Raw genomic sequence first — 55,287 nt, forward strand, 5'->3', positions numbered from 1 at the left:
TTCATCCCCGCTGTCACTAATGCTGGCGCTAAGCGATATGCAATAACATGAGCGTGACTAATAACATTATGTGTGGACAGATTTAGCGCACAGTGTATTTCCAACAGCTGGCTTGTTGTTTAGAGTCGCAGTAACGCGGCAAGCCGGGTCGTTAACCCTTACGCAGATTCGCCTGTTTGAACGTCTCTGTGTGATGCCCAAGGAACTTCAGCCTTCCCCGGCTCTCTTCTAACGCCGTTTCAAGCTTATCGACCTCATTAGAGAGACGGGAAACCATAACGAAGAGTATGGCAACCGCGATAACGACAGGAACAATTAACCACCATGACACAAACATATGCATAACCCTGGAAGATAATTAACGTAGTTACAGTCTTATGGTTAGCGATTTAAAAACAATAATAACAATTTATGAGTTTGTCTTAGGGCGAGTGCGGTTTGCTCACCCTTTTCCTCAAGTTTTGTCGGCCGGGTAAGGCGGAGCCGCTATCCGGCAATGCAGTGCGGCCTGATGCCCTCTCCCACCGGGAAAGGGCGCATCTTGCATTTACCTAAGCGCCCGGTGCTCTGGGGAAAATCTCCAGATACTTCTCCGAGCCATAAAATGGGATCACCAGAAACGCCATGCCCGCCGTTCCGCTGGCTAACTGCACCGCCATATCGCCGTTGCGGGTAATAAACAGCGCCCGGTCCTGCCAGCGGCAACCGACGCTCATATCCGGGGTGCAATTTTTAAACTTCGTTAACAGTAGGCCCTCTTTGCTCAGGAAAAAATACCGGCTTTCGACATCGGACGGTTTTGCCGCCGACTCATCCAGCAGCGTGAAAGTCTCCTCCCGCAGCGTTCTGTTTTGTGCATCCAGCGATTTCACCTGTAGCGATCGGCCAGGATAGTTGAAGCGTAACTCCACCATCGCCGCATTGTCGGCTCTGACATATAACGTCTCGGCCAGATCGTTTGCGCCGTAGTATTTCCCCCCGCCCGGCTTGAGCGGTTTATTCATAAAGCGGTACACCGTATGGCTGCGAATATCCTGGCGGTTGGGATACTCCGCATTAAATTGCGCTTTCTGTGGCGAGCTGACGACGCAACCGGTGAGTAATAACAGACAGAGCAGGACAGAGAGGTGACGCATTACATTCTCCTTTGGGATTGCCAGTACAGCGGCGTACCAAACGCCTCAACGTAGTAATCAATCACCGCCCGCACGTTCAGCGGCGGGTGGCGTGTATGGGGGTAGATCGCCGCAATGTTGTAGGGCTCGGTATTGATGGAGGTCTCCCAGGCCGGCAGCAGTTTCACCAGCTCCCCGCTCTGGAACCGGTCGCCAATCAGCCAGTCCGGGAACAGTACCATCCCCATCCCGCCCAGCGCGGCGATAAGCAGCGTTTCCGCGTTATTGGAAGAGATCAGCGGCGTGACGGGATAATGAGTCCACGCCTCGCCGGGCCGGCGCAGCAGCCAGCGGTTGGGGCCGGACGAGCCGCGATAGACCAGGCATTTGTGACGCATTATGTCGTCCGACGTTTCAGGCGTGCCGTATTTGCGCAGATAAGCCGGAGAAGCAGCCAGATGATAAAACTGCTGGCCCAGCACCCGGGCGTGAAATGAGGAGTCGGTCAGCGCGCCGATGCGAAAGATCACGTCGGCGGCATCCCGGTGGGGATCGATATAGTCGTCCGTCAGCGTCAGCTCGATGCTAAGACGGGGGTAGCGTTCCGTCAGGCCGGGAAGCCCCGGCGCGATATGCCGCTGGCCGAAAAAGACCGGGGCGTTGATGCGCAGCAGACCGGAGGGCTCCTGCTTGCGCGCATCCAGCTCCCGGCGCGCCTCCTCAAGATTACCGAGCATCAGGCGGGCATAGCGGATAAAAAGGTGACCACTTTCCGTGGGAATAATTGCCCGCGTGTTGCGGTAAAAAAGCTGCTGGCCGAGCGCATCCTCAAGCTGATGGATGACCCGCGAAACCTGCGAAGCGGAAATCCCCTCCCGGCGTGCCACCACCGAAAAATTCTGGGATTCATAGACCTCTTTAAAGGTTTGCAGCCAGCGGAGGCTGATGGTGGCGGGGTCGCGCATTAATGCATTTCCTGCACAGGTGTTTCTTACATTATGGCATTTTTCTCACGGATGTTCAGGCGTACGCTTCCCCGCCTTGAAAACGGAGAAGAGTAACTATGCAGCTGATATTGATTTTACTGGTTATTGCCGGGGGGATGGGACTGTCCGTCGAGGCAGGACTACTGGGGCCGCTCGGCGGTGAGGTAGGTGATTTATGGGCCACGTTCAGCGTGTTTGGCGTCGGTGCCGCCCTGACCTTTTTGCTGATGCTCTTTTTCAGCCCACGCAACAGCCCGTCGTTTTTTTCACAGCCTTCATGGCAGCTGCTGGGCGGCGTTCTCGGCCCGGTCTACGTCATTATTCTCACCGTAGTGACGCCCGCCATCGGTATCGCCATGACGATGATTGGCATCCTTGCCGGTCAGGTCTTTAAAAGCCTGATCATCGATCACTACGGTCTGCTGGGCACGCCGCACCGCAAAATTGACACTAAACGCATCATCGCGCTGATTTTTATCATTGCCGCGCTGGTTCTGGTTGCACAGGGGTAAGACGATGACATTGATTATGATTATTCTGGCGGTGATTGGCGGCGCGACGCTGAGTATGCAGGCTGCCATCAACGGCCAGCTGGGCAGCAAGGTGGGCGTATTCAAAAGCGCGTTCCTGACCTTTTCCGTCGGCGCGCTGATCACCGCCCTGCTGATCTTCTTCTTTGAACCGCGCCATGCCGTCAGCCTGCTGGATGTGCCTAAATGGCAGCTGCTGGGGGCGATGTTTGGCGTGCCGTACATCGTCATTATGGTGCTGGCCGTACAGCGTATCGGTACGGCGGTGGCCACGGTGGCGGTGATTTTCGGCCAGCTGACCATGAGCATGCTGATCGACAATTTTGGCTGGCTGGGGAACGACGCCATACCCTTTTCGATGACGCGCCTGGGCGCAGTCCTCTGCCTCGGGATTGCACTCTGGTTCATCTACTCCAGCAGCACGCAAAAGTCAGATGAGAAGGCGCCTGCAGAAACGCGGAGTTAAGCTGGCTTCGGTGAGGGGAGGCGCAGGCAGGTGTTTTTGCCTTTCAGGTCATTTATAGTACCTCCCCTCATCCCGTAGCCATTAACACCATGAAAACCGATAATAAACGCGTTCGTGCTTATCATTTTTCCCCCTTTCGCCATCTTTTTGCCGCACGTTTTCTTACCGTTCTGGGCAACGGTATCGCCCCCATCGCGCTGGCATTTGCGGTGCTGGATATTGGCGGCTCGGCCTCTGATTTAGGTATCGTCGTGGCCTCCCGCTCGATTTTTAACGTGCTGTTTCTGCTGCTGGGCGGAGTATTAGCGGACCGCTACTCCCGCAGCCGGGTGCTCGTCTCCTCGTCGGTGGTGGCCGCCATCTCGCAGGCTATCGTGGCGTGGTCGGTGCTGGACGGGTCCGCCACGGTACTCAGCCTGACCCTGCTTGGCGCGGTAAACGGTGCCGCCGCGGGCATCACCCTTCCCGCCTCTTCTGCCCTCGTTCCCCAGACGGTTCCCGGTAAAAGCCTGCGCGAAGCCAACGCCTTCATTCAGCTTGGGGTGTACAGCGGGACGGTCATCGGCGCGTCGCTGGGCGGCGTTCTGACAGGCGCCGTCGGACCGGGCTGGGGGCTTGCCATTGATGCCCTGGGGTTCGCCGCCGCCGCCCCCCTCTACCTGATGATTCGCGTGACCGCCCTCGAAGCCGGGCCTTCTAAAAGCAACATGCTGCAGGATTTAAAAGCGGGGTGGCAGGAGTTCGCCAGCCGGGCCTGGGTGTGGTCGATCGTCGTGCAGTTCACCATTATTAACGCCGCGTTTAGCGGGGTAATGATGGTGCTCGGGCCGGTGATTGCGGATACCTCTTTTGGCCGGGCGCAGTGGGGGATTATTGTGGCGTGCCAGAGCATTGGCCTCATCGTGGGCTCCTCCCTTGCTCTGCGCTGGCGACCGCGCCGGGATCTCTTTATCGGCGTGATGCTGGTGTCATGCTGCGCCCTGCCCATCTTTACGCTGAGCCTGCTCCCCTCCACGCCCTGGCTGATTGCCGCGTTCTTTATTGCCGGGGTGACCTTTGGCCTCTTTGGGGTGGCCTGGGCCCAGTCCCTGCAAACGCATATCCCGCAGGATAAGCTGGCGCGCGTCTATGCCTACGATGCGGTGGGATCGTTTGTGGCGATCCCCTTCGGCGAGCTTATCGCCGGGCCGCTGGCCAACCAGTATGGTACCCGCAACGTGCTGCTGGTGGCGGCCTGTGCCGTGGTTCTCGCCACGGTAGCCGCCAGCCTGGTGCCAGCGATCAGACGACTCGATAACACATCACAGCTTAAATCGCATACGTAATGGGTTATCATCCGTCTCCCTCTTGTTTCTGCGGTCAGACTGATGTCAGTGATTATCGATAATTTTATTGCCCCGCCCTGCCATGAGGCGATAGAGACGCTCTGGCAGGACGACCATCTGGTGCTGATCAATAAACCCAGCGGGCTGCTCAGCCTGTCGGGGAAAAATCCGCAAAACCTCGATTCGGTGCATTACCGGCTGGTGCAGACCTTTCCGGGTTGCACGCTGGTGCATCGCCTCGATTTTGGCACCTCCGGGCTGATGGTGATTGCCCGCAATAAGGCGATCAATGCCGCCCTCTGCCAGCAGTTCAGCCAGCGCAGCGTAACCAAGATCTACACCGCTCTGCTCTGCGGGCATCTGGTCGATGATGAAGGGGTGATAGACGCCCCCATAGCCAAAGATCCGGCGCTGTTCCCGCGGATGTCGATTTGCGCTATCAACGGCAAGCCCGCCCGCTCTCGCTATCGGGTGGTAGAGCGCGGGTATTATCAGGGAGATGTGCCGGTCACGCGGGTGGAACTGACGCCGGAGACGGGGCGCACCCACCAGCTGCGCATTCACTGCCAGCAACTGGGCCATCCGATTTTAGGCTGCGACCTGTATGGCGGAGTGCAGATGCCCGGCACCGAACGCACGCCGCGCCTGATGCTGCACGCCAGCGAGCTGCGGTTTGCGCATCCGGTCAGCGGGGAGCCTGTCCATATCCGCCATGCCAGCCCGTTTTGATCGTGCCATTTTGCCACGCGGCTTGCTGTTAGTTCAGCCCCACGCCTGGTTCTGAATCACCACCCGGTACCCGTTGTCATCCACGAATGTGCGCCCATTGACCTCCCAGTAGGGGTTAAACGAACTTACCGGGGTAAAACCCGCACTGCGCATTCGCCCGCATGTCGCTTCCCATTCGGCTTTATCGGGATAATAGAGCACGATCAGATCCTCGTTCGTTTGCAAAGGGTGAACGGGATGGTGGTGACACACGGTAAATTCGATGTGCCAGGGTAAATCTTCCCGCCCTAACATGATCCCGCTGAAACCCTGATGGTCGCTAAAGTCCGCAATCTTTTTCAGTCCTAACCCCTGGCTGTACATCAGGAAAGCCTTTTCGAGGTTTATGACAGGTCTGGCAATACGCATATGGGTGAACATCCGGGCTCCTGTGGGCTACTGGTTTATCATGCCGCCTCAGTCTACCTGCCGTTGCGTTTGTCATTTTCCTCTCAGTGCGTTCCGACATAACGGCGACACGCCTGATGTTGCATCGCGCCGCCGGGCGTTCCGGGTGATTTGCAGCGGAATATGGATATCCGGGTAATCCAGAACGATGAGCCCTCTCACCCCGCCTGCTGCACCGGTGCCGACAAATAGACCCGCACGTAGCGTACAAACTTGCCGACAAAGACCCCGGCGAACAGCCCGCCGGTAATGATGGCGAAGGCGCTTGCACCGGGGCGTTGCAGGGTCTCGGGCGCAATGGCGCTAATCACTCCCAGCACATATTTCACCGCGAAGGCCAGCATTATAATGGGCAGTGCCGAGTAGTCCGCCGAACGGTAAATGCTACGCGGAGCGGCAGCCCGGCTTACTATCGCCCCTTTGATCAGGATATATCCCATTGCCGCGCCGCTGAGTAGACCTGCCAGCCACAGGGAGCCGGTAGCGAGCGTGAGCGTGCGAAAGACCAGCAGGTCGTAGATATCCCAGATCAGAAACAGGGCCGGAACGATAGCGAGCTTTTCCAGCGCAACGGTGGCGGGCTTACGCGCCCGGATGCCTCTGCTTATCAGGAACAGCAGAATCAGATAGACCCAGACGGGGGTATGGATCAGGACACCAGAGATGAAATCAAGCATAGGGTTCACCTTCGCCTCCGCGGTGACACCGCGTCACCGTTCCGGTTGAGTATTGCCTGGGGTACGCGATCCACCATCATACTTTGTCAGGTTCTTTTATTTGCCCTTCGCTTACTCTTTTTGAAGTAGTAATTCCCGTGAGTAACTGGAATCCATACATAATATACGTAAGCAATTTGTTATATTATTTAACAACCGAAAACAACGACCATAAATAATATAAAAATCAATTAAGATTAATCCCACGTACAATATTTTTATATGCGCTATAAGCGAGCCACCTAGAGTGTAAACTTACGTAAAGAGCCCCGCCACGCCTGGACTCGCCCGTTTCAGCGAAACACAAAACAAGCAATAAAGCAGAACGCCCGGAAGGTCGTTTGTTTACATTACCTTGGCGAAACTTATTTGTGAAACAAGCGGAGCGATATATTCAGTTAAATCTTAAAACATAAGATAATTTATTTTCAAAACCACATTTGACTCTTCGGAAATAGGGGCTAAATTTAATCCTGAACGACAACGGATACGAATAAAAACGTATCTTACTGACATAAACGATGTAAATGAGGAAACATAATATGGCAGAGCAACGTGGTGGTTCAGGTAATTTCGCACAGGATCGTGAAAAGGCCTCTGAAGCAGGGAAAAAAGGCGGTCAGCAGAGCGGTGGTAATTTCAAAAACGATCCGCAGCGCGCTTCCGAAGCAGGTAAAAAGGGCGGTCAGCATAGCCATGGTGGCGGACGCAAGTCTGACAACTCTTAATTCATCTCATTATTAAAGCCTGTTCTTCACTTTAATGGGTAACCTCTGCGGGTCCGCGGGCTCGCAGAATTTTTATAGCACTGGAGAAAAAGTATGAATATGAAAAGTATAGAGGATGTATTTATTCATTTGTTATCCGATACCTATAGTGCAGAAAAACAGCTTACTCGTGCGCTGGCTAAATTATCCCGCGAAGCCGCCAGCCCTGATCTGAGCGCTGCGTTTAAAGCGCACCTGGAAGAAACCCATGGCCAGATTGAGCGTATCGATCAGCTCATCGAGAAAACGCCAAATATTAAATTGAAAAGAATGAAATGCGTGGCGATGGAAGGGTTAATTGAAGAAGCCAATGAAGTCCTTGAAAGCACAGAAAAAAATGAAGTCCGCGATGCAGCATTAATCGCTGCGGCGCAAAAAGTCGAACACTATGAAATTGCCAGCTACGGCACGCTCGCTACTTTGGCGGAGCAATTAGGGTATACCCAGGCAGTTAAATTATTAGCCGAGACGCTGGAAGAAGAGAAATCCACCGATCTTAAACTGACCGATTTGGCAGTCGGTAATATTAATCAGAAAGCAGAAAAGTAAGCCTGAAATAACCGAACCCGAGGACGAAAATATGAATCACGTAGAACACTACCATGACTGGCTACGCGATGCTCACGCCATGGAAAAGCAAGCGGAATCTATGCTCGAATCAATGGCGAGCCGTATCGATAACTATCCTGATGTCCGCGCCCGTATTGAGCAGCATCTTACTGAAACCAAACAGCAAATAAATGTACTGGAAGAGATCCTCGACCGTAACGATATTTCCCGCTCAATGTTGAAAGACTCCATGAGCAAAATGATGGCGTTCGGCCAGTCTGTCGGCGGCATTATGACCTCGGATGAAATCGTAAAAGGCTCTATTAGCGGCTACGTTTTCGAGCAGTTCGAAATCGCCTGCTATACCTCCCTGCTGGCCGCAGCACGAAAAGCTGGAGACGTGGCCTCGATCCCTGCGATTGAATCGATCCTCGCGGAAGAGCAGCGCATGGCCGACTGGCTGATCCAGCATATTCCTGACACGACTGAGCAGTTCCTGCTGCGTTCAGATGCCGACGGTGTCGAAGCGAAAAAATAACCAGGGAGTGAGCGTATGTTTCGACACGTAAAACAATTGCAGTATACCGTCCGCGTTGCCGAGCCGAATCCCGGCCTGGCAAACCTGCTGCTTGAACAGTTTGGCGGCCCTCAGGGCGAGCTGGCGGCCGCCTGCCGTTACTTCACCCAGGGGCTGGGCGATGATGATGCAGGCCGCAGAGAGATGCTGATGGATATCGCGACCGAAGAGCTCAGCCACCTTGAGATCATCGGTACGCTGGTAGGCATGCTGAACAAAGGCGCCAAAGGCGAACTGGCAGAAGGCACCGAAAGCGAAGCGGAACTCTACCGCTCCCTGACGCAAAACGGTAACGACAGCCATATCACCTCCCTGCTGTACGGCGGTGGGCCACCGCTGACCAACTCTGCAGGCGTGCCATGGACTGCGGCGTATATCGACACCATCGGGGAAGCCACCGCCGATTTGCGCTCCAACATCGCGGCGGAAGCGCGTGCCAAGATCATCTATGAACGCCTGATCAACGTCACTGACGATCCGGGGGTAAAAGATGCCCTTGCGTTCCTGATGACCCGTGAAGCCGCACACCAGCTCTCGTTTGAGAAGGCGTTGCAGTCGATTCGCAATAATTTCCCACCAGGGAAACTACCGCCAATCGAACAATACGCAACCACCTACTACAATATGTCTGCAGGTGATGATCTTCGCGGCAGCTGGAACAGCGATGAAAACTTTGAGTACGTTGCCGATCCGCAACCCGCCGTTGATGGCGGCGATGGCAGCGCCGAGGTTACGCTCACGAAAGAGCAGGCCGCACTACTCAAAGCGATGGCGAGCCGCACCGAGTCGGATCCAACAGCCGATCCGCTCACTGGCGCTGAGCTGGGTGCCGGTAAAAATAAACCGTAACCCCGCCCGCAACAACAGCCGTACCACGATGCCCCGTTCTATACGGGGCTTTTCGCTGACAGGGGAAGAGTACGATGTTCGAACTCGATGCGTTTTATCTCGCCAGGCTTCAGTTTGCCTTCACTGTCTCATTTCATATTATCTTCCCGGCGTTAACCATCGGCCTTGCCAGCTATCTGGTGGTACTGGAGGGGATGTGGCTGAGAACGAAAAATGATGTCTGGCGCTCGCTCTATCATTTCTGGTTAAAAATCTTCGCCGTTAACTTCGGCATGGGCGTGGTCTCCGGGCTGGTGATGGCTTACCAGTTTGGCACCAACTGGAGTGGCTTTTCGCAGTTTGCCGGCAGCATCACCGGCCCGCTGCTCACCTATGAAGTGCTCACCGCCTTCTTCCTCGAAGCGGGTTTCCTTGGGGTCATGCTGTTTGGCTGGAACAAGGTTGGGCCTGGCCTGCACTTCTTTGCCACCTGTATGGTGGCCCTGGGGACTCTGATGTCCACCTTCTGGATCCTCGCCTCCAACAGCTGGATGCACACGCCGCAGGGCTTTAGCATCGAGAACGGCCAGGTCATCCCCGAGGACTGGTTCGCCATCATTTTTAACCCCTCTTTCCCCTATCGTCTGATCCACATGTCCATCGCCGCCTTCCTGAGCAGCGCCCTGTTTGTTGGCGCCTCCGGTGCATGGCATCTGCTGCGCGGTAACGACAGCCCGGCGGTGCGCAAAATGTTCTCAATGGCGCTGTGGATGGCGCTGCTGGTGGCACCGATTCAGGCCTTTGTCGGGGATATGCACGGCCTGAACACCCTCGAACACCAGCCGGCAAAAATTGCCGCCATCGAAGGTCACTGGGAAAATCCCCCTGGCGAAGCGACGCCGCTGCTGCTGTTTGGTGTGCCCGATATGGAAGAGGAGCGCACCAAGTATGGGCTGGAGATCCCGGCGCTTGGCAGCCTGATCCTCACCCACAGCCTGGATAAGCAGGTCCCGGCGCTGAAAGATTTCCCGAAAGATGAGCGCCCTAACTCGCTCATCGTCTTCTGGTCGTTCCGCGTGATGGTGGGCCTGGGGCTGCTGATGATCCTGATGGGGGTTATCAGCCTTTGGTTGCGCCATCGCCGTCGGCTCTATCACTCCCGCCCGTTCCACCGCTTTGCCCTGAGTATGGGGCCAGCGGGTGTAGTCGCGATCCTCGCCGGCTGGGTCACGACCGAGGTGGGCCGCCAGCCGTGGGTCGTATATGGCTATCTGCGCACCATTGACGCGGTGTCGCTGCACAGCACCCTGCAAATGAGCATCAGCCTGCTGGCGTTTATCGTTGTTTACTGCTCGGTATTTGGCGTGGGGTTAGTCTACCTGGTGCGGTTAATTAAGAAGGGGCCGCAGCCTACCGACAATCTCTCGATGAAGACCGACGGCAGACCCGCACGCCCGCTCTCGGCGGCAGAACCGGTTCCGGAAGAGGAGAAACTGTAATGGGTGTCGATATCTCAGTTATCTGGTTTGCCATCATCGTTTTCGCCACCCTGATGTACATCATCATGGATGGCTTTGATTTAGGTATCGGCATGCTCTTCTACTTTGAGCGCGACCCGCAGGCGCGCGACGTGATGGTAAACAGCGTCGCCCCGGTATGGGACGGAAACGAAACCTGGCTGGTGCTGGGAGGCGCCGGGCTGTTTGGCGCCTTTCCGCTGGCCTATGCGGTAGTTATCGACGCCCTTACCATCCCGCTGACCGCGATGCTGATCGGGCTCATCTTCCGCGGGGTGGCGTTTGAGTTTCGTTTTAAAGCCACGCCGTCGCACCGCGCCTTCTGGGACTACTCCTTCGCCGGGGGATCGCTGCTGGCGACCTTCAGCCAGGGGATTGTCGTCGGGGCGATGATTAACGGCTTTGACGTTGAAGGCCGCCGCTTCGCGGGTTCGTCGCTGGACTGGCTGACCCCCTTCAACCTCTTCTGCGGTCTGGGGCTGATGGTGGCCTATACCCTGCTGGGCACCACCTGGCTGATTATGAAAAGCGAAGGGGCATTACAGCGCCATATGCGGGATTTGACCCGCAAGGTGCTGCTGGCGCTGCTGGCGGTAGTGGCGGTGGTAAGCGTCTGGACCCCGCTCGGCTGGCAATATGTGGCCGACCGCTGGTTCACATTGCCGAACTTCTTCTACTTCCTGCCGGTGCCGCTGCTGGTGGGGATCTTCGGTCTGTGGATCTGGCGACTCACCCGCGATCCGCACAGCCATACCAGGCCCTTCCTGCTGACCCTCGGGCTGATCTTCCTTGGCTTTAGCGGGCTCGGCATCAGCCTGTGGCCCAACATTATCCCGCCACGCATCACCATCTGGGACGCCGCCGCGCCGCCGTCCAGCCAGCTCTTTATGCTGGTGGGCACGCTGCTGATCATCCCGTTGATTCTGGTCTATACCGCCTGGAGCTACTACGTGTTTCGCGGCAAGGTGACTGACACCGAGGGCTACCACTAAGCGTCGCAGCATTGCCGGGTGGCGCTAACGCTTACCCGGCCTACAAATCGCCCCCAGGCCCGGCAAGCATCGCGCCGCCGGGCGGTGCGCAATAAAAAGCCGGGTGGCGGCTTTGCCTTACCCGGCCTACAAAACGATACTGCTTAACCTATTTCCGTCGGGCGATCAGTTTCCCCACCAGCAGCAATCCCGCCAGCGCAGCGCTACCCAGCAGTACTTTCCCCGGCACGCCGGAGGTGATGGCCGTCGCCCGGGTTCTCGACTCGTCGGAAAAGCGCCCATGGACCTGATGCATCCCCCTGACCGGCCCGGAAAGATAATCCTGCCGCTCGGGGACGTTGAGTTCGTTGGTCATCTGCCCTTCCCACGCCTTTTTCACCATCATGCGATCCAGCAGGCCGGGGAAGAGAAACTGGCCGATAATCGCCTGCATGGTGCTGCGCCCGACCCACAGCTCCCGCACCGGGCGGCGGGTCACGTTGAAAATCGCCTCGGCGGCCACCTCCGGCTCGTAGACCGGCCCGATGGGGCGCATGGCGAAGGCAAACTTATTGCGCGCCCAGCTAAACTGCGGCGTGTTAAGGCCCGGCATCTGCACCATCGACAGCTGGATATTGATACGCTCGTGGATAAGCTCGGTGCGTACCGCGTCGGTAAAGCCGCGGATCGCCGCTTTCGCGCCGCAGTAGGCGGACTGGAGCGGGATGGAGCGGTAAGCCAGCGCAGAGCCCACCTGAATAATCTGTCCGGCATCGCGCGGGGTCATCACGGACAATGCCGCCCGGGTGCCGTTAACGTAGCCCAGGTAGGTTACGTCCGTGACCCGGCGAAACTCCTCATCGCTCAGGGCGCGAAACGGCGCCAGCACCCCGCACATGGCGTTGTTGATCCATACGTCAATTGCGCCGAGCTGCGTCTCGAACGCGTTGGCCGCTGCCATGATGGCCGACGCGTCCGTCACATCGGCGTTCACCGTATGACACTTCACGCCGAAGCGTTCAATTTCGGCCCGCGCCGCCTCAAGGCTGGGGTCATCCCGGGCGATAATCCCCACGTGATAGCCCGCCTCTGCAAAACGCAGCGCCGTGGCTTTGCCCACGCCTGCCGTCGCTCCGGTGATCACCACAACGCTCATCATGCTCTCCTTAATGCAGTTGCTTTTTCCAGTGCGGGATCTGCCGCAACAGTTCAGAAAGCGCGTAGCGAACCGATTTCTCAATCACATCTTCGCACTCGCCGGTGAAGTGCTGCACGGCGGTAGTGACCTCGCCGCGAAAAGACCAGCCAAACCAGACGGTGCCTGCCGGGGTGCCATCCTCACCGCCGTCCGGCCCGGCATAACCGCTGATGGCAATGCTGATATCCGCGTCGGCAAGCTCCAGTGCGCCCTGCGCCATCTCGCCCACCGTCTGGCTGCTGACGGCGGTGTACTTTTCCAGGGTGGCATTGTTGACACCCAGTACCTTGTGTTTGGCTTCGTTGTTAAAGGTGACCACGCCGGTACCAAAGAACGAGGCGGTATCTTTCTCGGCGCAGAGCGCAGAGGCCAGGTTGCCGCCGGTGCAGGATTCTGCGGTAGTGAGCAGCCAGCCCAGATCGATCAGGACAGTTGATACCTGGCGGGTGAGTTCTTTGGTGGTTTTGGCCTGGTTCCAGACATTTTCATTTTCTTTCATGATGCACTCTCTTCAGGAATAATCGAAATATGACCATTACGTTCAAGTATGGCGTATTTAATTTCTTCCAGAGTGGTTATGCCGTGATTTTGCCGGGCAGAGACCAGAATGTCGTCGCAGGAGACATCGACTTTCTTTAATTTTTCGTTTTGCAGTTCACCGTGCACCACCAGAATAACCGGGGAGCCGTCGATGGCCGATTCCGCACCGGATATATATTTTTTCACCATGCCAAACAGCATATCCACCACCACCAGCGTAATAATGGTGAGCATGGCGCCGGTTACGGAAAAATCATCCCCCAGCAGCGCCTGTTGCGTAGCCTCACTAATAATTAATAACAGGATCAGATCGAAGCTGGTCATTTGCAGCAGCGCCCGCCTGCCGGCGATTTTAAATACCACCAGCAAAATCAGATAAATCGCCACCGCCCTGAGTATCATTTCCATGTTGGTGCCTTAGGGATAGATAAATTGCCAGAAAGAGAGGCCCGGTTGATTATTTACCGTGACAGAGAGGTCGGTTTTGCCGGGGCGTTGTGGGGTGGTATAGAGCCAGATGGTTAAATCTTTGCGCGGTTCCTGATAAACCAGCACGATCTCTCCGCCCTCGCTGTACATTTCATCGGGCTGTGGCCAGATATTATCGGTTTGCATCCGTTCCATATATTCGCCGCCAATGCGCAGCGTCAGCGGCGTAGTACTCTGTTCTGGCACGCTAATTTTCAACTCATTCGGCGTTTGCAAGCGTCCAAAACGTTCATACTCCACCTGCAGGTTGCCCGGAGCGTTAGTTTTTGTCGCTTCGCTAAAATAGCCGCCAGAAAAAAGCCCTAACAGCGCAGCGACGATAATGAGTATTAACAGAACAAAACCGAAGCGGTGCGCATCGTATTCAAACTGCAGGGCAGCATGACTCTGTTTGACACCGGGCAATTCAGGGGGATTTCCTTTGGCTTTTGCCATATATCACCGCACCGTCTCGTTAATTAATATTATGCAGCCAGATGATTTTTATAGATAAATTTGATTAAGACTGTTCTTGTTTGCAAATTAAAAAATAGCAACCAGGCTTAATCTGTCAAGCAGGCTAAACCAAGGAGGTCGTATGAAATTATCCGTCGCACCCTTATTGTGTTGTCTTATAATTCCGGCCGCGTATGCCGATGATAATGGTGGACTGAAGAAAGATACTGCTCCTCCTCCACCGCACGCGCTGGATGATGGTTATCGTGGGGCGGAAGATGCCCGCATCATGACTGTGGAGCAGGCCAAAGAGATGCACGATGGGGCTACGATCTCCCTGCGCGGTAATCTCATTGAAGGTTCCGGCGGCGATAAATTTAAATTCCGCGATAAAACCGGCACTATTGATATGGTGATCCCCCAGGCGGTATTTGATGGCCGTACCGTCCAGCCCGATAATATGATCAGCATTAACGGTAGTCTGGATAAAAAATCAAATCCACCGGTGGTCCGTGTCGACCGCATTCAGAAATAACGATAAATTTCACTTAAGTTTCTCGTGGATATTCCCGAATATCCACGAGAACCCTGCGGAATATATTCTCTAAGCCTTAACCTACCAGATTTAAGGAGCCAAAAACTCGGATAATTCCGGGCTTTAGGATTAATCCCCCTTTCCTTCCCCTCGCAATACTTAAACAATTTTACACAAATTCACATTGCCTTCTTTATTGCTTACACAGCACGGATTCGCCGATGAAAGCCCGACATAATATCGCCCTGATAATGGCGACAGCCTCTGGTCTGCCTTTAATGTTCTCTGCCCACGCGGCACCACCTGATAATCAATTTATTATTCAGCAGCAGCGCCAGAGAGCATTAGAGGAGCGATTAACCCCGCCGGTCCCGGATGTGCGCCTTTCAGAACCGTCGTCCGGCTCTGGCAAAATTGCCTTCCCGACCGAAACGCCCTGTTTTCCGATTAACCGCGTCGAACTGAGCGGCGAGGAGGCCCTGCCCCACTGGCTGCCGTTGCAGCGTATCGCGGACCAGGCACAGGGGCGCTGTCTGGGCGGTAAGGGCATTAACCTGCTGATGAGCACCCTGCAGAACCGCATCGTCGACCACGGCTGGATCACCACCCGCGTGCTGGCCCCGTCGCAGGATCTGAAGAGCGGCACCCTGAAACTTGCCATCGTGCCGGGCACTATCCGCCACGTGAAGCTGACCAAAGAGAGCGACGACTATATCCAGCTCTACAGCGCCTTCCCGGCTCATGAGGGCAACCTGCTGGATCTGCGCGATATTGAACAGGGGCTGGAAAACTTACAGCGCCTGCCAACGGTCGAGGCCAGTATGGAGCTGCTGCCGGGGGAAAACCCGGGCGAGAGCGACGTGGTCATCACCCGCAAGCAGAGCAAAATGTGGCGAATCGGCCTCTCGCTGGACGATGCTGGGACCGAAACCACCGGGCGCTACCAGGGCGGCGTAACGCTGTCGCTGGATAACCCCTTCTCGCTGAGCGATCTGCTCTATGTCTCTGCCAGCCACGATCTGAACGACAAGGGCGGCAAAGGCAGCAAAAACGTCACCGCCCACTACTCGGTGCCCTTCGGCTACTGGATGCTGGGCGTCACCGGTAGCGACTACGACTACCACCAGACCGTCGCCGGGCTGAACGAGGATTATCGCTACAGCGGTAAAAGCAAAAACCTCGACATTCAGCTCAGCCGGGTGCTGCACCGCAGCGGCTCGCAAAAAACCACCTTCTCTTACGACGTGCTGGCGCGAGAGACCCGCAACTATATCGACGACACGGAAGTGGGCGTTCAGCGCCGTCAGACCGCGGGCTGGCGCATCGGGCTGGATCATCGCCACTACATCGGCCAGGCGACGCTGGATGCGGGCATCAGCTATCAGCGCGGCACCCGCTGGTTCGGTGCCCAACCTGCGCCGGAAGAGTACTGGGGCGATGCCACTGCGCTCAGCAAAATTACCCTGCTGAGCGCCCAGCTCGACCTGCCGTTTGCCATCGGCACGCAAAACTTCCGCTACAACGTGCAGTACCTGCGTCAGATCAGCAACACGCCGCTGACGCCGCAGGATCAGTTCGCCATCGGCAACCGCTGGACGGTGCGCGGCTTTGACGGCGAACGCACCCTCAGCGCCAGCCACGGCTGGTACGTGCGTAACGACGTGGCCTGGCGCACGCCGCTGCCGAACCAGGAGTTCTATCTGGGCGCCGACTACGGCGAAGTGGGCGGCTACAGTTCGGATCTCCAGGTGGGTAAACACCTGGCAGGCGGCGTGGCGGGCCTGCGCGGTAACGCCTTTAACACCGGCTACGACCTGTTCGCCGGGACGCCGTTCTCGAAGCCGGACGGCTTTGAAACCAGCGATCTGACGCTCGGCTTTAACCTCAACTGGAGCTGGTGATGCGCGTCGGAGATCTGGATATCAAAGCGCCGCTGATCCTCGGCGGTGAGGAGAGCGAGGCCGAAGTGCTGGGCGCCACCGTCTGGCTGTGGATGCACTCCCCGATGCACCGGGATGCCCCGCTGCACGCCCTGCCCACCCTGCTGCTGCCGATCATCAAGCGCCGCCAGTACGTGCTGGTGAGCGAAAACGACCGTCCGGTCTTTTTCCTCAGCTGGGCCTGGCTGAACGAGGAGGCGGAAGCCCGCTACCTCACCCGCCCCGCCATCGAGATGCGAGAGGCGGACTGGGACAGCGGGGATCGGATCTGGTTCTGCGACTGGATCGCCCCCTTCGGCCATACCGCTGCGATGTACAACCTGCTGCGTCGCGATATCTTCCCCGACCACGTCTGCCGCGCGCTGTATCACCGCGGCGCGGCGCGTGGCAAGCGCGTGATGCTGTTCCACGGCAGCCGCGTCAGCCGTCAACACGCCAGAGAGTGGCAACAGAATCACCCGCTCGCCGTGAGCCTGCCGGAAGCGTTTAAAGGAATGAACCATGAATAAGAACCTGTACCGAATTGTCTTTAACAAAGCGCGCGGCATGCTGATGGTGGTGGCGGATATCGCCCGCTCCGGCCGCGCCGGTTCGTCCCGTTCTTCCGGCATTGGCCATACCCACAGCCAGCTTATCGGCAAGGTGAGCGCCTTAAGCTTTAGCCTGTGGCTGGCGATGGGGGCCGTGCAGACGGCGCAGGCCACTATCGTGGCCGACGCCGGTGCGCCAAAAAACCAGCAGCCAACGGTCATCAACAGCGCCAACGGCACGCCGCAGGTCAATATCCAGACGCCATCTGCTGCGGGGGTGTCACGTAACAACTACACCCAGTTCGACGTGGAGAGCAAAGGGGCGATCCTCAACAACTCGCACAAAAATGTGCAGACCAATATCGGCGGCATGGTGGCGGGCAACCCGTGGCTGGCGAAAGGCGAAGCCAAAGTGATCCTCAACGAGGTGAGCTCCCGCGACCCGAGCAAGCTGAACGGCATGATCGAAGTGGCCGGTAAAAAAGCCCAGGTGGTGATCGCCAACCCGTCAGGCATTACCTGTAGCGGCTGCGGCTTTATCAACGCCAACCGCGCCACTCTCACCACCGGCCAGCCGCAGATGAAAGACGGCGCGCTGACCGGGTTTAACGTCGAGCGCGGCGAAGTGGTGGTTGACGGCGCGGGGATGGATACCTCCGGCGCGGATTACACCGACATCATCGCCCGCTCGGTGAAGGTTAACGCCGGGCTGTGGGCCAACGATCTGAAGGTCACCACCGGGCGCAACAAGGTGGATGCCGCCCACGAGACGATCGAAAAAGGCAGTAACGATCCTGCCACCCGCCCGCAGCTGGCGGTGGACGTGGCCAGCCTCGGCGGCATGTACGCAGGCAAAATCCGCATGGTCGGCACCGAGAGCGGCGTCGGGGTACGTAACGCCGGGGCCATTGGCGCCCAGGCGGGCAGCGTGACGATCTCCGCTGATGGACGAATTGAGAACAGCGGTACCCTGCGCGCCGGCGACAGTGCCAGCCTGCAAACCGCAGGGGAAGTGAACAACAGCGGCGTGATGACCGCCGCGAATAACGTCCGGGTGAACGCCGCCAGCTTCACCGGCAGCCAGCAGAGCGTGCTGGCCGCCGGGGTCAAAAGCGACGGCACGCTCGCCGATGCGGGGGATCTGGACATCAGCACCGGCGGCCAGCTGAGCGCCCATGGGCAAACCCTGGCGGGCGGCAATCTCAGCGCCCGCGGTCAGGGGGTGGACGTCAGCGGCAGCCAGACCCAGGGCAAACGCGTGCTGCTGGACGGCGGCGCGGAAGGCGTGAGCACCGCCAGCGCGAAGGTCAACGCCAGCGAACTGACCGTGCGTACCGGCAAAATGCTCAATAACAACGGCGGCACGCTGGGGGCGGAGACCATCAGCGTCAGCGCCCACGACCTCAGCAACCAGAAAGGCAACATCGTCCAGCGCGGCAGCAGCCCCTTGGCGGTAGCGCTGCCGGGCACCCTCGATAACCAGCAGGGGCAGATTGGCGCGGCGAACGGCGTGCAGCTTAAGGCCGGGACCCTCGACAACACCGCCGGGCAGATCGTGGCGGTAGCGGGCAACACCCGGCTGGAGGCCGGGAGCGTAAACAATCAGCAGGGGTTGATCTCAGCTAGCGCGGGTGACGGCGAGATTGCCGGCCAGCAGGCGGTGAACAACGCCAAAGGCCGCATTGAGGCGGCGAAAACCCAGCGCATAAGCGCCGGAAGCCTCGACAACCAGCAGGGGGTGATTGTCGCCGACGGCGCAACCCTGGCCCTCAACGGCGGCGCCCTGGATAACCGCGACGGCGCCCTGCTCTCTCAGGGCTCCCTTAGCCTCGAGAGCGGCGCGCTGAATAACCAGCGCGGCTTCCTGGCGAGCGAGGGCGATTTTAGCCTGAGCGCGGAGGCTATCGACAACACCGACGGGCAGATTGGCGCGAACCGGACGTTGACCGCCGGGTTCGACACCCTCACCAATAACGGCGGCGCGCTGAAATCGGTCGGGGCTATGACCCTCAGCGGCGGCCTGCTGGATAACAGCCAGGGGACTACCTTCTCCGGCAACAGCCTGAATTTCAACGGCGGCACGCTGAATAATAGGTCCGGGCAGCTTGCTGCGACAGGGAGCCTGTCGCTGGGCACCTCGCAGCTCATCAATAATAAAGGCGTGCTGCAGGGCGACGGCGTGGCTGTCACCTCCGGCACGCTGGATAATAGCGCGGGCACCCTGAACAGCCTGGGGGCGCTGAACCTCTCGGCGGACAACGTGAATAACCAGGCCGGTACCCTGGCGGCCAGCGGCGCGGCGGAGATCGCCGCCACCAGCCTGGATAACCGCAACAATGGACGCATCATTGGCGAGGCCGATACCGCCCTGCATACCGGTAACCTGCAGAACGGCGGCGGAGAGATCCAGTCGGTGGGCGACCTGCTCCTCGACAGCGCCCAGGGTGTGGTGGATAACGTCTCCGGGCTGATCCGCAGCGGCAAAAGCGTGACCCTCAATGCCCTGGAATTTGTTAACACCAGTACGCTCGGTGAGAACCAGGGGCTGGAGGGCCAGAGCCTGGCGCTGAACACCGGGAGGCTGGATAACCAGCGCGGCAGTATCCTGGCGAATAACACCCTGAGCATCAATAACAGCGGCGTGCTGAACAACGGCGCGGGGGTGCTGGCCTCGGGCGATACCCTGGATCTCAGCGGTAGCGCCCTGAACCTGCTGAACGCGGACGGCACCCTGAAAGCGGGTAAAACGCTGAGCGTGGAGGCTCAGTCTCTGGATGCCAGCGGCCAGCTGCTGTCGCTGGGGGATATGACGCTTCACAGCAACAGCGGCGTGAATAACAGCGGCACCACCCTCGCCAACGGCAACCTGACGTTCACCACCGACGGCGATCTCACCAACAGCGGCCAGCTAATGGCGGGCAGCGTGCTGGACGTGCAGAGCGCGAACCTCACTAACCTCGCCAGCGGTGAAATCAACGCGGGCAGCACCACCCTGACGGCCAGCGGCACGGTACGCAACACCGGCCTGATCGACGGGATCGCCACCCGCATCAACGCCAACACCCTGACCAACATCGGCACCGGGCGGATTTATGGCGATGCGGTGGGCGTCAATACGATCACCTTTAACAACCTCGCTGAAAACGGCACCGCGGCGACGCTGGCCGGTCGCGAGCGCGTCAACCTCGGCGTGCAGACCCTGAATAACGCCGACCACGGCCTGATCTACAGTGCGGGCAGCATGAGCATCGGCGGCGCGCTGGATGACAACGGCGCCGTCACCGGCCGCGCCGGGACCCTCAATAACCACAGCTCGACTATTGAATCCGCCGGGGATATGGCGATTGCCGCCGGGCAGATCAACAACATCAACGACCACTTCTCCACTGAAGTGGTGCGGGTGTCGCAGGAAGAGCTCACCGACTATCAGCACACGGGTTCAACCAACCGCTGGAGTTCGACAGAAAAAGGCGTCTGGGTGGATGACAACTCCTCGGACGGGCTGCGTAACCTGAATACGCCAGACGATACCGGCGCCAATAACGACAACTTTAACCAGTACGACTACACCCGCACCATCGACGAAACGCGCATCAAAGAGAGCGACCCGGCGAAGATCCTCGCCGGAGGTAACCTGCTGATGACCGGCGACAAGCTGTTTAACGACAAGAGCCAGGTGATCGCGGGCGGCACCCTGGCAATCGACCAGATGGGCAGCGTGAAGAACGAGGACGTGCCCGGCAAGCGTTACACCACCGATGAGGGCACCGTCACCCACTACTACCGTATTCGCCACAAAGGCGACGATGAACAAGGGCGCGACCGCACGGCATACACCCCGCCCACCACCATTCAGGACATCTCTCTGAAGCCGGGCCAGCTGATCAGCAACGGCAGCGTCGAGGGCAGCAATCTCAGCATCACTCCGCGGGTAGCTCAGGGAACGGACGTGACCATTGGCCAGGCCGCCGGGGTGAAACCCGCCCCGCAGCAGACCGTTTCGCCGGGCGAGCCGGTGACCCCACCTGCCGGACAGCAGTTTGAAGTGACCCCATCTGACGGTGCGATCCGCATTATCGGCCCCAACACCACCCTGCCGGACAACAGCCTGTTCAAGGTGAACCCGTCGGCGGAGGTGCCGTACCTGGTGGAGACCGATCCGCGCTTCACTAACGAGCGCCAGTGGCTCGGCAGCGACTATATGCAGGACGCCTTTACCGCCGATGGCGACAACACGCTGAAACGGCTGGGGGATGGCTACTACGAGCAGCGCCTGATCCGCGAGCAGGTGATTGGCATCACCGGTCAGCGCTACCTGGATGGCTACAACAACGACGAAGAGCAGTACAAGGCGCTGATGGATCGCGGCATCACCTTCGGCAAGCAGTACGACCTGAAGATTGGCGTGGCGCTGACGCCAGAGCAGATGGCGCTGCTGACCGGGGATATCGTCTGGCTGGTCAACACCCGGGTGAAGATGCCGGACGGCTCCACCGAGAACGTGCTGGTGCCGCAGGTCTACGCCAAAGTGAAACCGGGCGATATCGACGGCTCCGGCGCGCTGATTGCCGGCAACAACGTCTCCATCAAGCTTAACGGCGACCTGTTTAACCGCGGCACCCTTGCCGGGCGCAAAGTCCTGCAACTGGACGCCGACAACATCACCAACCAGACCGGCACCATCCAGGGGGCGGACGTCAACCTCAACGCGCGCACCGATATCAACAATATCGGCGGTGCCATCGTGGGTGACAGCAGCCTGCTGGCCAACGCCGGACGCGATATCAATCTCACCAGCACCACCCTCAGTGCCGACAGCGTTAACGGCGAGAACCGCTTCGCCCGCACCACCATTGACAGCGTCTCCGGCATCTACGTCCAGGGCGACGACGGGAAACTGGCGTTGCAGTCCGGGCGGGATATCACCCTGACCGGGGCGCAGGTGATCGCCAGCGGCGAGAACGGCAAAGCGCAACTGGTGGCCGGGCGGGATATGAACCTCAACGATCTCCAGACCGCCAGCCGCGATAGCCTGGTGTGGGATGGTGACAACAGCCTGAAACAGGGGCAGACCAACAGCATCGGCAGCGAGGTGACCGGCAAAGGCGACGTGACCCTGGCGGCGGGCAACGACCTCAACGCCCGCGCCGCTGCCCTCTCCGCCGGGCAGGCGCTGAACGTCAGCGCCGGGAATAACCTGACCCTGACGGCGGGTGAAAACAGCCAGGATCTGGACGAACGGCATAAAGTGGTGGGCGGTAACGGCTGGCTGTCAAAAACCACCACCACCACCCGCGACCAGATCGCCCGTCAGACGGTGCAGAGCAGCGAGCTGAACGGCGACACGGTAAACCTCACCGCCGGAAACGATCTCACCGTGCGCGGCAGCAACGTGGCGGGCACGGGGGATGTAGCTCTGCTGGCAGGCAACAACCTGAGCGTGGAGACCCAGGCCGAACGCAATAACGAGCTGCACCTGAAGCAGGAGAAAAAATCGGGGCTGCTGAGCTCGGGCGGGATCGGCTTTAGCGTCGGCACACAGAGCATCAAAACCACCGACACCGGCGCGGACGCCACTCAGGCGGGCAGCACCGTCGGCAGCGTCGAGGGCGACCTGACCCTGCGCGCAGGGGATCGCCTGACGGTAAGCGGCTCCGATCTGGTAGCGGGTCAGGACATGACGCTGACCGGTAAAAACGTCGACATCACGGCGGTGAACAACCGCAGCCAGCAGACCCACGAGGTGGAGCAGAAAACCTCCGGGCTGACCCTGGCGCTCTCCGGTACCGTCGGCAGCGCACTGAACAGCGCCGTTGAGGCCTCCCAGCAGGCGAAATCCTCCGGTAGCGGTCGCCTGCAGGCATTGCAGGGCGTGAAGGCCGCGCTCTCCGGCGTGCAGGCTGCCCAGGCCGCACGCATGGACCAGGCGCTGGGGGCAGACAAATCAAACACCAATACCGTGGGCATCAGCCTCTCTTACGGCAGCCAGTCGTCGAAATCGACCCAGTACAGCGAGCAGAACACCGCCCAGGGCAGCACGCTTAACGCCGGGCGCGATCTCAGCGTTGTTGCCACTGGCAGCGGCGTGCGCGGCGCCGACGGGGATCTGACCGTGGAAGGCAGCCAGCTGAAGGCGGGCAACGATCTGACCCTCGCCGCCAACCGCGATCTGTATCTGCGCTCGGCGCAAAACACCCAGCTGCTGGACGGTAAAAACGAGAGCAAGGGCGGCAGCGTCGGAGTGGGCATCGGGTACGGCTCCGGCGGCGCGGGCATTAACATCTCCGCCAGCGTCAACCGCGGCAAGGGCAACGAGAGCGGCACCGGCACCACCCACAGCGAGACCACCGTGGACGCGGGCCGCCAGGTGAATATCCTGACCGGACGTGACGCCACCCTGACCGGGGCGCAGGTGAGCGGCGAAACGGTGAAAGCGGAGATTGGCCGCAACCTGACGCTCACCTCCGAGCAGGACAGCGATCGCTACGATTCAAAACAGCAGAACGCCAGCGCGGGGGGCAGCTTCAGCATCGGCTCTATGACTGGTTCGGCCAGCGTCAACCTCAGCCGCGACAAGATGCACAGTAACTACGACTCTGTCGTGGAGCAGACCGGGATCTTCGCCGGCAAAGGCGGCTACGACGTCACCGTGGGCGAGCATACCCAGCTCAACGGGGCGGTGATTGGCTCAACGGCGACCAATGACAAAAACCGTCTCGATACCGGCACCATTGGCTTCAGCGATATCGAAAACCGCGCCGACTTCGAGGTGGAACACCAGAGCGTGGGCATGAGCACCGGGGGCAGCATCGGCAGCCAGTTTGCCGGGAATATGGCGAACGGCCTGCTGGTGGGGGCGAACCGCGACGGGCATGACAGCAGTACCACGCACGCGGCAGTATCGGACGGCACTCTGATTGTCCGCGACCAGGATCGTCAGGTTCAGGATGTCAATCAGCTCAGCCGCGACGTGGAGCACGCCAACCAGACGCTCTCCCCTATCTTCGACAAAGAGAAAGAGCAGGAGCGGCTGATCGGCGAGATTGGCAATCAGGTGGCCGATATTGCCCGCACCGAGGGGAGCATCCGCGCCACCAACGCGGCGAAAGAGAAGCTGAATAACGTCAACGCGCAGGATCTGCAGGAGGCGAAAGCGGCGTGGGAGAAAGCCAACCCGGGCAAGACCGCGACGCTGGAAGACATTAACGGCCAGATCTACCAGACGGCGTACAACGATGCGATGAATGCTTCCGGCTTTGGCACCGGCGGGGAGTATCAGCGGGCGATTCAGGCGGCAACGGCGGCGGTTCAGGGGCTGGCGGGGAGCGATCTCAGCGCGGCCCTCGCGGGCGGTGCCGCACCGTACCTGGCTGATGTCATTGGGCACCGCAGCGGGTTGAGCGACGAGGGCAAAGTTGCCGCGCACGCGGTGGTCAACGCTGCGCTGGCCGCCGCTCAGGGGCAAAACGCGCTGGCGGGCGCTGCCGGAGCCGCCACGGGCGAGCTGGTGGGGATGATCTCCAAAGAGATGTACGGGAAATCTGCCGATGAGCTGGATGAAACGCAGAAGCAGACGGTTTCTGCGCTGGCGACGCTGGCGGCGGGGCTTTCCGGCGGCCTGGTGGGCGACAGCTCTGCGTCTGCTGTGGCGGGGGCGCAGGCGGGTAAGACGACGGTTGAGAATAACTATTTGAGCCAGAAACAACAGGCTCAGAGAGATAAAGAAATTGCCGAATGTCAGACTTTAGCTTGTAAGGCAGGCGCACAGGCTAAATGGACTGCGATTGACCTTGGACAGGATGGCAGCTTTGCAGCAGGGATGATCGCAGGCGTGCCGGCAGGACTGTATGATGCCGTTGACGGTATCGTAAAGGTCGGGGCAAATCCGCAGCAAACTTACGAAGCGCTGAAATCACTGTTTAACAGTGGCGATGTGTTAGGTAACGTTTCAGATGCGATAAAGCAGTCTTATATAGATCGTATTGACCATATGGAAGCAGAGTATAAGAAAGCTGGCGCAAGTGGTTCGTTTAATGCGGGGGTCGAAGGTGGCAAGCTGGTTACCGATATAGCTGGACTGCTTGCTGGTGGTGCAGGGGTGGTGAAAAACGGCGTCGTTCTCACGCAGAAGATTGTTGTGAAAACCACGAGTATGGTGGAAACAGCATTAAAATCTTCGGTTGTTAATAAAATTCTTAAAGCAGACAGAATTGGTAGTGGTTTAAAACCCGATCCCACTCATCGGGGGGCAAGTTATCTGAGCCGGGAGCAATTGATGGAGGGAAAAGTTTTCACGCTCAAAGGGGGTGATGGTGTAGAAAGAAAACTTCTTCAGGCTGAAGGTTCCTTTAATGATAAGAAAGGTATATATGAGTATATCTATGATAAGCAAGGGAACGTAACACACCAAAGATTTATTGAAAATGGTAAGATAACAGGTCTTCCTAATCAACGGCCACCGAAGGATAAGTGACATGACGTTATATCCGGTACCCTATGATTTTATTGTTGAAAATGCTCATCTTTCATGGTGTGAGGTGAAGTGGGGTTATGAAAATAATCTCATTGCATCAGACGTGCCCATAAAAATGGCGGAACAAATAGTCTTAACGGGAAGTTATGCTGATTCTGAACTTGAATTATCATTCCTTATGCCTGACAGTTCAAATCAGGTGTCTCTCTTTTTAGAGGAATTGTGTACAGGGTTTGAGCAAGAAAATGACTCGACGATTAGGCAAAAATGGTTGTTTATTGTTCTAAGCTGGCTTTGGAAAAATCGTGATAGTTTTGCAGATCCATTATCTGAAGTTGAAATTATTTATGCAGATTTTGACTACCCCACTGAAATAGAGGGTTTTGTTAAATATATGCCTGCTTCTGATGGATATGATCCATCAACGCATTCTCAGATGGAAAATATGAATCATTTAATGGAGAACTGGATGAATTATTTAGAAGAAAAGTTTGTCGAGTATAAAAAGTAAACATCCTAAAATCTGTGTCGGCACTTCAGAATGTCCCGTTTCAGGTTTTCAGGTAAGGAAGGCCCGATCATTAGCATCGGGCTATCAGGTTTTTCAGACATTTAGTCAAATGAAAAACAGCACTAAATCGTTTATTCACCTTGTTTACCTGTGCTGCGCAATAGGTCTGGCCGTGTTCATCCTGACGCTCCCTGGCCGTTTAGTCGGCGCAGGATTAGCATGGAACGTGAAGGAGGGTTTTCCTTTCTCTTTCAAGGACGTGTGGATATGTCTTGAGTTAACCTGGCTGGGGCTCCCTGCGGGTTTGATCATCTAGTTTTTTTATCACCGGTAAAAGCCAGGGCGGTATTAAGATAGCTCCAGTTTAACTGAATCTAATCTATCAATGATGGGCCGTCAGTAGAGAAACGATTAACCACAATGAAGACAAGAAACTTTAAATGACAAACAGAACTGTTAGCGAACTACAGGCGGGATTAGAGCGTAATCTGTTAAACGGCTATGTCGAATCCAATTCATTTAACGATCCGAATGAGGATGCTCTGGAATATCTGGGCATGCTGCTCGTGGAAGATCAACCCACGGCGCTAAAGTATTGCCAGAGATTTTTGCAGCAGTCCCAGGCCAATGATGAACTAAAATCAGCCGCACTTGATTTTTTACTACTGTCCAGTGAATGGAGTTTCGCGTATCAGTATCTTTATAGCCAGGCGGAAAGACTTTCTATCCCGGAACTTGAAAAGGCGTTTTTTTATTTTTATTGTGATAAAAACGAAGCCGCACCTCATCCCGTTCCCGAAGGGCTATTCACAAAATTGTTAGCACGATACGAGATTGTTAAGAATGAGCCCGATGCTTATTTTTATCATCTTCATGAAGCCTATAATGACTTTGTTGAAACACTTTCTGATAGGCGTAATTGACTTTAAATTGCCTGGCACTTTGTTAGCGGAATTTTGGCTATAAATTTGTTCTTTAACAAACAAGATATATTATAGTTGAGAAGTACACGCCAGATGGGGTTATAAAATGACAGTGGAATGGGCTAGTTTTATAGATGTTCTTGGTGAAAGGGAAGATTCTATTGGAGTTAACAACCTGTGTCATGCTATCGGTGAATCCCCGGTTATATCAGCTGATGCTGGCGAATATAATGATCCGGATGGAAAAACAAAGTACTATAAATTTTACCACTCGGGTATCGAGATGGGGTTTCGGAAAGACTGCTTAAGTCATATTCATTTTTACTTTGGCAATGAAGATGAATATTCACCGTTTACTGGTATATTCGGTGGTAGTATTGGCAAAGTGGCAACCGAGCAGCTACGGGGGCGACAGTGGGAGGGGTTGCTGGCAAAGAGTTAAAGATAAACTTAATAATGCAAAAAAGAAAAATGGAAAAATGGGAAAATTTAATATTAAGGATTTGGTTAAACTGGTTTGCGTATGTGTAAGTATATTGTTTATTGCGGTACTCATAAGCTATCTAATCGTTTCAGTAATCGTTTATTTTAAAATAAGTGTATTTGAGTTCGATTGGAGAGAAGCTTTCAGTGATGCCTTAAGGAAAGGCATCGCTGGCGGCTTAATACTTGCTTTCGGCATCTGGGTTAAAGCCAGGTTACAAGAGCGTAAAAAACAAAAAAGAAGCAGATAAATAAGCCAACAACAATCTCAGTCAGCAGACTGGGATTGTTGTAGAGAATAGCGCCCCTGGTGACTTCGCCACGGGGCAAGTGCCGGGTAAACCCACCGAGCAGGTGGCCGAAGAGCAGGTGAAGGCCGAAAATGAACGCTATAAGCGCGAAAAATGTAGGAATACTTGCAGCGATGACTCTTGCAGAAGTTGGGCCAGCGTCTGATGTAAAAGGTTTTTTCAATGTGGTGCTCTCTTTATTAGAAAACGGCACCAACGGTAGCAAATATCCCTGGATAATGGGAAAACTTTACCGTGGGTCTTTAGCTTATGATGAGCTTTACAAAGTCAAAAACGAGCTGGACTCCATTAAAAATGAATTATCAGCAATATCACCTGATAATATTGAGTGGTCGACATTTGGGATAGTTAAAAATCACTCCCGATTAAACTTTGATGCTGGTAATTTGTTTTTAGTCTTTGAACGGTTTTTTAAAGCTTTTGAAGAAGCATTAACATGTTCAGAGGCTTACTATCAAGCTTTTAATGAATATATACCTGTAAGATTAGGGTTCACCGACGCGCCGTATTATATTGATGATGTGAATAGAACATCAGAGCAATACAATGCATTAGGCCGAAATGATCCCCCTTTCTGGTTACGATAATGAATATTAAGATAGCTCCAGTTTATTCTGGAACTGGAGCTACTCTATCAATGGCGAGCGCCCTATAGAAAAACCTGTATTAATGAACCGGGAGAGAAAGAATGAGAAATGATCAAGAGATTTATAAAGATATCGGTAATGTTTTATACAGTATTGCTCCCGACCAAGCTAAAAAGATCATTATGCGTGCAGAGTTGTCACCGGAAAACGATCATTGTAAATATGAATATGATTATCTTGATGATGCTGATGAAACTCAATGGTTGACGGCTGGTGGAAGGGCAAATACAGATATCCTTCGTTATCTGGTAGAGCTTCGCAACTACTATATCGAAAACAATCTGACCAATGGCCGCCCTGCATGGCATGGATGTGAAGTTACGCTGGATATTGAAAAAATGAAACTCAATATAGACTTCCGCTACGATGATTAGGCATCAACGCTCCCTCTCCTGGCACCGGGAGCATGCTATCAGACGTGAACCCATTGCCCTCCTGGCAAAATGCGTTGTTCGAGGGGCGTGTTATCGATGGTATCACTTGAACCGATTTAGTATTGATGTTCTATTTTAAGCATCGCTATCGAGCTCATATGAGCTAATTTATCTGTCAGGAGGAATGATGCGCGAATCCCAGGATATTTATAATGACATTGGTGCGGTATTGCTTTCGATCGCGCCTGAGGATGCGGTAGAAATCATTCTGAACGCAAAGTTAGAACCTGAAAGCGACTGCGGTGAGTTTACTTATGACTATGTCGATAAACAGGGAAACCAGCATTGGGTTACTGAAACAGCGGATGCCAGTGCAAGACTTTTAGATCTTTTGGTCGAACTGAGGAATTTCTTCGTTGATAACGTTCAATCACTCGAAAAGCCGTTCTGGCAGGGCTGTGAGGTAACGGTAAACGTTGAAACACTCAGTATTAATATTGACTTTAAATATGAGGACTAAAATGTCTAATTTTTTGAAAAAAGTCTTATCCGGTTGCGGCGGTCAATTTTGTCTAAAAGAAGATGGCATATACACGTTCGATCCAGAGACAGGCGCTTTTGATTACCTTGCTCCAGATATCAATGAATGGTGTAAAAAGATTCTTGAAGACTATGAGGTATTAACGGGCTACCCACTGGCAAACGCATGGCAGAAGAAGTATGGTTCAATACCAGCGGGCTATCGCCTGGTTCCAAAAATTCCGTTTGTAGTGGGTGGCGAATATGAGCCAGATAATCTTTATTTAGAAAAATCGACAATAGCAATGAAAGCAAGAGCCAATATTGCATTGTAAATAAGAGACGTTCCTGATGGTAGCAATATCCAGTTAACGTTAAAATAGTGTGCAGTGAGGTTCAATAATATGTTAGTCAACATTGATGAAATACAAAAACAAGTTAATGAAATTATTTTACGAGCAGGCTTTCCAAAACATTCAGTTAATCTGTGTTCTGCTCCCTATGGCGATGGCACTCCCTATATTTCATTCGAAAATAGTTCATATAACTATATTTACTCAGAAAGAGGGTATGAGTTCTCCCGAAAAGTCACTCACTCTTTAAACACGCTGCTTTATTGGATAATCTCCGAATTTGCCTATAAGATTGCATACCAGTATGAGTTAGATCACAGGGTTGAAGGCAGAGATGGAAGGCGCATCGCTTTTCCAAAATTTATTGAAATAATGGCAAATATGAACCCAGCCTGGGAGTCAGAAGCACGAAATGAAATTCAAAATATTCTGGTTGAAGCACCCTATGACGATAGCCTCTATACATAGTTGAGGGCAGCATCGCATCAGCACCGACGCAGAAAATGTCTGCTCATTTTGACAAGGTAATGGCTATCAATCACAGGGAGTCGCAAATGAAAATATTCCCCATCCTGTTCTGTTTCATGCTCAGCGGCTGTGTTGTTGGCAATATGGATTCAACCGACTATCAATACGTGCGCTATGCGCAAACGTTTCAGAAGCCGGGTGCAGGCGGTTACACCGATAATGAACAGCGTAAAGCCGATCTCTATAGCTGTGGCGTACCTAAAAATGCCAATCTTGATGATGGTAGCTGGAACGGTGGCAGCGCCCGCCCGGAGCAAACGCTTCAGGAGATCGTTGCCAAGAACGAAAAAATTTCAGGCTGTATGAAAAGTAAAGGCTACAAGGTGTACGGTTACGATGCGTGTGGCCCACTTAAAGCGCCGACCGGCCTTTGCCCTAATTAATACGATTTGTCACCCCAGGATGAAAATATGCGCGAATCCCAGGCTATTTATAATGATATTGGCTCGGTCTTAGTTGCCGCTGCGCCCGATAACGCCGCAACCGTCATCGTGCGTGCTGAGCTGTCGCCCGAAAATGATCACTGCAAATGTGAGTTTGATTATGTGGACAGCACCTCAGGTGAGACAAACTGGTTTACTGCAGGCGCACAGGCCAATGCTGATTTGCTGGACCTTCTGGTTGAACTGAGGACATTTTTGTTAATAACATCTCCTCACAACAGCCTTCGTTCTGGCATGCTTGCGAAATAACGGTCGATGTTGAAACATTCAGAATTAAAATTGATTTTAAGTATGCTGATTAACAGATAATAATCTCGCACTAAATAAAACTTCAAGACAAATAAATGAGCGACTTAGACGATCTGCATAATAAAATTGGTCAATTACTGGTTGATGCCGGTCCTGCTGAGGCGAAGAAAATCATTGCTCGCGCAAAATTAGCCCAAGATGGCGAGTCCTGTGAATATGAATATGATTATGTTGATCAGCAGGATAACCTGGACTGGTTCGTGCCGGATAAGCTCGCCAGTTATCATCTTCGGCTCCTGTTAGTTAACCTGCGGGACTATTATATTCAGAATAATATGATGCAGGGTAAAGCGCCCTGGACAGGTTGCGATATCACCGTTGAAATACCCGCAGAGAAAATAAGCATCAGCTTTAAATATGACGCCCTACCAATATAGGGGAGGCAAATTCCAGGACTATTCCGGGCTTTAAGATTATTCCCTATTTCATCGCCTGCCAAAAAAACCAACAATTTTATCGCCTTAATTTGCAGTGGAATATCTCCAGCCTTACGGATGGGGATATATGGCATTACACATAAAAAATGACAACAAGGATTACGGAAAATGAAAAAACTCTCTCTGGCGGTATGCGTTGCGGCGAGTCTGGCAAGCGGCGCTGCTCTGGCGGATAATCAGACTGTTTCTGTGGGTTATGCGCAGAGTAACGTTGAAGACTTCAAAAATATCCGCGGCGTGAACGTTCAGTATCGCTACGAGTGGGATTCCCCGGTCAGCCTGATGGGTTCATTTACCTATATGAGCGGCGATCAGGACGAGCATTATTATCTCGCTTCCGACTCCATTAAAAACCACGTCGAAGTGAAATATTACTCCCTGATGGCAGGCCCGGCATATCGCCTGAATGATTTCGTTTCCCTGTATGCGCTGGGCGGCGTGGCACGCGTGAAAGCAGACGGCCACACCACCTGGGTGAACGGCGGCGACAACTATACCCAGCGTGACGGCATCGATGAGAAATCCACCTCTTTCGCTTACGGCGCGGGCGTACAGTTCAACCCAACGCCTGAGCTGGCGATCCACGTCGGTTACGAAGGCACCACGGCCGACCTGGGCGACGATTATGGGATCGACGGCTGGAATGTGGGCGTAGGTTACCGTTTTTAATTGGTGCGGCCTGATGCCGGGTGGCGGCGATGCCTTACCCGGCCTACGGGACGGTGCAGACTGATGCCGGGTGGCGGCGATGCCTTACCCGGCCTACGGTCTGAAGGTTTTGTAGGCCCGGCAAGCGCAGCGCCGCCGGGCGTTACAAACCGCACTGTGCCTGCATAATATGCTCAATAAACCGCGTGAGTTTCGGCAACGGACGTAGATCCTGACGCCATAACAGGTGTACCGGTCGGGGTTGTGGTGTGTAACCTTCTAAAACGCGTATAAGCCGCCCATTCGCCAGTTCGTCCGCCACCAGCACCTCCGGTTGCAACAGCAATCCCGCGCCGGCAATCGCCGCCATCCGCAGTCCATACCCGTCGTTACAGCGCAGGATCGCATCGCGCTTCCAGCGCACCTCCCCCTCCATGCCCGGCAGTCGCCACTCGTTGCGCGCGGTCCAGACGGTGTGGGAGAGACAAAGATGCTCCACCAGATCGTTCGGCGTTTGCGGCGTACCGTGGCGGGCTAAATAGTCCGGCGCGGCGCAGATCACCATCCGGTACGGGCAGAGATATTTCGCCACCAGATCCTCGGTGTGGATGTCGCCAATGCGGATCGCCAGATCTACCCCCTCCTCCACCAGATCGACCATCCGGTTAGTGAGATCCAGCTCGACGCGCACCTCCGGGAAACGCTGCAAAAAGGTGGCGGTCAGCGGGGCAATCACGCACCCGCCGAACGACGTGGGTGCGGTCACCCGCAGCGTGCCCGCGGGCGCGGTACGCAGACGCTCCACCGAACGTTCAGCGATGGCGACCTGCTCAATGACCCGCTTTGCCTCCTCAAACCAGACCCGCCCGGCGTCGGTCAGGCTCTGGCGGCGGGTATTGCGCTCCAGCAGCCGGGTGCCAAGCTGCGCCTCCAGCCAGGCGATGTACTTCCCGACCATCACCGCCGACATCTCCAGCCGCGCGGCGGCACCGGTAAAGCTGCCGCTCTCCACCACCGCGATAAAGGTCTCCATGCCGCGAAGCTTATCCATATTGCAAACCTCTGGTTAATAATGATCTAACTTTAGCCCAGTTTATCCGCTCTCTGGTTTGTTAAACAATCAAGGCTCACAACACAGAGGAGTCGGCTATGAAAATCGTCATTATTGGTGCCAGCGGTACGGTCGGTCAGGCCGTTACAGAAGAGCTGAGTCGTCGTCATGAAGTCATTCGCGTGGGTCGCACGAAAGGCGATCATCAGGTGGATATCACCTCGCAGGCCAGCGTGCAGGCGCTGTTCGAGAAGATCGGTCCGGTGGATGCGATTGTCTCTGCCAGCGGCGGGCTGCACTTTGGCCCTCTGTCGACCATGACCGACAGCGAGTTTAACCAGGGATTGCAGGACAAATTGCTGGGCCAGGTGCGGCTGGCGCTCACCGGGCAGCACTACCTGAATGAAGGCGGGTCAATTACGTTAATTAGCGGCATCGTCGCCCACGAGCCTATCGCCCAGGGGGTGAATGTCACCACGGTAAACGCCGCGCTGGAAGGCTTTGTCCGCGCCGCCGCCTGCGAACTGCCGCGCGGGATCCGCATCAACCTGATTAGCCCGACGGTACTCACCGAATCGGCCGAAGCCTACGACGGTTTCTTCCCGGGGTTCGAAAGCGTGCCCGCCGCAACTGTCGCCCAGGCCTATCGCCGCAGCGTGGAAGGGGTGCAGAGCGGGCGGGTGTATCAGGTAGGGTATTGATGGTAAACGGGGCGAGTCGGCCTCGCCCCGTTCAGGTTCAGAGCCTGCGGCGGATTTTTTCCACCATCGCCGCGGTGGAGATCCCGTAGCGGTCGTGCAGGGTCGGCAGCGCCCCGGCGTCGAGGAAGGCATCCGGCAGCGCGACGGTATCAAAATCGACCTGCACCCGGTTGCGCATCAGCAGTGACGCCACCGCCTCGCAGAGGCCCCCCACGCTGCTGTGGTTTTCCGCCACCACCACCAGCCTGCCCGGCTTCGCCGCCTGCGCCAGAATGGTCTCCTCGTCCAGCGGCTTGATGGTGGGCGAGTGGAGCACCGCCACGCTGATGTTGTCCTTACGCAGCTGCTTCGCCGCCTCCAGCGCCCGCATGGTCATCAGGCCGGAGGCGATAATCAGCACATCGCTCCCCTCCTCCAGCAGCGCGGCTTTGCCGATTTTGAACTGGTAGTTGTACTGGTCCAGCACCACCGGCACCTTGCCGCGCAGCAGGCGCATATAGACCGGGCCATCGTGCTCTGCCATGGCCGGTACCGCCTGCTCGGTGTCAATCGCATCACAGGGATCGATAATCGTCATGCCCGGAATGCCGCGCATGATAGCGAGATCTTCCGTCGCCTGATGGCTCGGGCCGTAACCGGTGGTCAGCCCCGGCAGCGCGGCGCAGATCTTCACGTTCAGGTGCTCTTCGGCGATCACCTGATGAATAAAGTCATAGGCGCGGCGGGTGGCAAACACCGCGTAGGTGGTGGCGAAGGGAATGAAGCCCTCTTTCGCCATTCCGCCCGCGGCGCCCATTAGCAACTGCTCCGCCATCCCCATCTGGAAGAAGCGCTCGGGGTGTGCCTGGGCAAAGATATGCAGGTCGGTGTATTTCGACAGATCCGCCGTCATGCCGACGATCTCCGGGCGCTGCTCCGCCAGCTTCACCAGCGCGTGGCCGAAAGGCGCGGCGCGGGTCTCCTGCCCCTCTTCGGCAATTGAGGCGATCATCGCCGAGGTGGTTAAACGCGGTTTTTTCTCGGTGGTCTGGCTCATCACTGCACTCCTTCCGGTTTGTTCGCGTCCAGCACCGCGAGCGCTTTTTGCCACTCGTCAGCATCCACGCGGATAAAATGGTTCTTGTCGCGCTGCTCAAGGAAAGGCACCCCCTTGCCCATCAGGGTGTCGCAAAGAATGACGCGGGGCTGATTCTCCGGATAGCGCTTCGCGTTATCGAACGCCGCCACCAGCGCCGGCACGTCGTTGCCGTTGACCCGCTGCACGTACCAGCCAAACGAGGTCCACTTATCTTCCAGCGGCTCAAAGCCGAGGATTTTGTGGGAGTTGCCGTCGGCCTGCTGGCGGTTGATATCCACCAGCACGATAAGGTTCGACAGGCCGTGGTGGGCGGCGGACATCGCCGCTTCCCAGGTGGAGCCTTCGTCCAGCTCGCCGTCGGACATGGAGTTCACCACCCAGGCCTCACTCCCTTTGTGCTTCAGCCCCAGGGCCATGCCCACGCCGATGCTCAGGCCCTGCCCCAGCGAGCCGCCGGAGATCTCCATGCCCGGTGTGTAGGTAGCCATGCCGGACATCGGCAGGCGGCTGTCGTCGGCGCCGTAGGTCTCCAGCTCCTCTTCGGGAATAATGCCCGCCTCGATCAGCGCCGCGTAGCAGGCGATGGCGTAGTGGCCGTGGGAGAGCAGAAAGCGGTCGCGCCCTTCCCACTCCGGCTCATCGGCTTTGAAGGTCATGCCGTGGGCAAAGGCGGTAGCCAGCACGTCCGCGTAGCCCAGCGCCTGGCCGATATAGCCCTGGCCCTGCACTTCGCCCATCCGCAGGGCGTAGCGGCGGATGCGCCATGCGGCGGCGGCAACCTGTTGAATCGTGGTATCAGTCATAATCCTGTCTCCTTAGTGGATCAGCATGCCGCCGTTGACGTCGAGGGTGATGCCGGTGGAGTAAGAGGAGAGATCGCTGCCGAGGAACAGCGCGGCGCGGGCGATATCCTGCGCGTCGCCGAGGCGGTTAAGCGGAATGCCTGCCAGAATGGCGGTTTTCATCTCGTCCGAAAGTTTGCCGGCGGTGATATCGGTCTGGATCAGCCCCGGAGTGATGCAATTTACCCGCACGTTATCCGGCCCCAGCTCGCGGGCCATCGCCTTCGCCAGCCCCAGCACGCCCGCTTTGGCGGCACTGTAGTGCGGCCCGCCGAAGATGCCGCCGCCGCGCTGGGCCGACACCGAGGAGATGCAGACGATGCTGCCGGACTGCTGGCCGCGCATGGTGGGAATAACGGCCTGGGACATCAAGAGCGTGCCGCGCAGGCTGACGTCCAGCACCGCGTCATAGTTTTCCCGCTTAATATCCATCAGCTTGATCGGCTGGGTGATGCCAGCGTTATTCACCAGAATATCGATGCGCCCGTATTTGCCCAGCACCTGCTCGATGGCGGCATTCACCTGCAGCTCGTTGCTGACGTTCGCCGCCAGCCCCAGATGCCCCTCGCCCAGGCTTGCCGCCGCCTGCTTACTGGCCTCTGCATCTAAATCAATAATGACCACTTTCGCGCCCTGTTCGGCATAGAGTTTTGCCGTGGCGAACCCCAAACCGCGTACGGAAGCCGCGCCGGTAATAACGGCGACTTTATCTTTCAGTAGCATATATTTACTCCATAATATTGAGAGGTGTTTAATTTATTATTTCGGCTCTTCCAGAAGGGTGATCATTAATAAGCCAATAGCTGCGCAAATACCGAAATAAATAAAGACGGAATTAAAACTTCCTGTTTTATCCAGCAGATAACCCGCCAGCATTGGCGAAACAAATCCACCGAGATTACCGCCGCTGTTAATAATTGACGCGGCGATGGGATAGGTTTTACTGTCCGCTACCGCCATGCCGTAGGCGGTAAAAGCGGGCCAGCCGATATTCAGACACAGGCCAACAAAGAAGAGCCCCACGCACACCGCCACGGTGCTTTGCGGAATATTGAGCATGATGACCATCATCAATACGGTGCTGATGGCGGTAAACATCATGGTCGGCTTACGTCGGCGCCCCAGCAGCTTATCCGACACGTAGCCGCCGAAAATCGCCCCGATAAAGCCACCGATGCAGGGCATGCTGGCGACCAGCCCCATGCTCATGAAGGTAAAGCCTTTCTCTTTGACCAGGTAGAGCGGGATCCAGGTCAGCAGGCCGTAAAGCACGCTTACCATCATGAAGTAGGCCACGCAGTCGCCGAGAATATTCTTCGAGGTGAAGAGCCCTTTCACCGTGCCTATCGGGACCAGATCGCGCACGCGGATCAGCCGGTCGAGGCGGTTGAAGCGCGGTTCAATCACGATGTTTTCCCGCCGGGTTTCCGCTGCGTTTTGCCCCCCGACAATGGTCTCCAGCTCAGCTTTAGAGACCATCGGGCTCTCTGCGGGACGGGTACGCACCAGCAGATACCAGAGCACGGCAATCACCAGCCCCGGAATGGCGAAGGAGAAAAAGACCCAGCGCCAGCCCCAGGTCATGGCGATCCACACCGCCAGCGGCGGCACCAGAATGGGGGCGAACATGGTGGCGGCGATATAGACGCCGGTGGCAGTCGCTTTCTCCTTCGGCGGGAACCAGTTATTGATGGTGGAGGCCAGCCCCACCGGGCAAGGACCTTCCGTCAGGCCGAGCCCGAGGCGGATAAACTTCAGCCCCAGCACCGAGGTGGCGGTGCCCATCAGCCAGGTGAAGGCAGAGAAGCCAAATATCGACACGGCCACCATGCCGCGAATGCCTTTTTTAGCAATAAAAAAGCCCGCCGGGATCTGGCTCAGGGCATAGCCTAAAAAAAACATGCTGGCGATGGCGCCGGCCTCGAAATTATTGATATGAAATTCATCGATGATAAAGGGAAGCACGGCGCCAATATTGGTTCTGTCTGCATAATTAATGGCATACACAATAAATATTAACGCCAGCACCACGAAGCGGTAATTGGTTTTTTTAGTGGCTATGTAGGGGACAGCTTGTTCTATACGAGACATGTTTTACCTCATTATTCGAACAACGTGAGTCGTTTTAATTTCGCGTTCGAACTCAATATATCGGCTTACGTTTGAAACACCATTCAATAAAACTCATTTATTGCTGAGATAAATTTGATTCGCGAAGCGCGTCATAAAAATAACGGCTTCGTTTATGGGGATATAGATTTTTTAAAAAATGTGGCGAGGATCCTGTTTAATCCATTCAGCTGCAATAATATTGCCGGTGCAGAGACAGGATGTTATGTTTTTTTACCGCAACATCCTCAAGGAGGACCGGTTATGCCCGCCCAGGATCGCCAGACGCTCCCCATCCCTTCGCTGCGAAACATTCAATCTTTTATTGCGGTCGCCAACTCCCTGAGCATTCATCTGGCGGCCGAGCAGCTTAACGTCACCCCCTCGGCGGTGAGCCATCAGATCGCCTCTCTGGAGTCCTGGATGGGCAAAAAGCTGTTTATCCGCAGCGGCAAGGGGGTCACCCTTACGCCTACTGGCGAGAAGTATCTGCGGGAGGTTTCGGCGGCCATGAGCGCCATCGGGCGCGCCACCGAGCAGGTGATCAAAGAGAAGGAGAACGCGGTGCTGCGCGTACACTCCTCCCCGACCTTCGGTTTATCCTGGCTGCTGCGCCGCCTGGGCAAGTTCCGCGCCGAATATCCCGATATCATCCTCAACCTCACCTGCTCTTATGAGAACCTGCAGTTCGCCCGGGATAACATCGACATCGATATTCGCCACGGCATCCCGGACTGGGACGCCTATCGGGTGATGACCATTAAGAATGACGCGCTGGTGGTGCTGGCCTCGCCGGATTACCTGCGTGAGCACCCCGTACAGTCACCGCAGGATCTCTTACAGCAGGCGCTGATTTCATCCACCAGCACCCTGGTGAACTGGGAGAAGTGGTTTGCCTGGCACAATATCGACCGGCCCTGGCTCAACTTCAGCCTGAGCTTCGATCGCTCCTATATGAGCTTTGAGGCGGCGCGCATGGGGCTGGGATTTATTCTTGAAAGCAAGATGATGGCTACCGATCACCTGAACGATGGCTCGCTGGTGCAGGTCCTGCCGGACAGCATGGGGATCGCCATTAACGCCCATCATCTGGTGATGCCGCACATGAACGAGCGCAGCTGGAAGATCCAGCAGTTTGTCGAGTGGATTGACCGGGAGTTGCGGCTGTCGGGGTATCACCTGTAACGCCGGGTGGCGGCTTCGCCTTACCCGGCCTACAGAACGTGCGGCCTGATGCCCTCACCCCAATCCTCTTCCACAAGGCTGAGGAATCCCCGGTAATTTTATTGCCTTTAAAGCAATGAAATAATCACATTAAAATAAATAAATTACAGCGACTCCCTGGTCCGGCTGAAAATCGCCGAAGCGTTTCCGGAAGGCCGGGGCGAGGCGCAGGGACGCGCCGAGAGGGCATAGCCTGCAGGGATGCAGGCTGGTGCCCGACCCGAAAGCCTGAAGGAATAAGCTGAGGGGACCGCGAAGCGGCGATTTTCTTTGCCGGGAGCCGGGGTTGCCAGGGGGGAGGCGGCGAGCCCCCCTGGCACGTTCACTGGTTCAGGCGTATCAGAGAAGCAAGGAACGTGAGGTGAACGGAACCCCCTCCTGAGTCGCATGCTCCCCCTCAGCCCACAGGGTGAGTACGCAAACACTAAAAACGGTAACTGGCGCTACCGTTTTGCTTTTACCTCGTAGGCCGGGTAAGGCGTAGCCGCCACCCGGCACAACATCACCCCACCGTGCCCCACACCAGATTCCCGTTATGGAAGGTCGCGGTACGCGGGGAGATACGCGCCACCGCTTCGGCGGAGCAGGAGGCATCCACCAGCACAAAGCTGGCGGCCTCCTGCGCCTTCGGCCATACGCGTTCGCCTTTATCGTTCAGCGGCAGCACGTCGCCAGTGGCGATACCCAGCGCGCGGGAGAGCGTCTGCTCGTTCGGGCGGATATAGAGCTGGGCATAGAGATTCGCTTTTTCCAGCATGTCCCCCAGGCCATACGGCGACCAGTGGTCGATCACGCTGTCGGTGCCGGTCATGACAAACACGCCTTTGTCACGCAACTGCTTGAGCGGCATGTGGAGCGTGCCAATCGGCACCGTGGAGGCGATAGTCACCTGCTGCGCCGCCATGCGGGTGGCGATCTCATCCACCTGCTGCTCGTTCATCGTCGCCAGCGCAAAGGCGTGGCTGATGGTCAGCTTACCCTTCAGCGCCGGAGTCTTCTCTACGGTCTGCACCATGTAGTTCACCGCCGCCACGCCCGCCGGGCTGGTTTCGTGCAGGTGGATATCCACCCCTTTGTCGTAATCGAGCGCAATCTGGAACATCAGGTCGAGGGATTTCTCCATCGCGCCGTCAACGCTGGTGGGATCCAGCCCGCCAACATAGTGCGCCCCGGCCTGCATCGCCTCACGCATCAGCTTTTCAGCGTTTGAGAGCAACAGACCGTGCTGCGGGAAAGCGACAATCTCACAGTCGAACCCGGGTTTACGCCGCGCCAGTACCGCCTGTAAATTTTCCAGGTTTTTCAGCCCGGAGGTCGGCTCGATATTGCAGTGGCTGCGGGCGATGGTGGATCCCTTCGACTGGATCAGGTCGATCAGTTTTTCCGCCCGCTCCCGGGTATAAGGTTGCAGCTCCGGGAGCAGCTTTTGCTCCAGACGGATCATGTCCTGAATGGTGGTGCCCGCCGGGCGGTTGAGCGAGCGCCACGGGCCGCCGTAGAAGGTCTTATCCAGATGGATGTGCATGTCGCGCATCGCCGGTAACAGCAGTTTGCCGCCCGCATCGTAGTGCGGCAGCGTGGCGTCGACGTGGCTGTTGTTATCGCGCAGAGCGGCGATTTTGCCGTCCTTGATCTCCAGTGTTTTCAGCTCGGTGCGGGTGCTGACGGCCACGTCGCCGTCAAAGTTAAACCCGGCCTCCAGCAGCACGTTGTCCAGATAGTAATTTGTCGCGGTAATGTTCATCGGTTTGCCCGTCTCGCAGGTCGCTTTTGCGGTGTCAGCAGCATACGCGACGGAGCCGGTGGCGCCAAACAGCGCGCAGGCGGTGGCAGCGGTGGCGATTTTGCCGCTCTGGCTGAGAAACTCCCGGCGGCTTTTATTCTCACTCATTGTCTTGTCCTTTTACTTACGTATTCACACAGCGGGCGGGAAGCCCGCCAGGGTTAAGCCACAATATGGGTCCCGGTTTCACCACGCAGCGCCGCGGGCAGGCAGTCCGGCGAGGTAATGATCACCCGCTTGCCGCCGTGGTGCAGAAATTCCAGCGAGGCCACAATTTTCGGCAGCATACTGCCCGCCGGGAAGTGCCCCTCTTCCATGTAGCGCGTCATCTGCGCCACGTTGACGGTGTCCAGCGCCTGCTGGTCTGGCTTGCCGAAGTTAATGCACACTCTCTCCACCCCGGTGGTGATCACCAGCACGTCGGCGCGGATCTCCCGGGCCAGCAGCGCGGTAGAGAGATCTTTGTCGATCACCGCATCCACGCTCTGGTAGTCGCCCTGTTCGGTACGCACCACCGGAATGCCGCCACCGCCCGCGCCAATCACCACAAAGCCTTGTTGCGTCAGGGCCTTGATGGCATCCGCCTCAACGATGCGTAGCGGCTGGGGCGAGGCGACCACGCGGCGGTATCCGCGGCCTGAATCCTCGACGAAATGCCAGTCGGGATGGGCGCGTTGCAGCTCATCGCGCTGCGTCTCGCTGAAAAACGCCCCGATGGGCTTGGCAGGATGGGTAAAGCCAGGATCGTTTTTATCCACCTCCACCTGGGTGACCACCGTGACCGCTTTCTGCTCACCGCGGGCGGCAAGGCGGTTATTCAACGCCTGCTGGATCAGGTAACCGATGCCGCCCTGGGTATCGGCCACGCAGTTTGCCAGCGGGGTCAGCGGCAGCCCTTCCCGCTCGTGCGCAATCTCGGCGCGGCGCAGATCCAGCCCCACCTGGGGGCCGTTGCCGTGGGTGAGGACGATGTCGTAGTCGGAAGCCAGCATCTCCAGCACCGACTCGGCCACCGCTTTCACCGCCTGCGCCTGGTGCTCAATCGACTGGCTGGCGTTATCTTTGATAATGCTGTTGCCACCAATGGCAACGACCATAAGCTCTTTCATACGTTGTCCTTTATAACGGTGCCCGACGTCGCGCTTGCCGCTTCGCGGCTATCCAGAACATGCTTCAACACAAACATGCCGCTCATCATCAGGTAGGCCAGCACAAAGGTCAGAGAACTGCCCTCGGCGAAGCCCACCACCGGGGCGTGGATGACCCCGAACAGCGCCAGCAGCGCACCGACCGCGGCGGCAACGGCACCGCGTAGCGGCTTGTTGATGATGGCGAAGATGGCGATACAGCCCCACAGCATGCTGGCGAGCGGTGCGCCGTTGCCGAGATGCATCAGCCCTTCGTAGTAAATCCCTTTGCTGTGCAGCACGTCGGTGCCGATTTTCGCCGCACTGGTGCCCGCCGCGCCCATCACGCTGTTCATCATGGTCAGCGCCCAGTTGGCGATCCACGGGAACAGACAGATAAAGATGACGGGCACCTCCACTTTGGGCGTCTCCCTCACCACCTGGTTGGCGGTGACCACGCCGATAAAGACCAGAATCGGCACGATGGCGGTCATCGGGATGATGGCGAGCATAAAGGCTCCCAGCCCGAACAGCGGCACGATGAACATGGTGACGCCGGAGGCCAGCGTGTAGCCGATGCTGGCCCCCATCGCTTTCCAGCCCGCGTGGCCGACGTAGACCGTTACCGGGAACGGGTTCCCCATCAGGCAGCCGAGCATGGACGAAAGACCGTTGGCCAGCATCACCTTGCGGGTCGGGTACTCATCCCCCGCCGCGTGGGCGCTTTCGATGTTCTCCAGGTCAAAGATGTAGTTCGCCAGCCCCAGCGGCACGGCAGAGGCCAGATACGGCAGGGCATGTGGCAGGCCCTGCATAAAGCTGTCGATATGCACTTCCGGCGGGTTAAAGCCGAAGGAGGACATCGACGCCTTGATCGCTTCCGGGCTTTGCAGGCCGGAGATCCACGCCAGCGCGGTACCGGCGATCAGCAGCAGGAGACCGGTGGGGATGCGGGCGAAGATCGGCTTTTTACCAAACCAGTTAATGAAGATCAGCAGCAGGACGATAAAGGAGACCGTCGGCGCTTCGAACGCCTGCAACATCGGGTTCATCGCTAACAGCAGCAGACCCAGACCGGAGAGGCACGAGAGCAGCACGGTACGCGGGATCATCTTGCGGATGGTTTCGCCAAGGAAAGAGCCGCCCGCGAGGATCATCGCCTCCACGAAGCACCACACCAGACCAATCTGGATGGCGAAATCCGCGTCACCGGTCTGCTGGTAGACCGGCATCAGCACCAGAAAGGTGACGGTGAAGATCGAGGGCGCGCTCGGCCCTGACGGCAGTGCAGTCACATCGTTACGCCCGGTCTGGCGCGCCATCTGTAAACCGAACCACGCGTAGCAGATACTCGCCACCAGTACCGCCAGCCCGAAGGCTGGCGCAATACGTCCATAAACAATCTCTTTCGGGATGCCGACGACAAAAATGAGCAGCCCCATCATGGTCAGCAGGTTCGTCAGGTTGTTGGTCATCAACCCGAAGTACGCCGCCCAGTCACCTCTTTTCCACTCCAGTTTCATGCTTTTCATGGATGCTTACCTTAAAGGAAATAGCGATCGCGGAAGGCTAACAGCGCCTTTTCAAAACAGCTAAATGGCGGATGAACGATCCCGGCACCAATCATGCCGATGCCCGCATCTTTATGGGCAATGGCGGTGTTGATCACCGGCAGAATACCGCTGCCCGCCACGCGGGTGATGTCGATGGCGGTGGGAACGCCCATAAACGAGAGGAGCGGAATGGTGACGTTCGGGTTTTCGCCCAGCGTGATCTCGCGCATCTGGCGGGAGAAGTCGATGGCTTCTTCCACCGTACCGCCCACCAGGGCGACAATCGCCGGGGCCGTCGCCATCGCAAAACCGCCAATGCCGTAGGTTTCGGTGATGGCGCTGTCGCCGATATCCAGTCCGGAGTCTTCCGGCTTGTATCCCGCGAACATCGGGCCAATCACCTGCTGCGCCGGACCGGTGAACCACTGCCCCGGCAGGCCGGAAACGCGCAGGCCAAACTCGTAGCCGTTGCGCGCCATGGTGGTGACCACGGTGCTGTACTCGATGCCGTGGGCAGCATCCAGCGCGGCTTTACACATCGCCATCCAGGTTGGGCCGGAGAAGTAGTCGCTGCTGGCGACGAATTCAAACACCTGCCGCTGCTGCTCCACCGGATAGCCCGCCTGGATCAGCCCTGGGGTCAGGGCCTGAATCAGCAGCGTGGTGCCTGCGTTATTACGGTTGTGGCACTCGTCGCCCATGTGCAGCGCCTGGGCCAGCATCAGGCGCAGGTCGATTTCACCGATGATCTTCATGGCGTCGCGCAGCATCGGGCCGAGCACGTCACGCATCCAGTTCAGACGATCGATCACGCTCTGGTCGTTGGCCCCCATGCGCAGGATCTTCGCCATCTGCTCGCTGAGGTTGGTGAAGGCGCGGTTGCCGTAGGTTTTGTTCTCGACGATATGCATAAACATCGACGCAGAGGTGACGCCCGCCATCGACCCCACGCAGTCGTGTTCGTGACATGGCGAGAAGGTGATCTCGCCTGAGGCCGCCAGCCTGGCTGCCTCCTCCAGATCCGTCGCCAGCCCTTCGAACACCAGCGCGCCGGTGACCGCCCCTTTCATCGCCCCGCACATGTTCTCCCATGCCACCGGCGGACCGGCGTGCAGGATGGTGGTGCGGGTCATGCCTGGCACGACGTTGATCGCCTGGTCATAACCCACCAGCACCGGGTGGGACTGAATAATGCGCTCAAGGGCAATCTTGTTAGCCGCGGCGATTTTCTCCGCCAGCGAGTTTTCTGCCAGTTGATCCAGCGCCTCAACGACCTGCATATTGCCCTGCCCCGGCGGGGTCCAGTCGAGATGGGTGACCGGAACGTGCTGCTTCTTGAGATCGTCGCTGAACAGGGCGATGCCGACGTTAATCACATTCAGCGGCTGGTTAAATAAGGTCGTCATTATGCTTTCTCCCCTTTGCAGACAAATTCACGTGCCAGTAATCCGGTATTGGTACTGCTGCTGGCCCAGATGACGCCCGCATCGGTGAGCAGCTGGCACTGCTGCGTCAGAGACTGGGGATCCTGGTCGGTGCCAAGCACATAGCCGAGAATGACCAGCGGTCGGTTATCGGCTTTCGCGATCGCCTGCGCCTCCTGGATCGCCTCGATCATCACCCCTACCGGATCGTCATGCGATCCAAAGCCGAGGACGAAATCCATCACGATCACGCCTACCTCCGGATCGCGCGCCTCCTGCAGCAGACGGCTGATGCGGTTGGTCGGATCGATCATCGGGTGCGGTTTGCCGTTGGTGAAATCGTCATCGCCGAAATCGAGGAAGGTATGGGCCTGGCTGACGTTGATGTCCTTCAGGCGTTTAGCCGGGTCCGGCTGGATGTTGCTCCAGACGTCGTCATATTTCTCCAGCGCGGCGAACATCGCTTCGTCGCACAGGGTGCCGCCGCAGAACAGACCGCGAATGTACTTCTGCTGCGGGGTCAGGTGGGCGCGCACCTCTTCAATCAGCGGCCAGTTGAGCGGGTGCAGATCGAGGGACTCTTTTTTGATCCCGGTGAGCAGCACCGCCTTCAGTGCCGCCTCTTTGGTACCGCGGGCAAACACTAATCCCGCTTCATCGGCTGGGGGTTCATTGCGGCCGAGGAAACAGACTACGACCGGTTTGCGGCAGGCACGGGCGCGGGCCAGCACCTTTTCCGCCACCGCAGGCGCAGGCGGTTTGGAGATCAGGGCGATGACCTGGGTGGCGTCGTCCGCTTCCAGCATGGCGATAGCATCCAGCATCATCAGGCCGCCGATTTTTTCACTCAAATCGCGACCGCCGGTGCCGATCAGCTGGGAGATGCCACCCCCGAACTCGTGGATGCGCGCGCTCAGCTCCTGGCTGCCGGTGCCGGAGGCGCCGACGATGCCAATCGACCCGCGACGGACCGCGTTGGCAAAGCAGAGCCCTGCCCCGTTAATGATGGCGGTACCGCAGTCCGGCCCCATCATCAGCAGCCCTTTTTCGTGGGCCAGCTGCTTGAGCGCCAGCTCATCGTCGAGGGAGACGTTATCGGAGAAGAGCATTACGTTGAGGTTGTTCTCCAGCGCCTGGCGCGCCTCGCGGGCGGCAAAGGTGCCGTTGACCGAGATCACCGCCAGGTTGGCGTCCGGACGGTGGGTTTTGGCGCTGGCGAGCGTGGCGTAGCGCGATTCGTGTGAGCCTGCGCTCTCTTTGCGGGTAAACAGGGCTTCGATGGCGGCCAGCGTCTCGTCGTTGGCGGCCTCGCCTTTAATGACGATCATCAGATCGCCGTTTTTGGCGTCTTCTAATTCCGGCGTCAGCAGGCCGAGATTTCTTAATACGCCTTTATTCATTTCGGTGGCCATAGCAACAAAGGCCTGCTCCACGCCGGGCAATTTGTTGGCTTTGGTGGAAACCGACATCAGCGAAACAGAATCAAAATAGGTATTCTTTTTTATCACGATTTTGGTGGGCATTACGTCCTCCTGAATGCGGGCAAAAGGGGGCCACATCACGCCCAAGGGCATGACGGGAAGAGCTATTTTTATTTCAGGCCAGCGCGAAACGGCTGGCCGGGAGTATCAGGCGCCGGCGGCGATCAGCAGCTCGGCAATCTCGCTGAAGCCTTTCTCCCGCGCCAGTTCGAGGGGGGATTTGCCGTATTTATCGGTCATATGCGGGTTGGCGCCGTGGTCGAGCAGTAGCTTCACGATCGCCTGCTGGCGAGGGCCGCCGTCATTTAACACAATGGCTTCGAGCAGCGGGGTCCAGCCGACAAAGTTGGTGTGGTTAACGTTGATGTCGGTGCGGGCCAGCAGCTCCTGCACCACCTCCAGATGCCCTTTCTCGCTGGCCGGGGTGATCCCCACCCCGCCAAAACGGGTCAGCCTGTCGAGATCCGGGTTGGCCGGCAGGACAAGACGCAGCAGGGTGAGATCGTTGGTCAGACAGCTAATCAGGAACGGGTTGAAACAGGTCTGATCCTGCTGGTCGATATTTGCGCCAGCGGCAATCAGCCGCTCCACGCAGGAATAGTGTTTATTCAGGCTGGCGATAATAATGGCGGTTCTTTTCTGCCGGTTGGTGGCATTTATATCCACCCCTTTTTCCAGACAGGCGTTTAATGCCGCGACATTCCCCTGCTCGGCGGCTAACAGAAATTCAGTAACGAGTTCATTGCTGGACATATCCACACTCCGGGTTTTCCTTTCTGATGGAGTGAGCATAGCAATGGCCTGGTCAGAAAAGAATCCGCTTAAAAATGATTCATCGACAGCGAATTCATTGTTGAGTTAAATTTAACAGTCCGGTCAAAACGTGCGTCTGTGCAACCTTTTCCTTATGTTTTACCGCTTTTTAGGCCCTTAAGCTGCATTCTGCTTATGTTCACGCAGCCCTTGCGCTGCGCGGCTCGCAGCAAATGAGCAGAACTGTGACCGGCTTCAAATGAGTTGTAACCGCGTTGTTAAAATATGTTCAAAACTGATGGGTGCCGGGAGCCATAATATGAATTCCATCTTTACCGAAGAGAACCTGCTGGCGTTTACTACCGCGGCCCGCTTCAGCAGCTTCAGCAAAGCGGCTACCGAGCTGGGGGTCACCACCTCGGCCATCAGCTACACCATCAAGCGGATGGAGACTGGCCTCGACGTGGTGCTGTTTGTGCGTAACACCCGCAGCATTGAACTCACCGAATCGGGCTTTTACTTTTACCGTAAGGCGGTAGACCTGCTGAATGACTTCCACGCCATCAAGCGCGGGATAGATACCATCTCCCAGGGCATTGAGACCCGGGTGCGGATCTGCATCAACCAGCTGCTCTATACGCCGCGCCACACCGCCCGCCTGTTGCAGGTATTAAAGAAACAGTTCCCCACCTGTCAGATCACCGTCACCACCGAGGTCTATAACGGCGTCTGGGATTCGATCATCAATAATCAGGCGAACATCGCCATTGGCGCGCCGGATACCCTGCTGGACGGCGGCGGGATCGATTACACCGAGATTGGCGCGATCCGCTGGGTGTTTGCCATCGCCCCGGACCACCCGCTGGCCCTGGCTCCGGAGCCGCTGGCCGAGAGCCAGTTGCGTCTGTATCCCAACATCATGGTCGAAGACACGGCGCATACCATTAACAAGAAAGTGGGCTGGCTGCTGCACGGCCAGGAGGCGATCCTGGTCCCGGATTTTAATACCAAATGCCAGTGCCAGATTCTGGGCGAGGGGATCGGTTTTTTACCGGAACATATGGCGAGAGAGGCGGTGGAGGCGGGGCTGCTGGTGACGCGGCGCATCAATAACCCACGCCAGGACTCGCGCATGCTGCTTGCCACGCAGCATGCGGCAACCGGTCTGGTCACCCGTTGGATCAAACAGCAGTTTGCGCCCCAGGGGGTGCTGACCGGGATCTACAGTGATTTACTGTGGCGGGATTAGCTGCGGCTATGCACCCAAAACGCATGGATAAGGCCGGGGATGTAGCCCAGCAGCGTCAGGATGACGTTGAGGATAAAGGCCCAGCCAAAGCCTTTGCCCAGCAGTACGCCAAGCGGGGGAAGCAGGATGGTAATTACGATACGCCAGAAACCCATAGATTCTCCATACAAGCAGTCAGGTCATTGTTAAAAAAGAGATTTTAACTTTAAGGGTAGCGAGTCTACGCACGGCTGCCAGCGTTGGCGTGAAGTTTTACCCTCTTTTACCCTCTTTACACAGGTTTAGGCTGGCGATTAAGGGGTAATCCGTCCGCCGCGCTGTACCGCGGCCTGCGCCTGGGCTAAGCTCGGAATTCATCCATCATAAGGAGGTAACTATGTTTTCTGTTGGCGATCTCGTACAGCCGCGCATGGGCGGACCAAAACTTAAAGTCATCGAAGTGCATGAAGATCAGATTGTGGCGGTGCAGGCAGGTAACGAACAGGGAGATAAATACACCCTGAAAGCAGCGGATGTGGCGCTGTATAAAGAAGATGGCGATTTCGGCGTCTGCTAAGCGCCGGTGCTGCCGGGCGGCGTGAATCCGCCCGGTCTGCGCGCATTAAATCAGGAAATCATCCAGTGATTTACCCTCTGCCAGCGCAAGGGAGATCGGCTTCGGCGTACGGCCCTGGCCGGTCCAGGTTTTTTCAGTGCCATCGAGATCGGTATAGCGATATTTTGCAGCACGCGGCTTGCGCTTTTTCGGCTGCGCGCTGGCGCTCAGCAGCTCGGAACCCAGCAGGTCTTCTGCCGAAATACCGTCAGCTTTCATCATCTCCAGCAGAGCGCTAATTTTTTGCTGCTGCTCGGCACGTTGCTGTTCGATCTCAGCCTGCTCATTACGTTTTTCTTCCGTGACAATACGCAGCTTTTCGAGCATATCTTCCAGCACGTCCAGAGAGAATTCACGCGCCATCGCGCGAAGTGAACGGATATTATTAAGATTATGTAACATTGAAGTCATGTAATATGAAAACCTTTTCAAAGTCGTCTGAATAATCAATACCGGCTCATGGTAATTCATTTGTTTATAAACATCCAGACGATACCGCACGAAAATATAATTCAGGTCAAACAACAGGGAATTAAGAATATATAATGACGGTTATTTTCAGTTTTAATGATTTATTCAGGACCGCAGTTTAATCATTATTTATTACCACTGTGCTATTACCGGCATCAGTGGTTGAGCCGCCGCGGCGCGAAACGAATATTCATTCATCTGCATCGCATAAAACCAAATCATCAATCTCAGAGCTTTACGCTGCACAACATCATTTTAACAACATAACCGCCTTGCGATATGGACGTTTTTCCTTACCTGAACACAGGTCATGCCAGACGCGGAAAAACGCTACATTAAGTAGTTGTTTTAAAATACAAAAACAGAGAGTAACAAAGAAAATAACGCAACACTGGCAAAACCGGTTCGTTTAGAGAATTTTACGGACAAAACGCCAGTAAATAAAAATTTATCGCTAATTGAGAGTTTCAATGCAGAGAGATACGCTATACACGAAAAACAAAGCAAACTAAAGCACTATCCCAACCCGCTTTAGCCTCGTTATCGTATCATCTTCAGGAGTCAGAACATGTTCTCACGGCAGTCTCGCCTGCGCCACGCTGTAGCGGACACATTTGCAATGGTGGTCTACTGTTCGGTGGTGAACATGCTGATTGAAATATTCCTCTCCGGAATGACCTTTGAGCAGTCACTTTCTTCACGTCTGGTCGCCGTGCCGGTGAACATCCTTATTGCATGGCCGTACGGTTTCTACCGCGATGCGGTGATGCGTTTTGCCCGCCGCTATTCATCTACCGGCTGGATGAAAAATCTGGCGGACGTGGTGGCCTATGTCACCTTCCAGTCGCCGGTATATGTCGCCATTTTATTAACGGTGGGCGCAGACTGGCACCAGATCGCCGCTGCTGTAAGTTCGAATATTGTGGTGTCGATGATGATGGGCGCGGTCTACGGCTATTTCCTCGACTACTGCCGACGTCTGTTTAAAGTGAGCCAGTACCAGCAGGTCAAGGCCTGAAACACGGCGACTGGCGAAAGCCAGTCGCGTCGTTATTGCGAGTCGCCAAACAGGCCTTTCAGAAACCGTTCCAGCGCCATGCGGGAACTGAAACCATGCGGAATACCATAATGTTCCTGATTATTGCCCCCTAAATAGAGCGGGAACTGCTGGTAATGGTCGCTGGTTTTCATCTCTGAAGCAGGCTCCGCGAAGGAAAGACTTCTCTCTTTCAACGTCGGATGAATGATCAGCGCAGTGCGCCCCATGCGGGCTTCCCGGTTCACATAAACATAATTATCGCCACGACGATAACCGTATGCTTTTTGTGTTACCACATCCACCGTAAATCCCGCTTTTTCAAGTTCGCGCGCAACCTCATCGGGTCGTAAATACATATTCTTTCCTCGTTATCATTTCCTGCCGGGCAACCTTACCGTATTCAGCATTAGCAGTGCTTTCAGAAAAATCCATAAACGGCCTGATAAGCCGTGACCGGCTTCAGATATTAAAAAGGTGGTCTAAACTGTTTATTACCGCAAATTCAAGGGAGAATTGTATGTTTAGCCGATCAAACCGAAACGATGTTGAGGACGATGCTCAGGATATCCATAACGATGTCAGGAAATTAGCGGATACGCTGGAAAGCGTTTTGAAATCCTGGGGATCGGATGCGAAGGGCGAAGCGGAAGATGCGAGACGTAAGGCGCGGTCGCTACTGCGCGAAACCCGTGCGCGTCTTAATGGATGTTCCACCAGCAAGCAGTCTGCCTGCGATGCCATAAACTGTGCGAACACCTTTATTCGCGAGAGACCCATGTGTGCGGTAGGTACCGTCGCGGCCGTCGGGATCTTCATCGGTGCGCTGCTCGCCCTGCGTAAGTAACGCCCAACGCCGAACTATGCTCTTCTACCCCAATGCTCTGCGGTGTTGGGGTTTTTCATTTTTATAAGCCATAGCCCCCCTTCCCGTAACAGTTGTTACCGGCAGCAAATACGCTTGAATTTCCCATATCTTGTGTGGTTGAAAGTTTAGATAACTACATCTAGTATTCCTTTTAGCAAGACAGACTCCTGGTGACGCGTTCAATCGCGTTGGACCCCCACTTTAAATGGAAATACGAATCATGCGCATTATTATTTACACTCGTGACAACTGTGTGCAGTGCCATGCCACCAAACGCGCCATGGAGAGTCGGGGCGTGAGCTTCGAACTGGTGAATGTGGATCAGGTTGCCGACGCGGCAGAGAGGCTTAAAGCCCAGGGGTTCCGCCAGTTGCCGGTGGTGGTCGCCGGGGAGATGAGCTGGTCGGGGTTCCGTCCAGATCTGATTAACCGGCTGCCGCAGGCTGCGCAGGCCGCCCGGGCATGAGCCTGCTCGTCTACTTCTCCAGCAGCTCGGAGAACACGCACCGCTTTATCGTGCGCCTCGGGCTGCCCGCCGTGCGGATCCCGCTGAACGAGCGGGAGCGCATTCAGGTGGACGAGCCTTTTATTCTGGTGGTGCCCAGCTACGGCGGCGGTGGAACCGCCGGGGCGGTACCGCGCCAGGCGATCCGCTTTCTTAACGATCCCCATAACCGGGGGCTTATCCGCGGGGTGATCGCCGCCGGCAACCGTAATTTCGGCGATGCCTTCTGCCGCGCCGGGGATGTCATCTCACAAAAGTGCGGCGTGCCGTACCTCTATCGCTTTGAGCTGATGGGGACACAGCAGGACGTCGACAACGTGCGTAAAGGAGTAAACGAATTTTGGCAACGACAACCGCAGAACGCGTGATGCAGGGATCGCAGGATTTCCATGCCCTGAACGCCATGCTGAACCTGTACGATGGTGACGGGAAGATCCAGTTCAGCAAAGATCATGAGGCGGTGGACGCCTTTTTTAACGCCCATGTCCGCCCCAACAGCGTGACCTTTGCCAGCCCGCAGGCGCGTCTGGACTACCTGCTCAGGGAAGGTTACTACGACCCACGGGTGCTGGCGCGCTATGAGAGCAGCTTTGTGCTGGCGCTCTTTGCCCATGCCCATGCCAGCGGTTTTCGTTTTCAGACCTTCCTCGGCGCCTGGAAGTTTTACACCAGCTATACGTTGAAAACTTTCGACGGAAAGCGCTATCTGGAGAGCTTTGAGGATCGGGTGGTGATGGTCGCCCTGACCCTGGCCCAGGGAGATGAAACGCTGGCCCGCCAGCTGACGGATGAGATCCTTTCCGGGCGTTTTCAGCCCGCCACGCCTACCTTCCTCAACGGCGGCAAAGCGCAGCGCGGGGAGCTGGTCTCCTGTTTCCTGCTGCGTATTGAAGACAACATGGAGTCGATTGGCCGGGCGGTCAATTCGGCACTACAACTTTCCAAACGCGGCGGCGGCGTGGCCTTTTTACTCTCGAACCTGCGGGAAGCGGGGGCGCCCATCAAGCGCATCGAGAACCAGTCCTCCGGGGTGATCCCGGTGATGAAGATGCTGGAAGATGCCTTCTCCTACGCCAACCAGCTCGGCGCGCGCCAGGGGGCCGGGGCGGTCTATCTTCATGCCCATCACCCGGACATCATGCGTTTTCTTGATACCAAACGCGAAAACGCCGACGAAAAAATTCGCATCAAAACCCTCTCCCTGGGGGTGGTGATCCCGGATATCACCTTCCGGCTGGCAAAAGAGAATGCCGATATGGCGCTCTTTTCCCCTTACGACGTGGAGCGCATCTACGGTAAGCCGTTTGGCGATGTGGCGGTGAGCGAGCTGTATGACGAGATGGTGGCAGATACGCGGATCCGCAAAAAAACCCTCAACGCCCGAGAGTTCTTCCAGCGGCTGGCCGAGATCCAGTTTGAGTCCGGCTATCCCTACATCATGTACGAGGACACGGTCAACCGCGCCAGCCCCATTGCCGGGCGCATCAATATGAGCAACCTCTGCTCGGAGATTTTGCAGGTTAACAGCCCTTCAACCTATGACGAGAACCTGGACTACGCCCGTATCGGGCACGATATCTCCTGCAATCTGGGCTCGCTGAATATTGCCCACACCATGGACTCGCCGGACTTTGGCCGCACCGTTGAGACCGCGGTACGCGGCCTGTCGGCAGTGTCGGAGATGAGCCACATCCGCAGCGTGCCGTCGGTAGAGGCCGGGAATGCCGCCTCGCACGCCATTGGGCTGGGGCAGATGAATCTGCACGGCTATCTGGCGCGAGAGGGCATTGCCTACGGGAGTCCGGAGGGGCTGGATTTCACCAACCTCTACTTCTACACCATCACCTGGCACGCGCTGAACACCTCAATGATGCTGGCCCGTGAAAAAGGGCAGCGATTCGCCGGTTTTGAGCAGTCGCGTTACGCCAGCGGAGAGTACTTTAACCTGTACCTCAGCGGCGACTGGCAGCCAAAAACGGAAAAAGTGCGGGCGCTGTTTACCCGCGCCGGGGTCCGCCTGCCAACGCGGGCGATGTGGCAACAGCTGCGCGACGACGTGATACGCTACGGCATCTACAACCAGAATCTGCAGGCGGTACCGCCCACCGGGTCGATCTCGTACATCAACCATGCCACCTCGAGCATCCACCCGATTGTGTCGAAAATCGAGATCCGCAAAGAGGGGAAAACCGGGCGCGTCTACTACCCTGCCCCGTTTATGACGAATGAGAATCTGGACCTCTATCAGGATGCCTATGAAATCGGCCCGGAAAAAATTATCGATACCTACGCCGAGGCGACAAAACATGTCGATCAGGGGCTGTCGCTGACGCTCTTCTTCCCGGACACCGCCACCACCCGCGACATCAACAAAGCGCAGATCTATGCGTGGAAGAAAGGGATCAAGACCCTGTACTACATTCGCCTGCGCCAGCTTGCGCTGGAAGGCACCGAAACAGAAGGCTGCGTGTCCTGCGCGCTGTAAGGAGAGAGCATGAAACTGTCCCGGGTTCACGCCATTAACTGGAACAAGATTGAAGATGACAAAGATCTGGAGGTATGGAACCGCCTGACCAGCAACTTCTGGCTACCGGAAAAGGTGCCGCTGTCGAACGACGTTCCGGCGTGGCAGACCTTAAGCCACGAAGAGCAGCAGCTCACTATCCGCGTCTTTACCGGCCTGACGCTGCTCGACACGGTGCAGAATACGGTGGGCGCACCGGCGCTGATTGACGATGCGCTGACCCCGCACGAAGAGGCAGTGATGTCGAATATCAGCTTTATGGAGGCGGTGCATGCCCGCTCCTACAGCTCCATCTTCTCGACGCTTTGTCAGACCAAAGATGTGGATACCGCGTACCGCTGGAGCGAAGATAGCGTTACGTTGCAGCGTAAAGCCCAGCGGGTACTGGAGCAGTATCGCGCCGACGAACCGCTGAAGAAGAAGATCGCCAGCGTCTTTCTGGAGTCGTTTCTCTTCTACTCCGGCTTCTGGCTGCCGATGTACTGGTCGAGCCGGGGTAAGCTCACCAATACTGCGGATCTGATTCGGCTGATCATCCGGGACGAGGCCGTGCACGGGTATTATATTGGCTATAAGTATCAGAAAGGGCTGGAGAAAGTTAGCGAGGCCGAACGCGAGGCGTTGAAGGGTTTTGCGCTGGATCTGCTGATGGAGTTGTATGATAACGGGTTGAGCTATACCGACGAGCTCTATGCCGGAACGGGCTGGGAGGAGGATGTGAAAGCGTTCCTCTGTTACAACGCCAACAAAGCGCTGATGAACCT

At 56.5% G+C, this 55,287-nt stretch carries 59 protein-coding genes (1 of these 59 cut by a window edge); 36 read left to right on the forward strand and 23 right to left on the reverse strand.

Going from position 1 to position 55,287, the window contains the following annotated elements; all coding sequences use genetic code 11:
- Window positions 1–151: 151 nt before the first annotated feature.
- From GNG26_RS17060 to GNG26_RS17070, 3 genes are all read right to left on the reverse strand, one after another.
- Window positions 152–337: a hypothetical protein gene (locus GNG26_RS17060; RefSeq protein WP_114316971.1), complete on the reverse strand. Its 186-nt coding sequence runs from the start codon at window positions 335–337 to the stop codon at window positions 152–154.
- Window positions 338–551: 214 nt separating this feature from the next.
- Window positions 552–1,136 carry a hypothetical protein gene (locus tag GNG26_RS17065; protein WP_156239628.1) on the reverse strand — a complete coding sequence of 195 codons (585 nt, stop codon included), beginning with the start codon at window positions 1,134–1,136 and terminating at the stop codon, window positions 552–554.
- Window positions 1,136–2,080, reverse strand: a complete 945-nt coding sequence (locus tag GNG26_RS17070) for a LysR family transcriptional regulator (protein WP_156239629.1) — start codon at window positions 2,078–2,080, stop codon at window positions 1,136–1,138. The genes GNG26_RS17065 and GNG26_RS17070 overlap by 1 nt, the downstream gene beginning before the upstream one ends.
- Window positions 2,081–2,178: 98 nt before the next feature.
- Between GNG26_RS17070 and GNG26_RS17075 the strand changes: the two genes are divergently transcribed.
- The 4 genes from GNG26_RS17075 to GNG26_RS17090 all read left to right on the forward strand — a co-directional run bounded on the left by GNG26_RS17075 (window position 2,179) and on the right by GNG26_RS17090 (window position 5,151).
- Window positions 2,179–2,613: a DMT family transporter gene (locus GNG26_RS17075; protein ID WP_103180810.1), complete on the forward strand. Its 435-nt coding sequence runs from the start codon at window positions 2,179–2,181 to the stop codon at window positions 2,611–2,613.
- A 4-nt stretch (window positions 2,614–2,617) separates the two neighbouring features.
- Window positions 2,618–3,097 carry a DMT family transporter gene (locus tag GNG26_RS17080; RefSeq protein WP_156239630.1) on the forward strand — a complete coding sequence of 160 codons (480 nt, stop codon included), beginning with the start codon at window positions 2,618–2,620 and terminating at the stop codon, window positions 3,095–3,097.
- An 89-nt stretch (window positions 3,098–3,186) separates the two neighbouring features.
- A complete protein-coding gene (locus GNG26_RS17085) occupies window positions 3,187–4,422 on the forward strand; it encodes an MFS transporter (protein ID WP_156239631.1) in 1,236 nt (411 codons plus the stop codon).
- Window positions 4,423–4,464: 42 nt separating this feature from the next.
- Window positions 4,465–5,151 carry an RluA family pseudouridine synthase gene (locus GNG26_RS17090; RefSeq protein ID WP_156239632.1) on the forward strand — a complete coding sequence of 229 codons (687 nt, stop codon included), beginning with the start codon at window positions 4,465–4,467 and terminating at the stop codon, window positions 5,149–5,151.
- A gap of 33 nt (window positions 5,152–5,184) precedes the next feature.
- On the opposite strand, the gene GNG26_RS17095 is transcribed toward GNG26_RS17090, so the two are convergent.
- Window positions 5,185–5,571, reverse strand: a complete 387-nt coding sequence (locus GNG26_RS17095) for a VOC family protein (RefSeq protein ID WP_156239633.1) — start codon at window positions 5,569–5,571, stop codon at window positions 5,185–5,187.
- A gap of 185 nt (window positions 5,572–5,756) precedes the next feature.
- Entirely contained in the window at window positions 5,757–6,275 is a 519-nt protein-coding gene (locus GNG26_RS17100) for a hypothetical protein (protein WP_156239634.1), read from the reverse strand.
- A gap of 581 nt (window positions 6,276–6,856) precedes the next feature.
- Here GNG26_RS17100 and GNG26_RS17105 point away from each other — a divergent pair.
- The 6 genes from GNG26_RS17105 (at window position 6,857) to cydB (ending at window position 11,544) form a co-directional block, all read left to right on the forward strand.
- A complete protein-coding gene (locus tag GNG26_RS17105; protein ID WP_103180815.1) occupies window positions 6,857–7,042 on the forward strand; it encodes a general stress protein in 186 nt (61 codons plus the stop codon).
- Between the two features lie 93 nt (window positions 7,043–7,135).
- On the forward strand, window positions 7,136–7,630 hold the full coding sequence (locus GNG26_RS17110; RefSeq protein WP_103180816.1) for a ferritin-like domain-containing protein: 495 nt from the start codon (window positions 7,136–7,138) through the stop codon (window positions 7,628–7,630).
- Window positions 7,631–7,661: 31 nt separating this feature from the next.
- A complete protein-coding gene (locus tag GNG26_RS17115; RefSeq protein ID WP_103822602.1) occupies window positions 7,662–8,168 on the forward strand; it encodes a ferritin-like domain-containing protein in 507 nt (168 codons plus the stop codon).
- A 15-nt stretch (window positions 8,169–8,183) separates the two neighbouring features.
- The gene (locus tag GNG26_RS17120; RefSeq protein WP_103822603.1) at window positions 8,184–9,056 is read left to right on the forward strand and encodes a manganese catalase family protein; all 873 of its coding nucleotides are present in this window, start codon (window positions 8,184–8,186) and stop codon (window positions 9,054–9,056) included.
- A 74-nt stretch (window positions 9,057–9,130) separates the two neighbouring features.
- On the forward strand, window positions 9,131–10,534 hold the full coding sequence (locus GNG26_RS17125) for a cytochrome ubiquinol oxidase subunit I (RefSeq protein ID WP_103822604.1): 1,404 nt from the start codon (window positions 9,131–9,133) through the stop codon (window positions 10,532–10,534).
- Window positions 10,534–11,544 (forward strand): cytochrome d ubiquinol oxidase subunit II, encoded by a 1,011-nt coding sequence (gene cydB, locus GNG26_RS17130; RefSeq protein ID WP_103180820.1) that lies wholly within the window; start codon window positions 10,534–10,536, stop codon window positions 11,542–11,544. Before GNG26_RS17125 ends, cydB begins: the two co-directional genes overlap by 1 nt.
- Before the next feature lie 148 nt (window positions 11,545–11,692).
- Here the strand turns inward: cydB and GNG26_RS17135 are convergent, their stop codons facing one another.
- From GNG26_RS17135 to GNG26_RS17150, 4 genes are read right to left on the reverse strand one after another with little or no spacing between them, the layout of a single operon-like run.
- A complete protein-coding gene (locus GNG26_RS17135) occupies window positions 11,693–12,679 on the reverse strand; it encodes an SDR family oxidoreductase (RefSeq protein ID WP_156240206.1) in 987 nt (328 codons plus the stop codon).
- Window positions 12,680–12,689: 10 nt separating this feature from the next.
- Window positions 12,690–13,220 (reverse strand): 2-oxo-tetronate isomerase, encoded by a 531-nt coding sequence (locus GNG26_RS17140; protein WP_114316964.1) that lies wholly within the window; start codon window positions 13,218–13,220, stop codon window positions 12,690–12,692.
- Complete coding sequence (locus tag GNG26_RS17145) at window positions 13,217–13,669, reverse strand: DUF421 domain-containing protein (protein WP_103180823.1); 453 nt, start codon at window positions 13,667–13,669, stop codon at window positions 13,217–13,219. The genes GNG26_RS17140 and GNG26_RS17145 overlap by 4 nt, the downstream gene beginning before the upstream one ends.
- Before the next feature lie 9 nt (window positions 13,670–13,678).
- Complete coding sequence (locus GNG26_RS17150) at window positions 13,679–14,185, reverse strand: hypothetical protein (protein WP_156239635.1); 507 nt, start codon at window positions 14,183–14,185, stop codon at window positions 13,679–13,681.
- A 142-nt stretch (window positions 14,186–14,327) separates the two neighbouring features.
- On the opposite strand from GNG26_RS17150, the gene GNG26_RS17155 reads away from it, so the two are divergent.
- The 16 genes from GNG26_RS17155 to GNG26_RS17230 all read left to right on the forward strand — a co-directional run bounded on the left by GNG26_RS17155 (window position 14,328) and on the right by GNG26_RS17230 (window position 32,170).
- Window positions 14,328–14,720: a YdeI family stress tolerance OB fold protein gene (locus GNG26_RS17155; RefSeq protein ID WP_103822610.1), complete on the forward strand. Its 393-nt coding sequence runs from the start codon at window positions 14,328–14,330 to the stop codon at window positions 14,718–14,720.
- A 251-nt stretch (window positions 14,721–14,971) separates the two neighbouring features.
- Window positions 14,972–16,621, forward strand: coding sequence for a ShlB/FhaC/HecB family hemolysin secretion/activation protein (locus tag GNG26_RS17160; RefSeq protein WP_370463900.1), 1,650 nt, complete (start codon window positions 14,972–14,974; stop codon window positions 16,619–16,621).
- A complete protein-coding gene (locus GNG26_RS17165) occupies window positions 16,621–17,169 on the forward strand; it encodes a toxin-activating lysine-acyltransferase (RefSeq protein WP_156239637.1) in 549 nt (182 codons plus the stop codon). The genes GNG26_RS17160 and GNG26_RS17165 overlap by 1 nt, the downstream gene beginning before the upstream one ends.
- The gene (locus GNG26_RS17170) at window positions 17,162–25,663 is read left to right on the forward strand and encodes a hemagglutinin repeat-containing protein (RefSeq protein WP_156239638.1); all 8,502 of its coding nucleotides are present in this window, start codon (window positions 17,162–17,164) and stop codon (window positions 25,661–25,663) included. The genes GNG26_RS17165 and GNG26_RS17170 overlap by 8 nt, the downstream gene beginning before the upstream one ends.
- A 1-nt stretch (window position 25,664) precedes the next feature.
- Window positions 25,665–26,174: a DUF2247 family protein gene (locus tag GNG26_RS17175; protein ID WP_156239639.1), complete on the forward strand. Its 510-nt coding sequence runs from the start codon at window positions 25,665–25,667 to the stop codon at window positions 26,172–26,174.
- Window positions 26,175–26,614: 440 nt separating this feature from the next.
- Window positions 26,615–27,097, forward strand: a complete 483-nt coding sequence (locus GNG26_RS17180) for a hypothetical protein (RefSeq protein ID WP_156239640.1) — start codon at window positions 26,615–26,617, stop codon at window positions 27,095–27,097.
- A gap of 106 nt (window positions 27,098–27,203) precedes the next feature.
- Window positions 27,204–27,539: a hypothetical protein gene (locus tag GNG26_RS17185; RefSeq protein ID WP_156239641.1), complete on the forward strand. Its 336-nt coding sequence runs from the start codon at window positions 27,204–27,206 to the stop codon at window positions 27,537–27,539.
- 423 nt (window positions 27,540–27,962) lie between these two features.
- Window positions 27,963–28,478 carry an Imm70 family immunity protein gene (locus GNG26_RS17190; RefSeq protein ID WP_156239642.1) on the forward strand — a complete coding sequence of 172 codons (516 nt, stop codon included), beginning with the start codon at window positions 27,963–27,965 and terminating at the stop codon, window positions 28,476–28,478.
- 101 nt (window positions 28,479–28,579) lie between these two features.
- Window positions 28,580–28,912 (forward strand): hypothetical protein, encoded by a 333-nt coding sequence (locus GNG26_RS17195; protein WP_156239643.1) that lies wholly within the window; start codon window positions 28,580–28,582, stop codon window positions 28,910–28,912.
- A 187-nt stretch (window positions 28,913–29,099) separates the two neighbouring features.
- A complete protein-coding gene (locus GNG26_RS17200; RefSeq protein ID WP_103822623.1) occupies window positions 29,100–29,432 on the forward strand; it encodes a hypothetical protein in 333 nt (110 codons plus the stop codon).
- A 1-nt stretch (window position 29,433) separates the two neighbouring features.
- On the forward strand, window positions 29,434–29,766 hold the full coding sequence (locus GNG26_RS17205; protein WP_156239644.1) for a hypothetical protein: 333 nt from the start codon (window positions 29,434–29,436) through the stop codon (window positions 29,764–29,766).
- Window positions 29,767–29,835: 69 nt separating this feature from the next.
- Window positions 29,836–30,252, forward strand: coding sequence for an Imm63 family immunity protein (locus tag GNG26_RS17210; protein ID WP_197080109.1), 417 nt, complete (start codon window positions 29,836–29,838; stop codon window positions 30,250–30,252).
- 35 nt (window positions 30,253–30,287) lie between these two features.
- Window positions 30,288–30,695 (forward strand): hypothetical protein, encoded by a 408-nt coding sequence (locus GNG26_RS17215; RefSeq protein WP_231604142.1) that lies wholly within the window; start codon window positions 30,288–30,290, stop codon window positions 30,693–30,695.
- 27 nt (window positions 30,696–30,722) lie between these two features.
- Window positions 30,723–31,004, forward strand: coding sequence for a hypothetical protein (locus GNG26_RS17220; protein ID WP_370463872.1), 282 nt, complete (start codon window positions 30,723–30,725; stop codon window positions 31,002–31,004).
- 95 nt (window positions 31,005–31,099) lie between these two features.
- Window positions 31,100–31,441 (forward strand): hypothetical protein, encoded by a 342-nt coding sequence (locus tag GNG26_RS17225; RefSeq protein ID WP_156239645.1) that lies wholly within the window; start codon window positions 31,100–31,102, stop codon window positions 31,439–31,441.
- A gap of 168 nt (window positions 31,442–31,609) precedes the next feature.
- Window positions 31,610–32,170 (forward strand): Ail/Lom family outer membrane beta-barrel protein, encoded by a 561-nt coding sequence (locus GNG26_RS17230; RefSeq protein ID WP_156239646.1) that lies wholly within the window; start codon window positions 31,610–31,612, stop codon window positions 32,168–32,170.
- Between the two features lie 142 nt (window positions 32,171–32,312).
- Here GNG26_RS17230 and GNG26_RS17235 read toward each other — a convergent pair whose 3' ends face one another.
- Complete coding sequence (locus GNG26_RS17235; protein ID WP_156239647.1) at window positions 32,313–33,200, reverse strand: LysR family transcriptional regulator; 888 nt, start codon at window positions 33,198–33,200, stop codon at window positions 32,313–32,315.
- Window positions 33,201–33,298: 98 nt separating this feature from the next.
- Here GNG26_RS17235 and GNG26_RS17240 point away from each other — a divergent pair, with 98 nt between their 5' ends.
- The gene (locus tag GNG26_RS17240) at window positions 33,299–33,901 is read left to right on the forward strand and encodes a short chain dehydrogenase (protein ID WP_156239648.1); all 603 of its coding nucleotides are present in this window, start codon (window positions 33,299–33,301) and stop codon (window positions 33,899–33,901) included.
- Window positions 33,902–33,938: 37 nt separating this feature from the next.
- On the opposite strand, the gene GNG26_RS17245 is transcribed toward GNG26_RS17240, so the two are convergent.
- The 4 genes from GNG26_RS17245 to GNG26_RS17260 are packed head-to-tail and all read right to left on the reverse strand — an operon-like array spanning window position 33,939 to window position 37,912.
- The gene (locus tag GNG26_RS17245) at window positions 33,939–34,937 is read right to left on the reverse strand and encodes a transketolase family protein (RefSeq protein ID WP_103180844.1); all 999 of its coding nucleotides are present in this window, start codon (window positions 34,935–34,937) and stop codon (window positions 33,939–33,941) included.
- Window positions 34,937–35,782, reverse strand: coding sequence for a transketolase (locus GNG26_RS17250; RefSeq protein WP_156239649.1), 846 nt, complete (start codon window positions 35,780–35,782; stop codon window positions 34,937–34,939). Before GNG26_RS17250 ends, GNG26_RS17245 begins: the two co-directional genes overlap by 1 nt.
- Window positions 35,783–35,794: 12 nt before the next feature.
- Window positions 35,795–36,544, reverse strand: coding sequence for an SDR family NAD(P)-dependent oxidoreductase (locus GNG26_RS17255; protein WP_103822634.1), 750 nt, complete (start codon window positions 36,542–36,544; stop codon window positions 35,795–35,797).
- A 36-nt stretch (window positions 36,545–36,580) separates the two neighbouring features.
- Window positions 36,581–37,912, reverse strand: a complete 1,332-nt coding sequence (locus tag GNG26_RS17260; protein WP_156239650.1) for an MFS transporter — start codon at window positions 37,910–37,912, stop codon at window positions 36,581–36,583.
- 282 nt (window positions 37,913–38,194) lie between these two features.
- Here GNG26_RS17260 and GNG26_RS17265 point away from each other — a divergent pair, with 282 nt between their 5' ends.
- Complete coding sequence (locus tag GNG26_RS17265) at window positions 38,195–39,115, forward strand: LysR substrate-binding domain-containing protein (RefSeq protein WP_103180848.1); 921 nt, start codon at window positions 38,195–38,197, stop codon at window positions 39,113–39,115.
- Between the two features lie 541 nt (window positions 39,116–39,656).
- On the opposite strand, the gene GNG26_RS17270 is transcribed toward GNG26_RS17265, so the two are convergent.
- The 6 genes from GNG26_RS17270 to GNG26_RS17295 form a co-directional block, all read right to left on the reverse strand.
- Window positions 39,657–41,045: an amidohydrolase family protein gene (locus tag GNG26_RS17270; RefSeq protein WP_156239651.1), complete on the reverse strand. Its 1,389-nt coding sequence runs from the start codon at window positions 41,043–41,045 to the stop codon at window positions 39,657–39,659.
- Between the two features lie 53 nt (window positions 41,046–41,098).
- Window positions 41,099–42,046: a carbamate kinase family protein gene (locus tag GNG26_RS17275; protein ID WP_103180850.1), complete on the reverse strand. Its 948-nt coding sequence runs from the start codon at window positions 42,044–42,046 to the stop codon at window positions 41,099–41,101.
- The gene (locus GNG26_RS17280) at window positions 42,043–43,596 is read right to left on the reverse strand and encodes a xanthine permease (protein ID WP_103822639.1); all 1,554 of its coding nucleotides are present in this window, start codon (window positions 43,594–43,596) and stop codon (window positions 42,043–42,045) included. Before GNG26_RS17280 ends, GNG26_RS17275 begins: the two co-directional genes overlap by 4 nt.
- A gap of 11 nt (window positions 43,597–43,607) precedes the next feature.
- Window positions 43,608–45,023: a DUF1116 domain-containing protein gene (locus GNG26_RS17285; RefSeq protein WP_197080110.1), complete on the reverse strand. Its 1,416-nt coding sequence runs from the start codon at window positions 45,021–45,023 to the stop codon at window positions 43,608–43,610.
- Window positions 45,023–46,564 (reverse strand): acyl-CoA synthetase FdrA, encoded by a 1,542-nt coding sequence (gene fdrA, locus GNG26_RS17290; RefSeq protein ID WP_156239653.1) that lies wholly within the window; start codon window positions 46,562–46,564, stop codon window positions 45,023–45,025. Before fdrA ends, GNG26_RS17285 begins: the two co-directional genes overlap by 1 nt.
- 105 nt (window positions 46,565–46,669) lie before the next feature.
- Window positions 46,670–47,275 (reverse strand): ankyrin repeat domain-containing protein, encoded by a 606-nt coding sequence (locus GNG26_RS17295; RefSeq protein WP_114316953.1) that lies wholly within the window; start codon window positions 47,273–47,275, stop codon window positions 46,670–46,672.
- 319 nt (window positions 47,276–47,594) lie between these two features.
- On the opposite strand from GNG26_RS17295, the gene GNG26_RS17300 reads away from it, so the two are divergent.
- On the forward strand, window positions 47,595–48,524 hold the full coding sequence (locus GNG26_RS17300) for a LysR substrate-binding domain-containing protein (RefSeq protein WP_103822643.1): 930 nt from the start codon (window positions 47,595–47,597) through the stop codon (window positions 48,522–48,524).
- Here the strand turns inward: GNG26_RS17300 and GNG26_RS17305 are convergent.
- Window positions 48,521–48,679 carry a YqaE/Pmp3 family membrane protein gene (locus GNG26_RS17305; RefSeq protein WP_156239654.1) on the reverse strand — a complete coding sequence of 53 codons (159 nt, stop codon included), beginning with the start codon at window positions 48,677–48,679 and terminating at the stop codon, window positions 48,521–48,523. The genes GNG26_RS17300 and GNG26_RS17305 overlap by 4 nt on opposite strands.
- 221 nt (window positions 48,680–48,900) lie before the next feature.
- Here GNG26_RS17305 and GNG26_RS17310 point away from each other — a divergent pair, with 221 nt between their 5' ends.
- Complete coding sequence (locus GNG26_RS17310; protein ID WP_103822645.1) at window positions 48,901–49,080, forward strand: hypothetical protein; 180 nt, start codon at window positions 48,901–48,903, stop codon at window positions 49,078–49,080.
- A 45-nt stretch (window positions 49,081–49,125) separates the two neighbouring features.
- Here the strand turns inward: GNG26_RS17310 and stpA are convergent, their stop codons facing one another.
- Window positions 49,126–49,530, reverse strand: a complete 405-nt coding sequence (stpA, locus tag GNG26_RS17315; RefSeq protein ID WP_103822955.1) for a DNA-binding protein StpA — start codon at window positions 49,528–49,530, stop codon at window positions 49,126–49,128.
- 628 nt (window positions 49,531–50,158) lie between these two features.
- On the opposite strand from stpA, the gene alaE reads away from it, so the two are divergent.
- On the forward strand, window positions 50,159–50,608 hold the full coding sequence (gene alaE / locus GNG26_RS17320; protein WP_103822646.1) for an L-alanine exporter AlaE: 450 nt from the start codon (window positions 50,159–50,161) through the stop codon (window positions 50,606–50,608).
- 32 nt (window positions 50,609–50,640) lie between these two features.
- Here the strand turns inward: alaE and GNG26_RS17325 are convergent, their stop codons facing one another.
- On the reverse strand, window positions 50,641–50,985 hold the full coding sequence (locus GNG26_RS17325) for a DUF2002 family protein (RefSeq protein WP_039030004.1): 345 nt from the start codon (window positions 50,983–50,985) through the stop codon (window positions 50,641–50,643).
- 161 nt (window positions 50,986–51,146) lie between these two features.
- Here GNG26_RS17325 and GNG26_RS17330 point away from each other — a divergent pair, with 161 nt between their 5' ends.
- The 5 genes from GNG26_RS17330 to nrdF form a co-directional block, all read left to right on the forward strand.
- Entirely contained in the window at window positions 51,147–51,473 is a 327-nt protein-coding gene (locus tag GNG26_RS17330) for a DUF883 family protein (protein ID WP_103822647.1), read from the forward strand.
- 241 nt (window positions 51,474–51,714) lie between these two features.
- Window positions 51,715–51,960 carry a glutaredoxin-like protein NrdH gene (gene nrdH, locus GNG26_RS17335; RefSeq protein WP_180209177.1) on the forward strand — a complete coding sequence of 82 codons (246 nt, stop codon included), beginning with the start codon at window positions 51,715–51,717 and terminating at the stop codon, window positions 51,958–51,960.
- Window positions 51,957–52,367, forward strand: coding sequence for a class Ib ribonucleoside-diphosphate reductase assembly flavoprotein NrdI (nrdI, locus tag GNG26_RS17340; protein WP_103822649.1), 411 nt, complete (start codon window positions 51,957–51,959; stop codon window positions 52,365–52,367). Before nrdH ends, nrdI begins: the two co-directional genes overlap by 4 nt.
- Window positions 52,340–54,484 carry a class 1b ribonucleoside-diphosphate reductase subunit alpha gene (gene nrdE, locus GNG26_RS17345; RefSeq protein WP_156239655.1) on the forward strand — a complete coding sequence of 715 codons (2,145 nt, stop codon included), beginning with the start codon at window positions 52,340–52,342 and terminating at the stop codon, window positions 54,482–54,484. The genes nrdI and nrdE overlap by 28 nt, the downstream gene beginning before the upstream one ends.
- A gap of 9 nt (window positions 54,485–54,493) precedes the next feature.
- Window positions 54,494–55,287, forward strand: partial view of a class 1b ribonucleoside-diphosphate reductase subunit beta gene (gene nrdF / locus GNG26_RS17350; RefSeq protein WP_156239656.1) — the 5' portion only. Its footprint extends 166 nt past the window's final position; only the first 794 of its 960 coding nucleotides appear in the window; it begins with the start codon at window positions 54,494–54,496; the stop codon falls past the right edge of the window.

It is taken from the genome of Leclercia sp. J807 (genome assembly GCF_009734465.1).
In the GTDB taxonomy this organism is placed as follows: Bacteria; Pseudomonadota; Gammaproteobacteria; order Enterobacterales; family Enterobacteriaceae; genus Enterobacter.

What these genes read in the sequence shown, in the direction of transcription:
- GNG26_RS17060 (WP_114316971.1), bottom strand. Translation starts at nt 337, where the DNA reads ATGTTTGTGTCATGGTGGTTAATTGTTCCTGTCGTTATCGCGGTTGCC.
- GNG26_RS17065 (WP_156239628.1), bottom strand. Translation starts at nt 1,136, where the DNA reads ATGCGTCACCTCTCTGTCCTGCTCTGTCTGTTATTACTCACCGGTTGC.
- GNG26_RS17070 (WP_156239629.1), bottom strand. Translation starts at nt 2,080, where the DNA reads ATGCGCGACCCCGCCACCATCAGCCTCCGCTGGCTGCAAACCTTTAAA.
- GNG26_RS17075 (WP_103180810.1), top strand. Translation starts at nt 2,179, where the DNA reads ATGCAGCTGATATTGATTTTACTGGTTATTGCCGGGGGGATGGGACTG.
- GNG26_RS17080 (WP_156239630.1), top strand. Translation starts at nt 2,618, where the DNA reads ATGACATTGATTATGATTATTCTGGCGGTGATTGGCGGCGCGACGCTG.
- GNG26_RS17085 (WP_156239631.1), top strand. Translation starts at nt 3,187, where the DNA reads ATGAAAACCGATAATAAACGCGTTCGTGCTTATCATTTTTCCCCCTTT.
- GNG26_RS17090 (WP_156239632.1), top strand. Translation starts at nt 4,465, where the DNA reads ATGTCAGTGATTATCGATAATTTTATTGCCCCGCCCTGCCATGAGGCG.
- GNG26_RS17095 (WP_156239633.1), bottom strand. Translation starts at nt 5,571, where the DNA reads ATGTTCACCCATATGCGTATTGCCAGACCTGTCATAAACCTCGAAAAG.
- GNG26_RS17100 (WP_156239634.1), bottom strand. Translation starts at nt 6,275, where the DNA reads ATGCTTGATTTCATCTCTGGTGTCCTGATCCATACCCCCGTCTGGGTC.
- GNG26_RS17105 (WP_103180815.1), top strand. Translation starts at nt 6,857, where the DNA reads ATGGCAGAGCAACGTGGTGGTTCAGGTAATTTCGCACAGGATCGTGAA.
- GNG26_RS17110 (WP_103180816.1), top strand. Translation starts at nt 7,136, where the DNA reads ATGAATATGAAAAGTATAGAGGATGTATTTATTCATTTGTTATCCGAT.
- GNG26_RS17115 (WP_103822602.1), top strand. Translation starts at nt 7,662, where the DNA reads ATGAATCACGTAGAACACTACCATGACTGGCTACGCGATGCTCACGCC.
- GNG26_RS17120 (WP_103822603.1), top strand. Translation starts at nt 8,184, where the DNA reads ATGTTTCGACACGTAAAACAATTGCAGTATACCGTCCGCGTTGCCGAG.
- GNG26_RS17125 (WP_103822604.1), top strand. Translation starts at nt 9,131, where the DNA reads ATGTTCGAACTCGATGCGTTTTATCTCGCCAGGCTTCAGTTTGCCTTC.
- cydB (WP_103180820.1), top strand. Translation starts at nt 10,534, where the DNA reads ATGGGTGTCGATATCTCAGTTATCTGGTTTGCCATCATCGTTTTCGCC.
- GNG26_RS17135 (WP_156240206.1), bottom strand. Translation starts at nt 12,679, where the DNA reads ATGAGCGTTGTGGTGATCACCGGAGCGACGGCAGGCGTGGGCAAAGCC.
- GNG26_RS17140 (WP_114316964.1), bottom strand. Translation starts at nt 13,220, where the DNA reads ATGAAAGAAAATGAAAATGTCTGGAACCAGGCCAAAACCACCAAAGAA.
- GNG26_RS17145 (WP_103180823.1), bottom strand. Translation starts at nt 13,669, where the DNA reads ATGGAAATGATACTCAGGGCGGTGGCGATTTATCTGATTTTGCTGGTG.
- GNG26_RS17150 (WP_156239635.1), bottom strand. Translation starts at nt 14,185, where the DNA reads ATGGCAAAAGCCAAAGGAAATCCCCCTGAATTGCCCGGTGTCAAACAG.
- GNG26_RS17155 (WP_103822610.1), top strand. Translation starts at nt 14,328, where the DNA reads ATGAAATTATCCGTCGCACCCTTATTGTGTTGTCTTATAATTCCGGCC.
- GNG26_RS17160 (WP_370463900.1), top strand. Translation starts at nt 14,972, where the DNA reads ATGGCGACAGCCTCTGGTCTGCCTTTAATGTTCTCTGCCCACGCGGCA.
- GNG26_RS17165 (WP_156239637.1), top strand. Translation starts at nt 16,621, where the DNA reads ATGCGCGTCGGAGATCTGGATATCAAAGCGCCGCTGATCCTCGGCGGT.
- GNG26_RS17170 (WP_156239638.1), top strand. Translation starts at nt 17,162, where the DNA reads ATGAATAAGAACCTGTACCGAATTGTCTTTAACAAAGCGCGCGGCATG.
- GNG26_RS17175 (WP_156239639.1), top strand. Translation starts at nt 25,665, where the DNA reads ATGACGTTATATCCGGTACCCTATGATTTTATTGTTGAAAATGCTCAT.
- GNG26_RS17180 (WP_156239640.1), top strand. Translation starts at nt 26,615, where the DNA reads ATGACAAACAGAACTGTTAGCGAACTACAGGCGGGATTAGAGCGTAAT.
- GNG26_RS17185 (WP_156239641.1), top strand. Translation starts at nt 27,204, where the DNA reads ATGACAGTGGAATGGGCTAGTTTTATAGATGTTCTTGGTGAAAGGGAA.
- GNG26_RS17190 (WP_156239642.1), top strand. Translation starts at nt 27,963, where the DNA reads ATGAACGCTATAAGCGCGAAAAATGTAGGAATACTTGCAGCGATGACT.
- GNG26_RS17195 (WP_156239643.1), top strand. Translation starts at nt 28,580, where the DNA reads ATGAGAAATGATCAAGAGATTTATAAAGATATCGGTAATGTTTTATAC.
- GNG26_RS17200 (WP_103822623.1), top strand. Translation starts at nt 29,100, where the DNA reads ATGCGCGAATCCCAGGATATTTATAATGACATTGGTGCGGTATTGCTT.
- GNG26_RS17205 (WP_156239644.1), top strand. Translation starts at nt 29,434, where the DNA reads ATGTCTAATTTTTTGAAAAAAGTCTTATCCGGTTGCGGCGGTCAATTT.
- GNG26_RS17210 (WP_197080109.1), top strand. Translation starts at nt 29,836, where the DNA reads ATGTTAGTCAACATTGATGAAATACAAAAACAAGTTAATGAAATTATT.
- GNG26_RS17215 (WP_231604142.1), top strand. Translation starts at nt 30,288, where the DNA reads ATGTCTGCTCATTTTGACAAGGTAATGGCTATCAATCACAGGGAGTCG.
- GNG26_RS17220 (WP_370463872.1), top strand. Translation starts at nt 30,723, where the DNA reads ATGCGCGAATCCCAGGCTATTTATAATGATATTGGCTCGGTCTTAGTT.
- GNG26_RS17225 (WP_156239645.1), top strand. Translation starts at nt 31,100, where the DNA reads ATGAGCGACTTAGACGATCTGCATAATAAAATTGGTCAATTACTGGTT.
- GNG26_RS17230 (WP_156239646.1), top strand. Translation starts at nt 31,610, where the DNA reads ATGAAAAAACTCTCTCTGGCGGTATGCGTTGCGGCGAGTCTGGCAAGC.
- GNG26_RS17235 (WP_156239647.1), bottom strand. Translation starts at nt 33,200, where the DNA reads ATGGATAAGCTTCGCGGCATGGAGACCTTTATCGCGGTGGTGGAGAGC.
- GNG26_RS17240 (WP_156239648.1), top strand. Translation starts at nt 33,299, where the DNA reads ATGAAAATCGTCATTATTGGTGCCAGCGGTACGGTCGGTCAGGCCGTT.
- GNG26_RS17245 (WP_103180844.1), bottom strand. Translation starts at nt 34,937, where the DNA reads ATGAGCCAGACCACCGAGAAAAAACCGCGTTTAACCACCTCGGCGATG.
- GNG26_RS17250 (WP_156239649.1), bottom strand. Translation starts at nt 35,782, where the DNA reads ATGACTGATACCACGATTCAACAGGTTGCCGCCGCCGCATGGCGCATC.
- GNG26_RS17255 (WP_103822634.1), bottom strand. Translation starts at nt 36,544, where the DNA reads ATGCTACTGAAAGATAAAGTCGCCGTTATTACCGGCGCGGCTTCCGTA.
- GNG26_RS17260 (WP_156239650.1), bottom strand. Translation starts at nt 37,912, where the DNA reads ATGTCTCGTATAGAACAAGCTGTCCCCTACATAGCCACTAAAAAAACC.
- GNG26_RS17265 (WP_103180848.1), top strand. Translation starts at nt 38,195, where the DNA reads ATGCCCGCCCAGGATCGCCAGACGCTCCCCATCCCTTCGCTGCGAAAC.
- GNG26_RS17270 (WP_156239651.1), bottom strand. Translation starts at nt 41,045, where the DNA reads ATGAGTGAGAATAAAAGCCGCCGGGAGTTTCTCAGCCAGAGCGGCAAA.
- GNG26_RS17275 (WP_103180850.1), bottom strand. Translation starts at nt 42,046, where the DNA reads ATGAAAGAGCTTATGGTCGTTGCCATTGGTGGCAACAGCATTATCAAA.
- GNG26_RS17280 (WP_103822639.1), bottom strand. Translation starts at nt 43,596, where the DNA reads ATGAAAAGCATGAAACTGGAGTGGAAAAGAGGTGACTGGGCGGCGTAC.
- GNG26_RS17285 (WP_197080110.1), bottom strand. Translation starts at nt 45,023, where the DNA reads ATGACGACCTTATTTAACCAGCCGCTGAATGTGATTAACGTCGGCATC.
- fdrA (WP_156239653.1), bottom strand. Translation starts at nt 46,564, where the DNA reads ATGCCCACCAAAATCGTGATAAAAAAGAATACCTATTTTGATTCTGTT.
- GNG26_RS17295 (WP_114316953.1), bottom strand. Translation starts at nt 47,275, where the DNA reads ATGTCCAGCAATGAACTCGTTACTGAATTTCTGTTAGCCGCCGAGCAG.
- GNG26_RS17300 (WP_103822643.1), top strand. Translation starts at nt 47,595, where the DNA reads ATGAATTCCATCTTTACCGAAGAGAACCTGCTGGCGTTTACTACCGCG.
- GNG26_RS17305 (WP_156239654.1), bottom strand. Translation starts at nt 48,679, where the DNA reads ATGGGTTTCTGGCGTATCGTAATTACCATCCTGCTTCCCCCGCTTGGC.
- GNG26_RS17310 (WP_103822645.1), top strand. Translation starts at nt 48,901, where the DNA reads ATGTTTTCTGTTGGCGATCTCGTACAGCCGCGCATGGGCGGACCAAAA.
- stpA (WP_103822955.1), bottom strand. Translation starts at nt 49,530, where the DNA reads ATGACTTCAATGTTACATAATCTTAATAATATCCGTTCACTTCGCGCG.
- alaE (WP_103822646.1), top strand. Translation starts at nt 50,159, where the DNA reads ATGTTCTCACGGCAGTCTCGCCTGCGCCACGCTGTAGCGGACACATTT.
- GNG26_RS17325 (WP_039030004.1), bottom strand. Translation starts at nt 50,985, where the DNA reads ATGTATTTACGACCCGATGAGGTTGCGCGCGAACTTGAAAAAGCGGGA.
- GNG26_RS17330 (WP_103822647.1), top strand. Translation starts at nt 51,147, where the DNA reads ATGTTTAGCCGATCAAACCGAAACGATGTTGAGGACGATGCTCAGGAT.
- nrdH (WP_180209177.1), top strand. Translation starts at nt 51,715, where the DNA reads ATGCGCATTATTATTTACACTCGTGACAACTGTGTGCAGTGCCATGCC.
- nrdI (WP_103822649.1), top strand. Translation starts at nt 51,957, where the DNA reads ATGAGCCTGCTCGTCTACTTCTCCAGCAGCTCGGAGAACACGCACCGC.